Consider the following 57036-nt stretch of genomic DNA (forward strand, 5'->3'; position numbering starts at 1 on the left):
AAACGCAATGCTTGTAGAAGGCTATGGTATTACCGAATGTTCTCCTGTGGTGAGTATTAATCCCGATCCCAAAAGAAAATCAGGGAGTGTTGGTGTTCCCATTCAGGGTGTTTCACTGCAAATTACTGACCCCGAAAATTTTTCGACACTTCCAAACGGAACAGTCGGGATGATCCTTGTCTCGGGAGACAACGTTTTTTCTGGATACGAACCAAAGAGCGCTGTGCACCCTTTTATTGAAAAAGAGGGAATTCGTTGGTACAAAACAGGAGATTTAGGGTATTTGGATGCAGATGGCTTCCTCTTTCTCACGGGACGGCAAAGGCGATTTCTAAAAATTGGCGGAGAAATGGCGAGCCTTCCATTTTTAGAAAATATTCTTCAAAACGCTTTCGGAAATGAAGAAGAAACAACAATTGCCGTAGAAGGGCGAGATGATCTCCCATCCCCAAAAATAGTGCTCTTCGCCACCATCGACATCCCGCTCGATAAAGCAAACGAAGCCCTTAAAAAAGCAGGAGTTTCTCCTCTTCTCCGCTTTTCAGAAGTGAGGAATAGAGAAAAAATCCCACTTCTCGGGAGTGGAAAAACAGATTACAAAAGCCTTCGTGCCGAAATATCATGATATTTTTTGCGCAAGAACATATTGGCAACAAGCAAATGATAAAGAGAGCGCAGGCGCATTTTCCCGAATTGTACCAATCTCGTCTGAAAGCAAAGGCATCTCCAAAACATTCGCTCGTTGCTCGATTTCTCGTTTCCCAGCTTGCGAAACAACACTTTTCCCTTTCAGATTTTTTTCCAGAATCAGATAGTGAAAATCGCCCTCTTCCGAGGAAAAACGTACTCTTCTGGTCGGCTTCATATTCGGGAGATACTATTTTTGCTGCTATTTCTCAAAAACCGATTGGTATTGATGTGGAAAATATCCGTCCACGATCGGAAACACTACTCTCTTGGTTTTCTCCAGAAGAATACAAAGAAGCACCCAGTTGGAAAATATTTTACCAACTTTGGACGAAAAAAGAGGCAGTGCTCAAAAGGTTTGGAAGTGGTGTAGATGAGATGTCGCTTATTCAGAAAATCTCGGATAACCAGTATGGTTTTCAGGGAAAAATATGTACCACAAAATCAGTGTTCTTAGCAGAAAACCTTATTTTTTCTTTTGCCGTATGAATCAAGAAAAACCATTTCGAAGTTTCTTTCTTTTCCTTTTGCTCATCTTCTTTTGGTGCACATTTTTCGGGGGACTCAAGTTTTTGATGACAAAACTTGCAAGCGGAAATATTCAAAGTTCTCCAGAAGAACTTCTTGAACACATTGCCGCATGGATTAGTATGGGAACCATCGTGGCATATCTCATTGGGGGAAGTCTGGCAAATCACTTTACGAAACGCACACTTCTTTTTTTTGTGTCATTCGCAACCATTGGCATTCTTCTTGTGGAATTCTTTTTTGGATTCTCGCATCTCTCTGTGCTCTTATGGGGAATGGCAGGAATAGGGCTTCTCTACGGAATATTCGCCATTTTGCGCACCATTATTACCTATATCGAAATCGTCAAAACACAATTGCCCGATACCACTGTTAACGGCATTGCAACCATTACGTTTATTCTCTCTGCCATTATCGGATCATTTCTCGGGAACTATCTTCACGAACAGTTTGGCAGTATTGCGTTCTGGATTTTTCTCCTCTTTCTCGTGACGGCGCTTGGCGTTATTTTCTTTTTGCGGTACGAGTCCTTTGAACACCATCGCCCTTTTGGAAAATCATTTCCAGAGATGTTTCGAGATGTTTCGTGGATCGCTGAGCGAGCTTGGGTACTCCTTCTCGCTTCTTCGGCGCTCTGGGCAATTTCGACCGCCGTAAGTCTTAAGGCAATTCCCTATGCTTCTGAAAAATTTGACATACAAAATTCCACTGCAACACTTATCGTGCTCTGTTCGGCACTAGGGGCGGCTCTTGGAAACGCACTTACAGTACGAATACAACGCCGATGGCTTGCCTTCCGTATTTTTTCGTATACTTTTGCCGTCCTTGTTTTTCTCTTTCAAATTGTTACGAACAGCTTCTTTGAAACCCTTGGATATGCGTTTGTTATTGGTGTGTGCATGGGAGCGGCAACAAATATTGCAGATGCCACGTATCTCTCATTTATTGGAAAAAATCACAAAAAAGAAAACGGCGCCGCACTCCAAGGAGGTATTATTAATATTTTTCTTGTTGTTATTCTTCTCTTTCTTCCTAAAGAGCAGGCATTTTCTATTATGGGAATTGGAACAGCGGTGCTTATTCTTCTTGTTCGACTCAAACTTTCTTTGGTAATGTGCCTCGAAAAATAGAATTTTCAGTGGGTTTTTCCCCCAGAAATCATTTTGGGAACGTATTTCTCAATAAATCCTCCAGAGGCATCATCCATAATATTGGGATATCGCCGTACAATTTTTCGAACCACAAACGGAAAAGAAACAGTAGTCACCACGGTCATAAAGACAATGGCGGAATAAAGCTCTTCTGAAATGAGCCCGCCTTTAAGAGCAATGTGCGCAATAACAAGCTCTGTCACTCCTCTGGAATTCATTCCCCAGCCAACAAGATGAAGCTGATTCCATGTAAGAGAAACAAACGGCTTTGCAATAAGCACTCCGACAACTTTTCCGAAAAAGGCAATAAAAAGCACAGAAAGAGTCAAGATCGGGTTTTCAAACAGAACCTTGTACTCGAAATGAAGTCCGATAAAAATAAAAAAGAAGGGGATAATAAAGGAAAAGAGAAGAAGATGAAGAGAGTGTTCTTCTCGTTTTTTCCAAGTATCACTGTCAAACGATTTTTGGAGAATAATTCCCGCAAGAAATGCACCAATAATGGCTCCTACACCCATAAACTCCGCAAACATAGCAGAAAGAAGACCGATGACAAGCATGCCGTGAAATAGTGTCACTTCATTGTGTGATTTTTGAATGCGTTTCATAATCCACGGAAAGAAACGGAATGCCGCAATAGAGACCACAATAAAAAGGATGAGTTTTATCGGAAATACAAGGGGGGATACCATTTCCTCCGAACCTCCTGAATGAGTCATTCCTAAGATAAGCAGAAGAAAGAAAATCTCAAAAACATCATCCAAAATACCTGCACCAATAATCATACTCGCAAGGTATGTTTTTGTTTTTCGGAGTTCGCTGAGCACAATAAGCGTTGTTCCTTCTGCCGTAACTGATAAACAAGCACCGAGCACCATTCCTGTCGTCCAGCTCATAGCAAAAAATCGAGACAATAGGAGTCCGCAAAAAAACGGAAAAACAGCGGCAGTAAAAGCGATAGTGGCAGCATCTTTTTTTCCTTTTTTTAATTCTTCGGTATTCATCTCCAGTCCTGTAAGAAACATGAGAAAAACAATGCCAAGCGTAGAAAAAAGCTCAATAGTTCTTTGAAAGTCCTCTCCAAAGAGTGCCCCCTTAAAAAAGGGAAGTGCCAAAAGAAGACTGAAACAAAGCTGACCGATAACACGTGGGAACTTGAGTTTTTTTGCGATTTCACTCGCTATAAACGCAAAAAGAAGTGCAAAGGTAATGGCAAAGAGATCGGTCATATTTTTTTAATTTTTTTTGAGCTCCTCTTACTATACGCTTCTTTCCTTTATTCTTCAATGAAAACCTAGCTATAGGCTTTTAATTCTGGTAGTATTCTGATGATTTTTCAGGCACCATGCGCGCACTTACCGGAATTCAGCCAAGCGGAATAGCACACCTCGGAAATCTATTTGGAGCAATGTTTCCCATTATTGATCTTGCGAAAGAACATGAGGGGTCGATTATTATGCTCGCAGACCTCCACACACTTACGACGGTTCAAAACGCCACTCAGCTTCGGAAAAACACCTTTAATATGGCAGTTGATTTGCTGGCACTGGGACTTGATCCCGAAAAAACCATCTTTTTTCGGCAATCGGATGTCCCAGCTCATGCGGAACTCACTTGGATTTTGAGCACTATAACCCCTATGGGACTTCTGCAGAGAGCACACTCGTTTAAAGATAAAACTGCAAAAGGTATAGAGGCATCTACCGGACTTTTTACCTATCCTGTGCTCATGGCGGCAGATATTTTGCTCTACGATGCGGATATGGTTCCTGTTGGAAAAGATCAAAAACAGCACCTCGAAATCACGCGAGACATCGGACAAAAATTCAACCACCTCTTTGGAGAAACATTTCTGTTGCCAGAACCAATTATCTCAGAAGAAACCGCAGTTGTTCCGGGAATTGATGGAGAAAAAATGAGCAAAAGCTATGGAAACACTATTGAGATTTTTGCGGATGAAAAAACACTCAAAAAACAAATTATGAGCATTGTGACCGACTCCGCTCCAGTAGAAGCCCCAAAAGATCCAGAGAGAAACACTATCTTTCAGCTCTATTGCCTTTTGGCTTCCAAAGAAGAACAAGAAGTATTTGCGGAACAATTTCGCGCCGGAGGACTGGGATATGGAAAAGCGAAAAATATACTCTTCGAAAAGGCGAATGCTTTTCTTGCGCCACTTCGAGCAGCACGCCAAAAAATAGAAAATGACAAAGAAAAAGTAGAAAAGATTCTCGAAAAAGGAGCAGAAAAAGCTCGCTTTCTCGCAGAGAAAAAAATGCAAAAAGTGAAGAGAAGAGTAGGGCTTTTGTGATCTAAAAAATCTCCTTGTAAATTCCCAAGAAAATGCCCAGATTCTCTCCGCGCAAATGCGCGTTTTCTTTTTTTTCTTTCTATGTCCGCCATACGCTCCTTTGGAGTAAGACTTTTTGCCCTCACTTTTCTCTTCTCTGTTTGTGCTCCTTTCCCTGCTTCTTTCGCAGCCGAAAGTGCTTCTACTAAAACAGAAGTGCAGAAAACACTTTCTGTTGTTGGTCAAGCTCGCATAGAAATACCGAAAAAGAACAATAATCAGTTTACCTTTACCCTAAATGTTCAGGTATTTAATGCTCCCACGGTAAAATCGGGAATTACGAAAGACAAAGAAATGATCACCGAAGTGAAAAATCGCCTTGGAAAAAATATTATCTCCCTTGATACAAGTTGGTATGATATCTCCAAAAATCAAACATCGGAAGGCGTAGCACCTTTCTCCGATGGAGTTGCTATTGAAGAATCTCATGGGTCACAACAGACATTTACTATTAGCCACAACATGGTGGGAAGTATTCGTGCAGAAAATTCAGAAGAAGCCGCACAACTCACTTCTGATCTTATGGATATTGGGGATGAAAATTCTATTATAACGGTCAACAATATCTCCCCTTACTATTCCGATACATCTATGATGACAGCAGATGAAACGACACAAAACAAAGCACTTGAAGTTGCTTTTCAGAACGCACAAGCAAAAGGAGAAAAGATTGCTAAGATAGTGAAAATGAGATTAGGAAATGTAATTTCTCTATCGGAAAATGGATATATTACGAGCACCTACAGCGTAAATCCTAATGAAAACACTCTCTATTATGCTCTTGATCTCTCTGTCACTTTTGAATTTCTCAAGTAAGAAACCTTTGCGAACTTACACTTCAGAACAGAAAACAGGACAAATACTTTTCTTTGTCCTGTTTTTTATGTTTATCACCCTCTCACCTGTCCGTTTCCACGAATAACCCATTTTGTACTCGTAAGTGCCTCAAGTGCAAATGGACCGCGAGCGTGCAGTTTTTGCGTGGAGATACCAATTTCCGCTCCGAGTCCAAACTCCGCCCCATCAGAAAAGCAGGTGGACGCATTGTGATACACGCAAGCAGAATCTACTTCTCGTAAAAATCGTTCTGAGACCACTTGGTCTTCAGCACAGACAGATTCGGAGTGCCCCAATGAATACTCTCTGATATGTTCAAGTGCTTCATCAAGCCCCAAAACAAGGCGGATATTCATGACGTAATCAAGCCATTCAGTAGCGTATGTTTTGGGAGCAGCAAAAGAAAGATGAGAATAGCCTGTCGATTTCAAAATACGATGAGATGCCTCATCCACAAAGAGATGCACTAAAGGAATTCCTTTTTCTTTTGACAGTATTTGAAATTGCTCAGAAAGAAGTGGAAGAAAAAATTCTGCAATGCCCTCGTGAAGTAAAAGAGTATCAAGCGCATTGCACACTGAGACACGACGTATTTTTTCGTTCATAACAATATCGAGTGCCGATGGAATATTCGCAGAAACATCTACATAGGTATGCACCACACTCGCGCCAGTTTCAAGTACAGGAACTTTCGCATTTTCGAGAACAAACTCAATAAGTCCTTTTCCTCCTCGAGGAATAATAACATCCACAAGCCCTCGAGCAGAGAGAAGCTCTGCTGTTACACTTCGCGTTGGCGGATCGAGAAATTGCACTGCTTCGGGTGAACGTCCATGTGCCTTCAACGCTTTCCGTACAATGTTCGCCAATATACGACTTGAATGCACCGCCTCTTTACCTCCCTTGAGCACTACTGCATTTCCCGCCTTCAAACAGAGTACTGCCGCATCGAGAGTTACATTTGGACGAGATTCGTAGATCATTCCCACAACACCCAATGGAACACGAATTCGCTCAATTTCAAGATTATTTGGACGTGTTCGGGTATCCACCACTTCTCCAACCGGATCGGGAAGATCGGCAACAGAACGAACCTCTTGCGCCATATTTACAATGCGCTCGGGAGTAAGCAGGAGGCGATCGTTCATGGCACCTTCTTCTTGTGCCGCCATATCTTTTGCATTTTCCACCAAGATTTCTTCCACGCTTTCTTCAAGAAGATTGGCAACGGAAAGGAGAAGTGTATTTTTTTCTTCAGAAGAAAGCAGAGCAACACTTCGAGACGCTTTCTTCGCATTCTGCAGTTGCTGCTTGTGGGACATGGAAATTATAAAAACAATCGAAGAAATAGTAACAGAAAAACTAATCTGAATCTTGTGCATCTCTTTCTCGCAAGAAAAACATTTGGCATACTTAAAAGTACTTTCTCGGAAATATGCTCACGTTTGAAAACGTTATAAAGACCTTTACTGCAGGAGGAGAACAGTGGACGTTTGGTCCTGTTTCGCTTTCGTTTTTTGAACACGAATCCACCGCCCTTATTGGGCGATCTGGTTCGGGAAAATCAACACTCTTGTCGCTGGCGAGCGGTCTTTTGTCGGCAGATTCTGGAAATATTTTTTTTGAAGGAGAATCAATAAAAAAGATGTCAGAAAAAAATCGTGCCAAGCACTGGAACGAAAATGTTGGATTTATTTTTCAGGAATTTTTTCTCTTTCCCGATCTTACGGTTCTCGAAAACGTTATGATTCCGCTTCTCGTACGCAAAATTCCCCGAAAAAAAGCAAAAGAACAATCGGAAGAGATGCTCTCACAAGTAGGACTCTCTTCTCGAAAGCATCACCACCCTTCTGAAATTTCTGGTGGGCAACACCAACGCGTCGCTATTGCCCGAGCACTTGTCGGAAAACCGAAACTTATTTTGGCGGATGAGCCAACAGGAAATCTTGACCCAAAAACGGGAGACGAAATCATCGAACTTCTTCTTCATCTCCAAAAAGAAACTGAAGCACTCCTTTTGGTGGTAACACACGACCATTTTCTCGCTGATCAAATTCCAAGAAAAATAGAGATGGAAAATGGAAATATTCTTTCTGACTCCTCTTCTTCATAAAGGTAAAAATAGTCCCAAAAAATCCAAAAAGTGATTTTGGCGAGATTCAATGAGAGTGCTACACTTTTGGTAATGAATATACTTTCTTCTCAATTTTGCGGCGTTTCCTTTGAGAACCCATTTGTTCTCGCAAGTGGATATTTGGGAGTTACCGGAGCAGGAATGGCAGATGTTGTTTTTCGCGGAGCTGGAGGAGTAACGACAAAATCTTGGTGGGAAAAAGCCCACAAGGGACACGCAAATCCGGTGATTATCGCCAACGAGCACGCCATCTTGAACGCTGTTGGACTTCCTGATGCTGGGATTGAAAAGTCTCGCGAAGAAATAGCGGAATATCGAAAGAGAACAAAAGCGCCGATTATTGTCAGTATTGTCGCTCCCTCTCCAGAGGAATACGGAGAAATCACAAAACTTGCAGCAGAACTCTCTCCCGATATTTTAGAAGTGAATATTTCATGCCCCAATGTGAAAGAGGAATTTTGTGATCTGTTTTCTGGAAATACAAGACTGGCAGAAGTGATTACAAAATCTGTGAAAAAAGAATCAAAGAATATTCCTGTTTCAATAAAACTCTCTCCAAATGTGCCAAATATTGCAGAAGTTGCCCGTGCCTGTGAGGCAAACGGAGCAGATGCCATTACAGCCATTAATACCGTTGGACCAGGAATGCGCATTGACCCCGAACTTCGTACCCCTATTTTAAAAAACAAAACCGGAGGTGTTTCTGGTCCTGCTATTTTTCCCATTGCGCTTCGGTGCGTGTGGGATATTTTTCAGGCGGTTGATATTCCTATTGTTGGTACAGGAGGCATTTGCTCAGGACGAGATGTCGCAGAAATGATGCTCGCAGGAGCAACACTTTGTGGTATTGGAAGTGCTTTGCACTATCGTGGTACGGATGCATTTCGACTCCTTTCGGAAGAGTTAGAGGAATTTTGCCAAAAAGAAGGAGTGAAAAATGTGTCCGAACTTATTGGAGGCGCACACCGCCTATAAGACGTATTTCTTCTATTCATTCAGCATATCTCGCATCATGTGCGGAGGTGGTGGCATATTTTCTCGAAACTCCATGCCTGCTCCATGTTGCTCACGTCGCCAAGGAAGAAGCGATCGGGCATGAAAAGTATTTTCACCAGTCGGATTTCCCAATACCTTGATTTGTCTTCCAGTAATTTCGTTTTCCTCAATCAGCGCCATTACCAAAGGATGAACAAATTCCACATCATCAATACTCACTTCCCAATCCTGCGTGGAGAAATCGTTAACAATCAATATATGTTTCTCTGGAGAATGGCGAGTAACAACTCCTGCAAGAAAGCCTTCGCGTGGATGCGACCAAGCATCACGCCTTTGGTGTTCAATACGAGTATAAAACGGCATTGCCCTTGCAAGAGTAGCTTCAATGATCTCTGCGCCGATTAAGCGAAAAAATACAAATCCAAAAAGGATACTGAGTGTTATGTTTCCAAAAAGAAGCCATACAAGCGGAATACGATACCCTTTTTTCGTCTTACGAAAACCAAAGAGAGCAATAAGCAAAAAGAGTCCAAAAAAAAACATCCAGTAGAGAGGAAGCGTTGCCAAGAAAAAACCAACGGCAGAAGAAGAAGCATAACGAAGCACCTCAAAATCTGCTTCAATAAGAGCATAAAGAATCACTGAAAATGCGATTGCTCCCACAAGTACAGAAAGGGAAAAGAGGAGCCAAAAGGCAGTATTTTTGAGCACAAAATACAATCGTGGCCACTGCCGAATATGTCGTTTTTTAATTTGCGCAGTGATTTTCTGCGAGAGATTTGTCATGGTTCTGAAAAAAAATAATCAGTGGCGGAAACCTGCTCACCGTTTGGACGTAGTTGATTACGAAGCATTTTTTTCGCGCGATTAACAAGCGTTGCTACTGTGCCCATGGGCACTCGGAGAATATCGGCAATTTCGTCATAAGATTTTTCTTCGAGGTATCGAAGAATAATAGCATTTCGGTAGTTTTCGGGTAAATGCAAAATCGCCTGACGAATATTTTTTGCATCGATATGGCGATCGAGATCGCGTTGAACATTCATATTGTTTGGCAAGTTCGCAAAGAGCTCGTCATCCCATTCAACAGCACTGTAGCTACCGCGTGACTTTTTACGTCGATATTCTGCAATCGTTTCGTTATGCGTAATACGATAAATCCAACTACTAAATTTCTGACTGCTATCGAAATCGTTGAGATATTTCCATGCTTTTAAAAAAACTTCTTGCAACACCTCTTCCGCTTCTTCAGGAGGCATATCTGACAAGCGACGAATATATCGCAAGAGTGGTTTTTCATACCGATCAACAATTTTCCCAAAAGCATCTATATCTTGTTGTGCCACTATCGCCAACTGTTCATCGGTGAGAGAATCGGGGAATTTGGTCATCTTACTGAAGAATACGATTGAAACAGTACTTTTTTTCACAAAAACATACACGACGAATGGAGAAGACTACTCAAATCGTAGTGCTTCAATGGGATTGAGCTTTCCTGCTTTATATGCCGGATACGCACCAAAAAACATTCCTACCGATGCCGCAAAGAAAAATGCGAGGAGAATGGAATTTGTGGTAATACTCGCCTCTAATGTCGTTTTACTGGCAAGCACTGCCACCACTCCAAAACTTATCAAAATACCAAGAAAACCACCTGCAAGACTCAAAAGCGTAGACTCAGTGAGAAATTGTACAAGAATATCACGTTCTTTTGCACCAATCGCCTTGCGAATACCAATTTCATGCGTTCGCTCTGTAACGGAAACAAGCATAATATTCATTACCCCAATTCCGCCAACAAGAAGAGAAATACCAGCAATACCACCAAGAAGGAGTGTAAAAATCGCCGTAACCTGATTAAGAGTTTCAAGCGTATCAGCTTGATTTAACACCGTAAAATCGGCATGAGTAGGATCGCTTATCTGATGTTCGGTGAGCAAGGCAAGCTCCACTTTTTCCTTCATACTTTCCATTTCATTGGCATCTGCTACGGAGAGGAAAATATTATTCAAAGAAGCACTTCCAAATACGCGCATTTGCGCTGTAGAAATCGGAATAAAAATGAAATTTCCCGTATTACTTGACCCTTGAGATTCCTTTTTCTCCATAACACCAACAACAGTAAAAATATTATTTTCGATACGGATGTCTTTCCCGATGGGATTCGCTCCATCAAAAAGATCGGTTACAACCTGATTTCCAAGCACAGCAACACGAGAAAACTCTTTGTTGTGTTGCTCAGTAATGAATTGTCCGTATTCCACTTTAAAATTACGAACAAATTCATAGGAAGGATAAACACCCGTTATAGTGGTATTCACATTCTTATTTGTATAAATAACCTGTTTCCGACCAGATTTTTCTGGAGAAACAGCGACAATACCATCAAGAGAAAGAAGGGAAGAAATATCATCGTTTGTCAGGGAGTCGGTACTACTATTCCCCCCAGATCCGCCACGCACATTTGTTTGCGAACTACTTCCGGGGCTCACAATAAGAAGATTAGTGCCCATTTCCTCAATACGCGAGGTGACACCTTTTTGTGCTCCTTCACCAATGGCGATCATGACAATCACAGAAGAAACACCAATAATAATACCAAGCATAGTAAGCCCCGAACGCAACTTGTTACTCACAATTGTGACAATGGAATTGATGATGTTCTCGAAAAAATTCATAAAAAAGAGGTTAGTGTTCAGAAGAAATAATGTTCCCATCACTGAGATGGATGATACGCTGAGCATAATCGGCAATTTCTTTTTCGTGTGTAATAAGAATAACTGTCTTCCCCTCCTTATTCAATTTCGTGAAGATATCCATGATTTCTCTCCCGGTTTTACTGTCGAGTGCTCCGGTCGGTTCATCAGCAAGAATAATAGCAGGATTTGTCACCATTGCCCGAGCAATGGAAATTCGTTGTTGTTGTCCGCCAGAAAGTTCGTTTGGACGATTTTGCAATCTATCACCAAGACCCACTGCATGCAGAGCAGTAATTGATCGTTCATTGCGTTCAGATTTTCGAACCCCCTGATACATGAGCGGCACACCAACCTGTTTCACAGCAGACATGCGTGGAAGAAGATTGTACGACTGAAAGACAAAGCCAATCTTGTGACCCCGTATATCCGCTTGTTCATCGCTTTTAAGGTGCTCTACATTCTCCTGATCAAAAATATATTCACCACTCGTAGGAACATCGAGCAATCCAATAATATTCATAAGCGTTGATTTTCCCGAACCAGATTGCCCCATAATTGCGACAAACTCTCCCTCACGAATATTCAGTGAAATTCCCTTAAGTACCGTAAAATCTTGCGCGCCAAGCCGATAAGTTTTTGTAATCTTTTGAAGAGTAATCATATAAAACAAACTATCTCGGAAAACTAGTACCACCTCCACCACCGCCTGAAGCACGCATAAATTGACGCACTGTATCTTGCTGATTACCACCCTGTCTACCCACACTCCCTAATGCCGAAAAATTAGCCACAACAATCTCATCACCCTCTTCTATGCCGCTAAGAATTTCCGTATTTTTTCCATCACTCAAGCCAGTGATGACCTTAATGCTATGCGGAACACCGTTCTCCATTCTCTGTACAAAAGCAGATCCGCCACGACTCGTCACAGCAAGATTAGGAACGAGCAACACCCCTTTTTTTTCCTGAAGAATAATTTCTATGGAAGATGTCATGCCAGAAAAAATAGGCTCATTCTCTTTGTGCAAAGTAATACTCGCTTCATATGAAACCACTCCCGATTGCTGAACGGGTGTACTATTAATCTCCTCAATTTCACCCGAAAACTCTTGATCGGGAAGAGCATCAAAAATAATTTTTGCCGAGGCGCCTTCTTTAATTTTCACAATATCAATTTGATCAAGAAGAATGGTGATTTTAAAGAGATCAGGATTTTCGATATAGACGAATTTGTCTTCATCGGCGAGAATATTATCTCCAACCTGAAAATCAATTTTTCGGAGGACACCATCAAATGGCGCACTCAATTCGTACGTATCAAGCCCATCTTGTACGCGCTCCATAGCGAGCTCCTTTTGAGCTACGTCATTTTCTGCCATGGCAATGCGCTCCTTTGATTCGCCCTTTTCAAGATCGGCAAGCTCTTCTTTTTGCACCACAAGAGAGCTTTCGAGATTTTTTACATCGTTCTCTTTGCCCACCCGCTCAAGACGTTTGCTTCCTTTCTTTACGGCAATGGAATTTTTTAGATTTGTGAGTGAATCTTGTGCCTTAGTGAGTGTTGTTTCAGCACTCCGAACCGATTCTTCTTTGTTACTGATTGTGTCTCCACTTCGTCGCTCTGTAACATCAAGCTCTTCCAAATTCGCAAGAGCTGTAAGTTTATTATTAAAACTCGAGAGACTGCTTTGCGCGGAAGATCGTGCGCTCAGAGCAGATGATTTAAAAGAATCAAGCTCAGATTGAGTAAAATTCGTTCCCGTAATCGTATTTTGCAACATGGTATATGTGGTATCCGCCGCCTTCACAACAAACTCCAACAGAGCAATGCTCTGCCGAAGCAATGCTTCTGCATCACTTATTATTGCGGATTCCTGTTTTTCAAAAGTCATTACTGCCCCTTCCAGCTCTCGACGACTATTTCGTGCCGCCATGTATGCATCACGAGCGACTGTTTTTGTGTTCTGGTCGCGAAAGCCTAAATAGAGTTCATATTCGTCGTTGTTCTTTTTTGTATTTTCTTCAATGCCCAAAATTAAATCGAGCTTAGAAAGAGTACTATCGGTATCAACAATAGCGTCTTTTGCGGAAAGCAAGGCATCATCAAGAGAGGATTGATATGATACTCCACTTGATTCGATATTTTTATCTTCATAGATTTTGGCATTTTCAAGTTCTTTTTTGGTGTTATCGAGCGCAATCAGTTTGTCGGAAACATCTTTTTCTGCTTGGGAAAGCTCTATATCGAGCTCCGCATTGGTGTTTTGTTCATCTTGAACAGCAATTTTGAGATTCTGCTTCGCCAATTCAATTTGTTGATTTGTTTCCTCAATAGTATTTTTCGCTTTTAATACTTGAGATTCGTCGTTCCCTTTCAATATTTCCTGAAGAGAAAGTTTACTATTTTCCAAATTGATTTCTGCCTGTCGGATATCGTTGAGACCATCAGCTTTATCGAGTTCCGCAATAACCTCGTCTTGTTTTACCTGATCGCCATCCTGAAAATACACTGCCGCTACTTTCCCTCCTTTGTTAAAACGTAGTTTTTGCTCATCGACTAGATTTGCTTCGCCAAGCACCTTAATGGTTTGTCGAATATTACCACGAGCCACAAGAGTGGTTTGTTCATCTGTTGCTGTTTTTTGTGTTTGCTCAGCATTCTTCCCAAAACTGACATATATGCCAAAAGGGAGGAGAACGGTAAGCAATCCAATAAAAAAGCTTTTCTTATAAAATCGTTGTTTTTTTTCCATAAAAGAATTCATAAAATAAAATTATTGACCACTACTTGCGTCCGGTATTTCTGTAGAAGAAACAGGTATCTCTGCATTCTCTGCAGAAGGAATAGGTGGTGGAGCGCTTTCTCCGTTCATGTTCCCCTCAAGTTGTCCTCCTCCGCGCGGAAAGCTCTTCACCTCAACCCCTTTTTCTTTTGCTATATCACGGAAGGTTTTTCCTGCGTCTAATTCTTTCTGAAGCTCTTCTGTCGTCATTCCAAGCGTCTCTGCCTGGCGTTGCAACATGACTACGTTTCGAGATCGTGCTGTCTGTACTGATTCGGGTGCAGAATCCCCTTTTGTATTCGTAAAAATCACACCAGTTGACCAAGAAAAGATAAGAGCAATAGCTCCACCCGTAAGAACGCCAAGAGCATACGAAGAAAAGGAAAATGATGTTTTCATGTACTGAGAAAGAAAAGAACATTTTCTACTACGAATATGGTTGTATTTTTTTTCAGTTTTTTTCTTCAGAATTCCCCTTCATCTTATGAAAGAGTATTGAATTCTCTTTTTTCCCGATATACTTCAAAAGATTTTTGTGCTCCCCATGAAAACACTCTCCGTTGATGTCGCTGTTCTCGGCTTCGGTACTGCCGGAATGAATGCCTACCGCTCCGCCGCAAAACACACGAAAAACATTGTTGTTGTTCAGCACGGTTTGTATGGAACCACCTGCGCACGAGTCGGGTGTATGCCAAGCAAACTTCTGATTGCTTCTGCGGATTCTGCTTTTTCGCTAGAAGAAGCACCGAGCTTTGGCATATTCCCCGGAGGAGATACAAAAATTTACGGTCACCAAGTACTCGAACGAGTTCGCTCACTTCGAGATGCTTTTGTCGGACACGTTGTTTCGAACGTCGAAAAAATTCCACAAGAACAACGGATTTCTGGAAAAGCGCGATTCATTAATGACCATGAAATTCTTGTTGACGATCACACAAAAGTTCAGGCAAAAACGTTTGTCATTGCCACAGGATCTGATCCTCGTTTTTTGCCACAAGCGGAAATTTTGGGTGACCGACATGTTGTCAATGATGATATTTTTGAATGGGAACGTCTTCCAGAATCGGTGGCGGTATTCGGAACAGGAGTGATCGGAATGGAACTAGGGCAAGCACTCAAACGACTTGGCGTTCGGGTAAGCCTGTTTGGAAGAAGTGGAAATGTGGCGGCATTTACCGATCCTGAAATTCAGGAAAAAGCGAAAGACCTCTTTCATCGAGAACTTGATGTTTTTCCCGGAGCAACGATTCAAGAAATGAAACGTGAAGGAGACCGAGTACATATTACGTTTACCGATGTCAAAGGTGTGGAATATGAAAAACAATTTGAATATGTCCTTTCTGCCATTGGTCGTGTTCCAAATATTGCCGACTTAGAACTTCAAAACACCTCTCTTAAACTTTCAGAAAAAGGCATCCCCGTCTTCGATTCTGAAACAATGCAATGTGGAGAAAGCAATATTTTTATTGCCGGAGACGTCAATGGAAATCGTGCGCTTTTGCACGAAGCATCCGATGAAGGAGATATTGCTGGAGAAAATGCCGCACTTTTTCCGAATGTTTCCAAAGGAGATCGTCGTGTTCCGCTTTCGGTCGTCTTTACCGATCCTGAAATGGGGTCGTGTGGCACTCCATTCGGAGAACTCGAAAAGGGAATATTTGTCATTGGAAAAGTTGATTTTTCTGATCAAGGACGAAGTAAGGTGATCAACAAAAATAAAGGTATGCTTCATGTGTATGCAGAGAAAAAAACAGGAAGAATTTTAGGCGCAGAAATGATTGGTCCGCATGCAGAACATTTGCTTCACTTACTCGCATGGTCAATTGGTTTTTCCGCCACCGCAAGTGATCTTCTCAAAATGCCGTTTTACCATCCAACTGTTGAAGAAGGCGTACGAACAGCACTACGCGACATTGAAAAACAGAGAAAATAAGCATCACAGTTTCTCTATTCTAAAAAATTAGATTGTCGCACTTGATAAAAAGTCTCACCACTGAAGTAAAAATCCGTGCTCTTTGAGCCAATGTTTCGCCTCTCGAAAACAAGGAAAAAGATGCTCGACATGTTTCCAAAATCGGGAAGAGTGATTCATTTCCAAAAGATGCGCCGTTTCGTGCGCCACAACATAGTCAATAACCCACTCTGGCGCCATACAGAGTCGCCACGAAAAATTCAAATTTCCCGTAGAAGAACACGACCCCCATCTTTTTTCTGCTCCGGTTACCCGAAATGACGACGGAGATTTTCCGATTGCTTGTGCATATCCAGCTATTTTTTCTGGAAGCAAGATCTTCATCTGTTTTCGATACCAGTCTTCAATCAGCATTTTTGAGTCGCCAATTTCCCCAACAAAAAGCATTCCTTTTTCATGAAATGGTTTTTGCTTTCCCGCAATAAAAAACACCGAAATCCTCTCTCCCAAAAAGAAAATGGTATCTCCCGAAATGAGCGTTTTTTGAGGAGCATGTTGGAGATGAACACTCACTTTTTGAAGCCGACTCTGTATCCACGATTCCCTTTCTCGTAAGATATTTTCAATGGTGCTTGAAAGCGCCCATCTGGGAGCACGAACGAGAAGCTTTGCATCAGGTGTAATTTCGAGCGAAAAGGTGCGTCGAGAAGAGCGGATAATAGTGTGTTCAGGAAGACTCATGACAAAACGGAAAGGGAAAAATCAAGCGCATGCGCAGAATTTGTGAGCATCCCCGAAGAGATAGCATCTATGCCACATTTTGCAAATTCTTGAATATTATCGGGAGTAATACCGCCACTCGCTTCAAAAAAAATCCCCTCTGGTTTTTTTATATTCTTCAGAAGATTTTGAAGGGGTATTGGCGAAAAATTATCAAAGAGAATTCCTCCCGGACGACCCTCTGGAAGTACACGAAAAAGTTGGTGAAACTGCTCTTCGGTATCAACTTCTATTTCCCAAAAAGCAGAAGAAGGTGTGCTATAAACTGCTTTCGCCGCCGTTTCAATATTTCCCGAAAAAAGTGCGAGATGGTTATCTTTCACCATGACCGCGTCAAAAAGCCCGAGTCGATGCGTTCCACCGCCACCAACAAAAACAGCACGCTTATCGAGCGGTCCCCAAAGGGTTTTTCGAGTTGCACAGAGAAGTATGTCTTTTGGAATTTTATCTACCAACTTTTTCGTATTCGTAGCAACGCCCGAAAGGCGAGAGAGAAAGTTGAGAAGAATGCGCTCAACGCGGAGTATTACTTCGGCACTTCCCGAAAAACGGACAATTTCGTCTTCTAGCGAAACAGAATCGCCGTCTTTCTTCTTCCACTGAGATGAAAGCGATTCATGTTCGAGAAAAAATGTCGCTTCCGAAATGCCAGCAAGTGTTCCGCAAGATTTTGCGACAATCACTGCTTCGACATTTTGCTGACTCATGTTCGACAATACCTGCATTGTTATGTCGTTTCCATCCCACAAGAGTTGTTGTTGCCAAAATGATTGGCAAGCATGGCGATACCAAGGATTTTCAAGGGTGAGGAGGTATCCTCGCTGAAGCGGATGCAAAAACGACATTGGCGAAGAAAAGGGAAATGCGCCACAATACTACCGGTTTTTCCAAAAAATTTCGTGTCTTTTCGCTTTCATCTTCAATCAAAAACTCTCGTTCTCATCGATTGGGCAAATGTCTATAACTGGACAAAAAGACGACGGCGAGTGGTGGACCCCGAACGACTCTATCAATTTTTAAGAAGTCATAAAAATGTTGATCGAATTTGCCTTTTTGCTGGAGAAGATGATCATCCAAAATCCCGTGAATTTCTGGAACAGTGTCGAGAAATTGGTTTTGAAGTTTTTTTCAAGCCCGTCAAATACGTGCCACTGCGTGTTGAACAATCTCCACTTTGGGAAGAACTTCGGGAATTTATTCCAGAAAAAAAACTGAAAGAACTACAGTCAGAACCCATTCTCTATCGCAAATGCGATTTTGACGTGGAAATTTCAAAAGAAATTCTCCTCAACATTGATTCGTATCACGCCTTTATTCTTTTTTCTGGAGATGGTGATTATGCGCCAGTTATTGAAGAACTTTTAAAACGTGAACGACGAGTTTTTGTGGTGTCTAAAGCTGGTGCACTCGGACGAGAACTTCGAGAAATGCTCGACAAAAAAGTTCATCCGCTTCTCGTGGATGTGGAATCACTTCCACAGATATTTAACGTGCCACAGAGAAAATATCCTCCAAAAAAGAGTGGCTTCTTTGCAAAATTACAGGAGCTCTTATGGAGGGTGTTTCAGAAGAAATGAGAATACATATCAAAAAGGAAGTGATCGCTCTTCTTAGTTTTTACTCTCTCAGAGCATGTAACTCATTTTTCGCTTCTTGCATCTAGCACTTCGCATCGGTATTGTTCCGTTTGCTCTTTTTTTCCATGCAATTTCATCTCGCTGTCTTTGGGTGCCAAATGAACCAAAACGATGCCGATCGCATCCGAACCGTTCTGCAATCACTCAACATGCAAGAGGCAGAAAGCCACGAAACCGCAGATCTCGTTATTTTTATCACCTGCTCTATTCGTCAACAGGCAGAAGATCGAGTGTTTGGACTTGTTCGACGGTGTTCTAAAGAACAAAAGAAAAAACCGCTTATCGCTCTTACCGGATGCATGGTGCGAAAAACGAGCACACAACATTCCGAAAAACGAGATCGGCTCTTAGCGCGTTCCGCGCTTATTGATTTGGTGTTTCGTATTGAAGATACATCAACTCTTCCAAAACTTCTCTCGGAATTTGTGTCTCTTCCAGAAGAATTTTTCGGAGAATTCCCTGGTATTTTTGAAGTCCTTCCCACGCAAAAAAAGAAACACACCGCCTTTGTTCCCATTTCTACCGGATGCGATCATCACTGCACCTATTGTATTGTGCCACACACTCGGGGAAAAGAAGTCTGCCGACCACAAGAAGATATTCTTCAGGAATGTAAAAAGCTCGTTCAACAAGGTGCAAAAGAAATCACACTCCTCGGACAAAACGTAAATCGCTACTATTTTGGAGAACGTGGAAAAAATCCGTACAAAACCGATTTCGCTCATCTTTTAGAGCAAGTAGCAGATATTCCAGGAATAGAGTGGCTTCGATTTCTCTCGCCACACCCTCAACATTTGGGACAAGACGTTTTAGAGGTTATGGCGAGTCGCAAGAATATCTGCAAACATTTGCACCTTCCCGTGCAATCTGGCGATGATAAAATGCTACAACGTATGGCGCGTGGCTATACAACGGAAAAATTTTGCGAAACCGTTCAACTTGCGCGAGAGCTTATGCCAGAGATTTCCATAACAACAGATATTATTGTTGGATTTTGTGGAGAAACAGAAGATCAGTTTCAAAACTCAGCATCACTTTGTAAAGAGATGCTCTTTGACATGATCTATATTGCTAAGTTTTCTCCACGTCCCCATACACCAGCAAAAAAATGGGAAGATGATATTCCACTTGAAGAAAAAAAACACCGTTTCCATACACTCAACAATATTCTTCGAGAGACTTCTCTTGCAGGAAATCGGAAAGATGTTGGAAAAACATGTGATGTACTCATAGATGCTGTTGAAAAAAATGAAGAAGGAATCTGGATGGCGCACGGAAGAAATGAGCAGAACAAAGCTATTTTTCTTCCTGTTGGTTCTCGAGGAAAAATGTTTGAGGGACGATTTATTTCCGTAAAAATTACTGGAGCAGAGCCATTTTTTCTTACTGGGGAATTGGTGACCTTGGAAGAACTTCAAGAACAATCACCTCTTCGCAAAAAAAAAGTCTCCGCATGAAGAAAGGATTTCATCAAATAATGTGAATATTAAAATCATTCAAAAAACAAAATTTTGCAGAAACCCACTTCTTTCTGATAGTATTCTCCGAAATGAGCAAGAAGAATTTTGACAAAGAGACATTCTTTCTGAAACACTCCTCCTCGTTTTCCCAAAAAATATTTCTCCCACAACAATGACAAAAAATCTCGTTATTGTAGAATCTCCAACAAAGGCGAAGATGCTCTCGAAATTTCTCGGGAAAGAATATACTGTCGAAAGTTCATACGGACATATTCGAGATCTTCCGAGCAAAAAATCGGAACTCACTCCCGTTCAACAAAAGCTTCCGTATGCGAGTATGGCAATTGATACAGAAAATGGATTTCGTCCACTCTATGTCATTCCTCAAAAAGCAAAAAAATATGCCCAAAAACTCAAAGGACTTTTGGATGAAAATACCACCATCTGGCTCGCAAGCGATGAAGACCGCGAAGGAGAAGCCATCTCATGGCATCTTTTGGAAGTTTTAAAGCCAAAAAAAACAAATGCCATTAAACGAATTGTTTTTCACGAAATTACAAAGAGCGCTATTCTCGAAGCGGTAAAAACTCCGCGAAAAGTAGATATGGATCTTGTGCATGCCCAACAAGCACGACGGATTCTCGATCGCCTCGTGGGATATACTCTTTCTCCACTTCTTTGGAAAAAAATCCGCTACGGACTTTCTGCTGGACGTGTTCAATCGGTTGCCGTAAAACTTATTGTCGACCGAGAGCGCGAAATTCGGGCATTTACTCCCGAAGAATACTGGAGTATTACTGCGCCATTTGAAAAAGACAGCAAAACATTTGTGGCAGATTTTCAAAAACTTGACGGAAAGAAATTTGTTCCCAAGACAAAAGAAGAAGCAGAGGCCATCACAACCGCACTCCGCGGACAACCATTTTCCGTCTCCACTATTGATGAAAAAGAGGTAAAACGTCGCCCATCTCCTCCGTTTATTACTTCTACTTTGCAACAAGAAGCCGCGCGGAAACTTGGATTTTCAGTGAAGCGTACTATGGCGCTCGCACAAATCTTGTATGAAGGAATCGATATGGGAGGAGGAGAGGCTGGTGGACTTATTACCTATATGCGTACCGATTCTGTAAATCTTTCACAAAAAGCACTTTCCGAATCGAAAGAGGTTATTGAAAAACGATATGGAAAAGAATTTTCGGAAACACGTGTCTACAAAAGTAAGTCAAAAGGGGCGCAAGAGGCGCATGAGGCAATTCGTCCTACAGAGGTTTCTCGCACTCCAGAAGAAGTATATGCCTTTCCAAAAACGAAACTCGAAGAAGATGCTCGAAAGCTTTATGAACTCATTTGGAATCGAACCATTGCGAGTCAAATGGCAGACGCAAGATTACTCCAAACAGGGGCAGATCTTGAGGCACTTGGAAAATCTGGTGCAAAAAAATCGCATATTTTTCGCGCCACTGGTCAGCGCGTTCTCTTCCCTGGATTTCTCAAGCTCTACACAGAAGGACGCGATGACGAGAAGAATGAGAATGAAGAGAACATCTTGCCAGAACTTAAAACAGGAGAATCGCTCAAGCCAAAAAGTATCGATTCGAAACAGCACTTTACAAAGCCACCTGCTCGATATACAGAAGCGAGTCTTGTAAAAAAAATGGAATCAGAAGGCATTGGTCGCCCTTCAACGTATGCTCCTACTATTTCTACTATTATTACGCGAGGCTACATTCTGCGCGAAGCACGACAACTCGTTCCGACCGATATTGCCTTTGCCGTGACGGATCTTCTCGAAAACCACTTTCACAACGTAGTGGACTTAAAGTTCACCGCCCACATGGAAGATCAGCTCGATAGCATCGCAACAAGAGAGAAGAAATGGGATGAATTTTTGCGCGAGTTCTACACACCATTTCTTAAAACTGCACAAGAAGGAGAATCAATTAGTCGGGCGGAGGCGAAAAAAGAGCGTCAACTCGGGAAATGCCCCGAAACAGGACTTCCCATCTTTGCAAAAATAGGAAAATACGGTGCCATGCTTCAGCGTGGTGAAACAGAAAGCGAGAGAAAACCCGATTTTGCGCCCATTCTCAAATCACAATCAATGGAAACAATCACATTTGAGGAGGCACTTCTCAATTTTTCCCTCCCACGTCTTCTCGGAAAGGCAGAAGATGGAGAAGATGTCGCTGTAGGTGTTGGGAGATTTGGCCCGTATGTGCGACACGGCAAAACGTTTGTCTCTATCCGCGAGGATGAGCTCTTCACTTTAAAACTCGATGAAGCAATGGAGCGTATTCGGGAAAAAGCATCAGCAAAGCAAAATCGTATTCTCAAGGATTTTCCGAAAGAAGGAATTCAGGTGGTCAATGGAAGATTTGGTCCGTATGTGACTGATGGAAAAAAGAATGCAAAAATTTCCACAGAGACCGATCCAAAAAAACTTTCCCTTTCCGATTGTAAACTCATTCTCGAAAAGGCAATAATAAAGAAGTTTCAGAGAAAGTAATTTCCACCACAATATGGAGAAGGTGGAATACGAGATAAGGGGTTCTCAATATTATGTTCTCTCGCATACTGTCATTTTTGTGAAGAAGCAGAACTTTCTCCACAAAAACAAAAAGCTCCCCGTTTTTACGGGGAGTATATTTTTTAAACAAAGGATAAGGGAAGGGAATCACCCTAGAGAGTACACCCCGTCTTTTCTGCAAGAACTGAAAGTGGCTGTGCTCCCGTGAGCACAAAACCGTCTCGAAATTTCCACGTAGGGTATCCAGCAATTTCCTCTGCTTGGCAAGTATCCGAATGCTCATCACAATCAATATAGTTTACGTTTTCCATAGCACTTCCAAACAAAACCTTTTGATTGTTGCAGTGTGAACACCACTCTGTTCCATAAAATACCGCACCAGCATCAGTGAGGCAGGTGGCAAATTCCGAGACCTGTCCATCAGCATTTGCATCTGAAACATCTTCAAAAGAAGAATATTCTTCATCAGGAGGAAAGATTTCCAAAATTTTCAAAAGTTTTTCCAAACGAATTGCTCGAGAAAAATCGGGAAGAAGAACCTCTGGCGATGTTTGCTCAATTCGAGTATTTCCAGAAAGCGAAAGGGTAATATTGGGCTCTGAGCTTAAAGTATCAGGAGAAAAGGTAAAAAGCGTGTTGATAAAGCGAATTCCCTTCTCTCCGCGAATGAAATCAATCTGTAGTCGAGAAGAATCTGCAAGTAGAGAAATTGCCTCTCGATCTTCGTTCAGAAGCATTTCTATATTAGTCAAAATACTTTCGGAGTCATGTCCAAAAAAATGAATAATACCAATGAGGTCTTTTGTCGATACCTCACTCACATTTTCCGAAAGCGTCACCCGAAATCCATCACGCGTTTTTTCTGTAGAAAGAATTCCAGTAGAAAGAAGTGCCTCAAACATTCGTACTCCCTGAAGAGATGGATTCCGAATGGTATTTTCAAGAACACCCGATTGTGCTTCAAAATTCATCCCCATTTCATTCTCTCCCATTTTTGAAAAAAACGTATTGAGAAAACGATAATCATCTGGACGAATAGCAACAAAATCTCTTTCAAAAAAACGAGTATACTCTCCTATAGACTCAACAACAGAGGAAATCATGGGTGATGTATTTTCGTTGAGAACAACACCAATGTTTCGAATATCTCCCCAAAGAGTACTCGATTCGGGATTTCCGTATGCGTCTGTCCCGAATGAGAGAGTTCCCGAGGCAGAGAGAAAGGAATCGCTCAAGAACGGATCGAGGACAAAAGTAATAGCATTTTCAGAATGTTGCTCCCACGCATTCGGACGAAAAACGACATTTTTTTGAGTATCTACATCAAAAACCATTTTGCCATCCCAAGAGACAGACCATTTTGCAGAACTCTCTGTTGCATGATTTTCGGAAAAGGTTTTTACCAATTCAGCAACAAGTTCTTCTGATTGGGATGCGGCTTCGACTGGCTGTTCACATATCAAAATAGTCGCCAAAAAAAGAGGAATAAGGAGAAAACGCTTCATGAAGAAAAAAAAGAGGACTCCATTTTATCACATATCTCTCTTTTTGCAAATTCTTTTTCTAAAGGACTTGGCAAAACATGCCTTCCTTTTGCTACACTGCTAGGGTGTATTTCCCTGGGACATGGAATTAACGCTCACGTGGGACCTTTTTATTTTAGTATTCTTCCTCATCATTGTTTCTTATAGCGTGATGATTGGAAAAGATCAAACGCTCAAGGTTATTTTAAGTTCATACATAGCCATTTTGGCGAGTGATGCCATAAGTAATATTATTAGTCGAGTGATGTTCGGCGGAGCAGTGGCAGGCGTTCTCGTTATCCCGTCGGAACAGAAAGCACTTATTCTCATAAAAATTGCCCTCTTTGTATTTCTTACCGTAGCACTCACAACGCGTGGAGCATTTGAAATTCTTGTCGCGGAAGAACGGTCACCGTTTATGCGCATGATGATGACATTTTCATATGGTATTCTTTCTGCCGGACTCATTATTTCTACTATTCTCGTATACGTTTCGGGGGCATCACTTATTGGAACAGCAGTAGCTTCTGGAAATCCTATTGAAGAAATTGCGAGCACAAGTCGTCTTGTTCAGCTTATGATACACAATTATGCCGTATGGTTTTCGCTTCCGGCACTTGCGTTTGTGGTAGCGAGTCTCTTTGGGAATGAATCGTAAATTTTGGAAAACCCATTTTATTTGCTTTCCGATTCAGAAAAATATTGGTTCAGTTTAGGAGTGTTGAACATTCTTAAGAACTGCTTCCTTGGCTTCTTTTCCTGCCACTTTATGAATCTATAATTTGATGCGAGGATTCTTCTCTTCTATTTTTTCAATAATTTGTTTGAGCCTATTTTCTTCAATTTCCCCATAGATCAACAAAATTCCAAGCTTGTATCTTGCTTCTTCAATAAAAGTATTAAGAGTCTTTGATGTCTTTTTGAATTTCATTCATTTCCCCACTCGCTGATTTCACTTCCATAACAACCAAATTCTCATTCTCAGCTGGCACATGCAATAAAAAGTCTGGTTTTTTATTGAGGGTCTAGACTAGTTTAAACCCTATATATATTCATCAAATATAAATCTTAATCGCTCAACATTCTGAAGAAGAAAGTCCACTCTCCGGAGAGTTTGAACTCGATGAGAGTTATTGTGGAGTAAAAAGAGTCCGAGGAAAAAGAGGGAGAGGAGCAGTAGGAAAAACACCGATATTTAGAATACTGAAGCGAGAAGGAAAAATATCGGTGGCTATCGTAAAGAAATGTAACAAGGAAGAGCTGCTACCGATCATACAAGAGAAAATACTCGAAGGTTCTACGATCCCATACCGATGGATGGAGAGTATATGATGGACTCATTCCTCAATGGCTATAATCATTACCGTGTTTGTCATTCCATGATATGAGTTTTGTCGAAGCAAATCTCATGTAAGTGGAATAGAATCCTTCTGGTCGGAGACCATTTAAATTCAATGGTATTGCTTCTTATAAGTTCAACCTCCACCTAAAAGAATAGTAAATTCAGATGGAACCATAAAGACCAAGGCCTTTATGATAAAATGCCAAAGATGATTAAAAATCAGCCACTTAAGTTATCTTGACCCAAGAACTCTTTCTCTGTAGATCGGGTTTTCTTCTCCTGAGATAGAATTCGAGAAGATGCTTTTTTTAGAGCCTGAATAAAAAAATCCATATATGAAGAAAGAAAAAAATATCGATTCTTCTTAAAATTCTCTGTCTGTTCAAATATCTATTTCGGTTCAATTTCAAAAATTCAAAAAAGGCGCACCGGAGTGCGCCTTTACCATAACCCCCTCAGTCAACCCTTATCAAGGGGGAGCTATTACTTCCTCTCTTCATCATCCTTTTTCTCCTCTTTCTTTTCTTCAGTCTCCTCTTTTCCCTCTGTATCAATTGGCTCTTCCGAATCTCCTTCGGCTTTTTCTTCTTTCGCAGCGGCTTCGTACATAGCGGCACCAGCTTTTTGTAAGTGTTCCATAAGTGTTTTAGAAGCGACTTCAAATTCATCTTTTCCAGAGGATTCGTTTTCGAGCACCTTTTTTGCTTCTTCCCGAGCAGATTTTACTTCGTCAATAAGTGACTGTTCTATTTTTCCTTCGACATCTTTTTCGAGTTTTTCCGCTTGAAAAATTTCCGCATCAAGATGATTTCTTGCCTCTATCTTCTCCCGTTTTTTCTTGTCTTCTTCGGCATTGAGCTCTGCTTCTTTCCGCATCTTTTCAATTTCTTCATCCGAAAGCCCAGAGCTTCCTTGAATGGTAATGTGCTGAACCTTACTTGTTGCCTTATCTTTTGCAGAAACTTTAAGGATTCCGTTGGCATCAATATCAAACGTTACTTCTACCTGTGGAACGCCACGCATTGCTGGCGGAATGCCATCGAGAATAAATCGTCCAAGAGATTTATTATCTGCCGCCATCTCGCGCTCTCCTTGTACGACATGCACTTCTACTGATGGCTGATTGTCGGTTGCGGTAGAAAAAACCTGCGACTTACTCGTGGGAATAGTGGTATTGCGTTCAATAACTTTTGTTGCCACACCACCAAGTGTTTCAATACCAAGTGAAAGTGGTGTCACATCGAGAAGAACAACGTCTTTTACATCTCCGCGAAGGACTCCTCCTTGAATAGCCGCACCAATCGCAACGACTTCATCGGGGTTAATTCCCTTGTGTGGCTCTTTTTCAAAAAAATCCTTTACCTTATTTTGAACCGCTGGCATGCGTGTCATTCCTCCTACGAGAATGACTTCGTCAATGTCTTTTGGAGAAAGTTTGGCATCTTTGAGTGCTTTTTTGCAGGGTTCGATTGTTCTACTCACCAAATCGGAAACGAGCGATTCGAGTTTTGAACGCGAAAGCTTAAGCACCAAATGCTTTGGTCCAGCATCAGTTGCGGTAATAAAGGGAAGATTGATTTCTGTTTCAAGGGCGGAAGAGAGTTCAATTTTTGCCTTTTCTGCCGCTTCTTTAATGCGCTGAAGCGCCATTTGATCACTACTAATATCTACTCCTTCTTGCTTTTTAAATTCCTCCACAAGCCAATTGATAACTGCTTGGTCAAAATCATCTCCTCCGAGATGCGTGTCACCATTGGTAGAGATAACTTCAAACACACCATCACCAAGTTCGAGAATAGAAATATCAAATGTTCCTCCTCCAAGATCAAAAACAGCAATCTTCTCATTTTTCCCCTTTTTATCAATTCCATACGCAAGCGCTGCCGCAGTTGGTTCATTAATAATACGCTCTACATCAAGTCCAGCAATTTTTCCGGCATCTTTCGTTGCTTGGCGCTGAGCATCATTAAAATACGCAGGAACCGTAATAACCGCTTTGGTCACTGCTTCTCCAAGAAATGCTTCTGCGTCGGCTTTTAATTTCTGGAGGACGATAGCAGAAATTTCTTCTGGGCGAACTTCTTTTCCTTCAAACACGATATTCGCATCGCCGTTTTTTCCTCCTTTTATTTCAAAGGGAAAGTTTTTCGTCTCTTTTTGCACTTCGTCAAATTTGTGCCCAATAAATCGTTTCGCAGAAAAAATAGTGTTTTTTGGATTCGTAACGGCTTGTCGTTTTGCTGTAATTCCCACAAGACGCTCTTTGTCTTTTCCGGCAACAATAGATGGTGTTGTTCTATTCCCTTCGGCATTGGGAATAACGGTTGGCTCTCCTCCTTCCATGACCGCAACACAACTGTTGGTGGTCCCAAGGTCGATTCCGATTATTTTTGACATAATTGAAGAAAACAAAAAAAATTAGCACTCTCTATTTTAGAGTGCCAAAAAAGTTCTGTCAAATTTTCTTATCAATAAGCACAAAAAAAACGAGAGCGAGAGATCTCTATTTCCTATTTTTTCCAAAACTATGGCAACATTTCTCTGAATATTTTTTACAGATCAATGGACAAGGCATACCTTCCGAGTGAACACGAAGATTCTATTTCCGAAAAATGGAATGTCTCTGGGGCGTTTCAGCCATCTCAAACGGGAGATCCGTATGTTATTGCCATTCCACCGCCAAATGTCACAGGAACGCTCCACGCTGGGCACGCCATGTTTCTTGCACTCCAAGACATTCTCATCCGTTGGCGACGTATGCAAGGACGCGCGGCACTCTGGGTTCCGGGAACGGATCACGCGGCTATTGCCACTGAATCAGTTGTTCTCAAGAACTTAGGAATTCGAGATCGAAACAAAGAAATTTCCCGAGAAGATTTTTTGAAAGAATGCGAAAAGTGGACGGAACAAACACATGAGCGCATTACTAATCAAATTCAGAAGATGGGCGCCAGTTGCGACTGGTCTCGCGAAGCCTACACTTTTGATAAAACGAGAAATCGTGCGGTGAATGCCATTTTTACCATGTTCTACAACAAAGAGCTTATCTATCGCGGAGACCGAATGGTCAACTGGTCAGTAGGAGCGCAATCTGTTTTGGCGGATGACGAGGTTGAATGGGAAGATCGAGAAGGAGCATTCTACTCTATTCGTTGCGGAGAATTTATTATGGGAACCGTACGCTCAGAAACAAAATGTAGTCATTCTCCGCTTTTTGTAAACGGATCGGGGCAGTATGCTCGTGTTCGTTTCACACAATCTAATGGAACAAAGGAGTCATTTATTTTCTCCAAAAAACTTTTTGATGATGTTGATCGGCGCAAAAAAACTCTCAATCTTTTGGAAAAAGAAGGAACAAAAGTAGAACTGCTGGAGATTATGCTCGGGAAAGATCTTGTTGGCAGAGAATTTGAATACGAAACCTACGCCGGAGTTCGGAAATTTGTGGTAATGGCAGACGATGAGGTAATTGATATGGAAAAAGGAACCGGAGCCATGACCATTTCAGTATGCCACTCTCCAGACGATTATGAACTCGCCAAAAAACATGGTCTGGACGAATACCGATTTCAGAAAATTGATTTCGAGGGAAATATGACTGCAATTTCTGGTCCGTGTGAAGGACTTTCTGTGGAAGAAGCGCGAAAAAAATCCGCCGAAATTATGCGCGAAAAAGAACTTCTCGTTGGCGAAGATACGCATTACTCACATCGCGTTCCTCTCTGCTATCGTTCGGGAAGTGTGGTAGAGCCCATGGTGAGCAAACAATGGTTTGTTGCCGTAGAGAAAGAGTTTACAGATGATTTTTCTGGAGAAAAAACAACGCTCAAAAAGCAAATGCAAGAAGCGGTTCGAGGCGGACATGTGAAAATTGTTCCGCAACGATTTGAAAAAATCTATTTCCACTGGATTGATAACCTCCGCGATTGGTGTATTAGTCGGCAAATTTGGTGGGGACACCGCATTCCAGTATGGTATCACAAGTTATCCAATGAAACATACATTGGAACAGAACCGCCCCGAGGAGACGAATGGACGCAAGACGAAGACACACTTGATACTTGGTTTTCCTCCGCAACATGGCCATTTTCTGTTTTTGGCTGGCCAGAAAAAACAGCAGATCTTGAGCGATTTTATCCGACAGATGTACTCGAAACCGGACATGATATTCTCTTTTTCTGGGTGGCACGCATGATTATGTTTGGACGATTCGCTACCGGACAATATCCGTTCCACACGGTATATCTGCACGGACTTGTGTGTGATGCCAAAGGACAAAAAATGAGCAAATCAAAGGGAAATGGTATTGACCCGCTCGACATGATCAAAAAATTTGGGACCGATGCCTTGCGCCTTTCACTCATTATGGGAACAACGCCGGGGAACAACGCCAATTTAGGAGAAGAGAAAATTTCTGGTTGTCGCAATCTCTGTAATAAACTTTGGAATATCAGCCGATTTTTACTAGAACAAGAAAAAGGAGTGTTGCCAAAAACTCTCGAAACAGATTTACAGAAATGGATTGTCGCTAAAAGAAACACTCTTATTCAAAACGTCACGGATGATTTAGAAAATTTTCGATTTGGCGATGCGGCACAAAAACTCTGGGAATTTACTTGGGACGATTTGGCAGACTGGGCAATAGAAGCGGCAAAGGCAGAAAAAAACTCAGGAACACCAGCAGTGCTCTGCGAAACACTCGACATTCTCCTTCGCCTGTGGCACCCCATTCTCCCTTTTATTACAGAGAAAATTCGAGAAGAAATGGGAGGACAGCTCCTTATTTCCGATTCCTTTCCAAAGGCAGAAGAAACGCAAGATGCAGGGAATTTTGAGATAGTAAAAAATGCCGTATCGAAAATTCGATCCATGCGGAAAAATGCAGGAGTGGATCCCACACGAAAAATTACTGCCATGCTCTCGGGAGAGGAAGAAGACGTTGCAAAACGAAACGCAGATATTATTTCTTTCTTAGCACGACTCGACCAATTGAGACTTGGTGAAGAAACAGAAGAGCAAGGAGCAACGGATCAGGTTCCTGGTCTTCGTATTTTTCTTCCAAGCTCAGGAATGATTGATCCAAAGACAGAAGCACAGCGCGTGCAAAAAGAGCTAGAGAAGGCGAAAAAACTTCTTACAGGACTTGAAGCAAAACTCAAAAATCCGGGATACCTCAAAAAAGCGCCAAAAGTACTTGTGGAAGAAACGAAGAAAATGGTGGAAGAACTACGAGGAAAAATTGAGGTGCTCGAGAAAAATATGTAAGAGTTCATTGTTATTTCGTAATATTACAACACATGAGTGATATTTTTCGGGTTCGTGGCGGAAAACCACTTTCGGGAACCATTTCCGTTTCTGGTTCCAAAAATGCGGCACTTCCCATTTTAGCGGCAACCGTTGCTATTCCTCATGTTTCTGTGCTTCGGAATCTTCCGGATATTTCAGATGTTCACAAGTTTTGCGACATGATTTGTTTTTTGGGAGGAAAAGTAAAAAAGAGCGGAACAAAAACAATAGTTGATACCACAAACCTCATGCTCCCCTCTCCACCAAATTTTCAGCATCCCGGAATTGGAAAAATGCGAGCAAGCATTTTGTTGCTTTCTGCACTCTTAACTCGATTCGGAGAAATAAAAATGGCATTCCCTGGAGGATGTGTCCTTGGAAAACGATCAGCAGAAGCTCATCTTCGGGCATTTACCGCTCTTGGGGCAGAAATTATATCTTCTTCTGACTCGATTCACCTTCGGCTTCCGCAAAAAAAATATACTTCTGGAACCATTATTCTTCCCGAAATTTCGGTTACCGCCACAGAAAACGCGCTTATTGCGGCGGCGTTTACAAATGGCACAACACATATTCGACTTGCGGCGGCAGAACCTCATGTACAAAATTTATGTGAAGCGCTCATTTCTACTGGAACAGAAATTGATGGCGTAGGATCACACTTTCTGACAGTTCGCGGAAACACCTCTCCTCAGGGTATTTCTGCGGAAATTACGCCAGATTATTTGGAAGCAGGAACTTTTATTCTCGCTGGAATTTTAACCGATTCGGAAATCACGGTTCAAAATATTATTGCTTCAGATCTCGATATTTTTTGGGAAAAACTCAGAGAAGTAGGAGCAGAATTTGTGATTGATGAAAAAAAAAGGGAAGTTCATACAAAAAAACGAAAACGGGATTTTTCGCCAACAAAAATTCAAACCGGAGTTTTTCCTCAGTTTCCCACTGATCTTCATCCGCAATTTGGCGTGCTCATGACGCAATGCGCAGGAGCTTCTTCCATTTTTGAAACACTTTTTGAGCGAAAATTTGCCTATCTTTTAGAACTCGAAAAACTCGGCGCGGATATAACGATTTCCAATCCTCATCAATTTCTTATTATGGGACCAAAAAAACTTCATGGTGCACCCGTCGCCAGCCAAGATATTCGTGCTGGTGCGGCAGTGCTTCTCGCTACTCTTTGCGCCGAAGGAGAATCAGAAATTTCGAACATTCACTACCTCGACCGTGGATACGAAAAACTCGAAGAAAAAATGAGTGCCATAGGAGCTGACATCTCTCGAGAAGTTCGATAGAATAGGCAAAGCACTTCTCTTTTTTACAATAACGATGCAGGTGAGCAAAAAAGGCGCAGATATTCTTCTCTCAACAAAAGCTGGTAAGGCAAGTATATCATCAGGAAAAGCCCTTACGGTTGAAGGAGAAAAAACAGAGATCATTGATTGGCCAGGAGAATATGAGATCTCCGGTTTTTCTGTACGAACCATTTCTGCCCCAGATAAAAGTCTTGCTATTCGGGTGACACTTGAGGGAATTCGACTCTTCTTTCCCCCCACTTCCCCACTTGCTTCGGCGGAAGAAGAGCTTCCTGAAATTGGCGAAATTGATGTCCTCTTCGTCTGTGCCGAATCTTCTGAATGGACGAAGAAGGATTGGAAAAAGTTTATCGAAGAAGTGGATCCGCGCATGGTGGTCTTTGGAGAAACGGGAGAAAAAACAATCGCACTCCAAAAAGAAATTGGTAGTGAAGAAATAGAATCCGTGGAAAAAACGGATATTTCTCACAGCAAATTTTCGGGAGAAAAAACTGTTTTTCTTTCCCTTTCGTAAAGCACTTTGCCCTCGTAGTTCAACGGATAGAACGGGGTCCTCCTAAGACTCAGATTCAGGTTCGATTCCTGACGTGGGTACCAGAAAAACACAAACGTTCACCACTCGTTTTGCGTTCGCTAAAAGTGTCGCGTTTTCTCTTTTGAGCGTTGCATAAATTCCAAAAGAGGAGTTTGAACTGATTCTTTGAGAAGAAGTTTTTTAAAGTTTCTTTTTAATCCTCTCAAATTCTTCTTCGGTAATCCCTCCTTTTGCGAGTCGTTTTTTGAGAAGTTCCAGTGGAGTTTCCCCATCTTTCTTTTCCGTAAAATGCTTGAAAGCAATAAAAGCAAGATAAATAACAATTCCCCAAAAAATGAAAAAGAAGAGAAACCCAAATCCCATTCCTCCCCAATAGAATCCATTCATCATGCCGCCTCTGTATCCATCCATCATGAAATATCCCCTGTCATCTGCCAGAGCAAGAGGAGAGGATACCATCATCACGGTAAAAAACCCGATAATGCATTGAAGTACTTTTTTCATGAAAATTTGAAAAAGAAAACCGAGCATCAAATTGTGCTCCTTTGGATGGGAATAGCAATATTTTTTTGAATTGCTTTCGGTACGATTTTGGCCGAGACCAAGAAAGAAGGCTCCAAAAATCGGTTTCACTGAGGAGTGTTCACCATCAAATCTTGTTTTAGTTCTTCCTCGAAATCACTTTTATCAATTTTGTTCGGTCGGTTTCCCCAGAAACAATTTCTGCCACAATGCCAAACTGTTTTTTAAAAAATCGGAGAAGCTCCGCATTCGCTTTTCCCTTTTCTGGTGGCGCGGCAATACGAATTTTCCAGGTTTCTCCATCGCTCATTTGCTCCACTATTTCTGTTTTTTTTGCTCCGGGAAGCACACGAATACGGCAATACAATAGGATCGGTTCTCGCGAAAGAAAATCGGAAAAATCGCTCATGCCGATTTCCAAAAAAAGGAGATACATCGGCACATTTCTGCGCGCGTTACCGGTTTTTCTGGAAAAAATTTTCCGCCAGAAATGAGAAAGAGATTCCGTTTCCCTGCTTCGGCAACGAATGGCGCAAACCAAGCATTTTTTGGAACATCGGAAAAAGCAGAAGAAGAAATAGATGGCGGAGAAATATTTGCGGAAAGAAAGATCATCTTACACATTTCTGCACGATTCACCGAGCGATTTGGACAAAATATTCCATCAGGATTTCCTTGGATAATTCCACGTTTGTATGCAGTATTAACAATGGAAAAATGCCAATCTTGCGGAAAAACATCAGAGAATGGGGAACTTGAGAGCTCAGGAGAAATGGGAATGTCAAATGCAAGAAGGAGAATTTTGAGCGCTTCCGATCGCATTACTTCTTGATCGGGACGAAAAAGGTTTCCGGCATATCCATGAACGAGATCTTTTTTTCGGAGTTCCTCGATACATGACCAAAAAGGATGATCTTGTGGAACATCAATAAAAAATTGTGATTCCGTCTTTTGAGAATCGTTTTTTGAAAGTAATACTTTTCCATTCTTGTCAAATATCCGACGGGCTCCAGTATATTTTGGCTTCCAGTATGGTGCGAGGAACGATTCTTTTGTAACACCAGAAACACTGTTTGCATTGATCATCTCTGTAGGATTTATTGCTACTCCGCAATGATTTGGAACCCGATTTGTCCATCCTGTATCAAAAAAGAGGAGATCTCCCTGACGAATGTCTTCTTGTACAATAGGTGTTCCCAATGTGTATTGATCGGTAGAAAGACGAGGAATATCACTTACTCTCAAAACAGAAAGTCCTGCGAGTAATAGTCCCGAACAGTCAAATGCTTCCGGTCCTTCCGAAGAAAGTAAATATGGTTTTCCTATTTGCCGTCGGCAAAAATCGAGAAGCTGTTCGCAATCGGTCATGGTTTGAAGAAATCTTCTTTGAGTATCTCATAAATATAACCATCTTGGAGAAGAGTATTCTTCAAATATTTCTTGCGCACTTTCCCCACCTGTCGCATACCGCAATGCTCGTAACACGCAATGGCAGTTTTGTTTTCCGCAAAAACATCGAGATGAATTCTCTCGAGACCGAGTTCTGAAAACCCAATATAAAACATAACGGATATGGCTTCTCTTCCTATTCCTTTTCCTCGAAACGCAGATTCCCCTAAAACAATACCAATTGAGGCGGAAAGGTCGTTAAGAGGATCCAAATCGAGTCGCACAGAACCAATGGGTGTCTTTGTGGTTCGATTGCATATTGTAAGAGGAAGACAGCAAAGATTGCTTTGTGATGCATCATAATATTCCTCTTCGTCTTCCTGCGTCATGGGAGGAGAAACGGTGAGAAACTGTGTTGTTTCCTTATTATTCATCCACTGGAGCCAATAGTCGATATCGGAGTATTCGTGATTTCTAAAAAAAAGACGTTTAGTTTTATATGGAAGAAATTCGCGCCGAACCCGAAGAATGCGCTGCATAGCAGAGGAAAGACCCGGAATATGACTCATTTGCCAACGTTCAATTTCTGCATGATTCCCCGAGAGAAGCACATCTGGCACGGGAATATCTTCCCATACTTCTGGACGGGTAAATTGCGGAAATTCTGCTTGACGATAAAGATTTAACGAAAAACTTTCCGTAGCAATAGATTCGGTTTTTCCGAGCACACCCGGAACAAGCCGCGCCACAGTATCCACCACCACAGCAGCGGCGAGTTCTCCGCCAGAAAGAATATATTCTCCAATGGAAAGCTCTTCATCAACAAGCACATCACGCACGCGAAAATCTACCCCCTCATACCGACCAGCAATGAGAATAAGATCATTTTTCTCACGCACAAGTTGTTCTGCTTTTCGTTGGGTAAAAAGTTCTCCCCCCGGTGCAAGAAGAATTACCTTTGCATTGGGAAGCTTTTCTTTTGCAGAGCGGATAGCAGCAGAAATCGGCTCGGGTCTTAGGAGCATTCCGGCACCTCCTCCATACACTGCATCATCGACATGGCGGTGTTTATTGGTGGCGTAGCTACGAATATCTTCTGTTTCAATATGAATTGCGCCAGATTCCTGCCCACGACGAAGTACAGAATCGCTCAAAAATCCACGAAACATATCTGGAAAAAGACTTAAAATATGGAACTGCATATTTTACAATGGAAACATTGGAGAAAAGAGGAGCCCAACACGTACAATAAATAGGTCTGTCAAGAAAATTACAGGACCAGTAATAATGTGAATATCAAGAAAGAGATCGACAGCAAGAAGAGAAAAAAAGAGAACAACGCCATGTCGTCCCAGAAAATCACTCACAGTAGGAACAAGTGACTCGGGAAGAATGCCAAGGAGTACACTTCCTCCATCGAGTGGCGGAAGCGGAATAAGATTGAAAAACGCAAGAGAGGCATTAATAGTAATAAATACAAGAAGAAACTTGTGAAGTGCCCCGCCCGAAAGAACTGGAAGAAAAGTCTGCAAAGCACCAAAAAGAAATATCCCAATAGTACAAAGCACCAAATTTGTGCTTGGTCCAGCAAGGGCAACGAGGGCGTTATCTCTTCGGGGATTACTGAAGAAAGCGGGATTCACTGGAACAGGTTTTCCCCAACCAAAATTTACAATAAAAATGGCAAGTGCTCCAAAAATATCAATATGGGCAAAGGGATTAAGTGTTAATCGCCCTTCGATTTTCGCAGTAGGATCACCCAAGCGATATGCCACAAAAGCGTGTGCCGCCTCATGAAAACCAAGGGAAACAAGAAAAGCACCCGCGATAAGTGCTATGTTAAGAACATTAAACAGAAGAGACATTTGACAGGAGAAACATTTTTTGGGAAACTACCTCGGCGCAATAATAGCAATTTTTCTTTCCTGCGTCATGGCAAAAGTATGTGATATTACCGGAAAAAAACCGAGTACGGGAAATAACGTTTCTCACTCCGTTCGAAGAACAAAACGAAGATTTCTTCCAAACCTTCAGTGGAAGCGGATTTTTGATCCAACAGTACAGCGATGGATTCGAATTCGAGTGTGCACCTCTGCTCTTCGAACACTTGCTAAACCACTTACAAATCGAGAAAAAAAACGCATGGAGAAAAAATTATCCGTGGAACAAAAGTAGAAAAGTCATGAACAAAAAAATCTAGTGTTTTGAAGTATCTCCTTTCCGTCACAGTTTTCCAAAAGGGACTGTGGCGTTTTACTCCTTATTCCTAAAGAGAAAATAAGCCTATTACAATTACTAACTTCCGCCCCTCCTTATGAAGTTCAGCAACATAAAAAAACGGAGTGAGAAATGCCAAGGGCATCAACATACAACGTTTTTAAACTTTTACTTCGCTTAGTTTGGAGCTCCTTCGTGGAACTTGTTGGAGAATGATTTCTACGATAAGAAAAGATGAGTCAATTTGATTCGGAAAAAAAATGTATTGACCGACGGTCGGTCTACTAGTACAATGTCTTCAGATGTAATTTTCTTTCAAAAAAATATGATCAGGACAACAAAGAAGCCCAGTGAACGCAGATTGGAAATAATGCAAACAGCTCAAGAACTTTTCAGAATACAAGGCTACGAGGGAACATCTGTTAACACCATTATAGAAAAAATGGGTGTCGCGAAAGGTACATTTTATCACTATTTCAAATCAAAAAATGATCTCTTGTCCGCTATCGTGGACGATCTTTTGAATCGATTAGTCATATTTGCCGAAACTGTTTCAAAAGATACTTCGCTGAACTCATTGGAAAAAATAGAAAAAATTTTATCAAGTCAGAATAACAATAATACAAGGGCTGGTGAAATGAAGGAGAGTCTTCATATTCCTGAAAATAGAGAGTTGCATGAAAAGACCAACGTACAACTTGTTCTTCGATTTTCTCCAATTATTTCTGAGATTGTTGAACAGGGTATATATGAAGGAATATTCAAGGTTAAAAACACCTTGGAAACAATACAATTTTTACTCATTGCTTCGCAATTTCTCTTTGATGAGGGATTGTTTAAATGGAATACAGAAGAATGGAAAGTCCGAAGAAAAGTAATGCAGGAAGTGATTGAAAAATCACTAGGAGCAAAGAGGGGGGCGTTTAAGTTTTTGAACAATCGTTAGGAAATATCAAAAAATATACTCTTTAATGTATTAATCAAAAAATGATAAATAACTATGAATACCGACCATTTACATATTTTTCTATAGTACTGTTAATCACTTGGATAACGGGTTTTTTAGCAGCATATTTCAGTTATGACGAAGTATTAAGTAGCTATAAAATTCCACTTATATTAACCGGAATGTTAATACCTTTTATAACAGCGGTATCCATGATTTATGGTTCGAAAAACAAAGAATTAATACAGGATTTCAAAAATAGAATTTTTAATCTGAAGCTGATAAAAGCAAAATATTGGCTCGTTATTTTCTTAATAATGCCAATAACAGTACTGCTTGCAACATTGATTTCCATTCTGTTTCAACAGCCAATACAGCAATTTAATTTCGCACCAGAATTAATACAAGTGACTGGTGGAGAAATTATTATAATTTTAATAATTTTATTGTTAGCGCCAACATTTGAAGAATTGGGCTGGAGGGGGTATGGCGTTGATAGTCTAAAAAAAGGAAGGGTCATATTAAAAGCCACTATAATCTATGCAATACTATGGAATTTATGGCATTGGCCTCTGTTCGCAATTAGTGGATATTATCAAAATGAATTAATTCATATGAATTCAATTTATGCCATTAATTTTTTAGTCAGTATTTTTCCAGCAGCATTCTTAATGAATTGGATCTACTACAAAAATTCCAGAAGTATCTCAGCAATAATCATCTTTCACATGATGCTCAATTTGTTTTCTGTTTTGTTTCAAACGGAACAATTCACCAAATGCATTATCACCATTATTCTCTTGATAATCTCAGGAATAGTCATTTGGAAAGATAAGGACTTTTTTCTAAAAGAAAAGAATTAAAAAAACAATTTTTTATTTTATCCATACACAATGAAAAGAAAACCATTAGAAGGAATAGAATCACTATTATTTGTAGTCGGTTCTGTACCAGGATACTTCTTTGCAACTCAAAATTATGCCTGGTGGGTAGTTATATCAACCATTGTTGTGCTTGCTGTAATAATGCAGAAATTGGTTGATTTCCTTCGATTAATGAATAAGGGAAAAGTTTAGAAGGAAAAATGCGGACATGACCCGTTTTTTCAAATGGAGTAGGTAACCCTCACGAGGATTGCCGTCCAACCCACTCGAATATTCACTACGTTCATATTTCGTAGCTCAGAGCGGGTAACGGGAATCTGCACTCCATGCGCTAAGCTATCCGACTCACTAACTCTTTTCAATCGTCGTTCGTCGCATATCTATGCACACTTCGTCGTACCTGATTATCCGATTCGCTTCCACTTCTTCGAAGTGTCGCTTAACGCACTATCAAGCAAACCCTACGGCTTCGGTTTAGCCGTACCCCATCCTCATTTTTAAAAACCTCCAAATCCTTCGGACTGGGAGTTTTTTAAATGGAGCGGGTAACGAGACTCGAACTCGTGCAACCGGCTTGGAAGGCCGGGGCTCTAGCCAACTGAGCTATACCCGCTCGTAAAACACAGTGCCCAGTATTTCAGAAAAAGGTGGAGAATGCAAACAAAATTCCAATTCTCCCATTTTTTTCAGAGATCTTTTATTCCAAAATTCGCACTGCAAATTTTTTGGTGGGTGAGGTGGGGATTGAACCCACGGCCAATGGCTTAAAAGGCCACTGCTCTACCACTGAGCTACTCACCCTTGTGGAAAGGAATTAAAAATCGGAAAAAATACTACGACTTTCTTTATAAAATCGCAAATAATTTTTTTGACACAACTCTCTGGAAAGGGTTTTAGAACTGTTATTTTTCTGCCTTTTCTTCGGAAGCAATGAGCTGTTCTACCAAAAGGTAACACGATGATTTTGCCTCCTCTTGCGGAACGAGTTGGCACCACTTTGTATCCTTGTCTTTTTTTGCTAAATCGAAAAAATGCATATTTGTCGATTCTGTTGCCTCTTCAATGCAGGTGCTCTTGGTTTTTGCGTCCGCCACTTCTCGACAGAGTGTTGGTTTATATTCTTTTTTAGCAAGAACCGTAATAGCACGATCGCGACAAAGTTGTTGAATACTTTTGTCATCAATTTTTTCACAACTTCCATAATCACCTTCTTTAATGTGTTGTTCCGACTCATTGAGCCACATTGATTCTTTAAATCGATTGAGACAGTCTTTCTTTGAATCAACATCAGGAAGTCCTAAACACGATTCTGCACTTGAGCTTTCTTCTGCCTCACGAATGGCACGGAGAGTGCGACATTGCTTCTTGTCCGATTCTATTTGAAGTTTTTCACACGAATCTTCCGTGCTGTCTGTTTTTTGCGCAATGGCAATACGCGCCGCAAAAAAGTTCTGGCAGGCAAGTCGATCTCGCTCACTACGGATGTCGGTACAATCTGAACCGGAACGAGCGTGAAGAATTTTTTCTTTTGCTTCTGCTTCAAAACATTTTGTTTGAATTGTTTGGCTCTGAATATCATCACATTTCTGAAAATCTCGCTGCGTTGTTGCGAGATCGAGGAGCCCCTGATCTTCGCAATATGCTTTTCGCTCGGCATTGGATATTTTTTCACAGACATCATTTCGGTCTTCATGAACCGCAAGAGAAAGATAGACCGAATCTTCGCATTCTTCCTGAAGTGCTTCATCTTTTATATCGTTACAAATAGAAACCGTTCTCAGTCGAACAGCTTCTCGAAATGTATCATACTCATTCTCTTTTTTTGTTTCTTGCTCAGTAATAGTAAGCGGACGATTAGAAGACGTTACAGGAGAAGGAGGTACTAGTCCCACAAGAGGAGTTTTATCTTGTGGGGGGGATCCTGAGAGAAAATAAAGCACCCCTCCAACAATGATAGTGAAGCAGAGGAGAAGCCCTAAAATAGCGTATATTTTTTTGATACGACGAAAAAAAGTTTTTTTATTTCTTTTTATTGTACCAAAGAAACAGGGTGAGGGACAACTTTTTTCTTGACTTTCCGTCTCAAAATATCAGAAAATGGCTCCTGCTTTCTTTTTTCCTCCCCGTCCCTGAAGCGTTTTCGCAAGAACGAGGATATTCGTTTTCCTGAAATTTTTCTCGTAGATGAGAGAGGAGAAAAAATGGGTGTTCTTCCTACCGAGAAGGCTCTTTCCCTCGCAAGAGAAAGAGGATTTGATCTCGTAGAGGTTGCTCCAGATGCTCGTCCACCAGTGTGTCGACTTCTCGATTTTGGATCTTTTCTTTTTGAACAAAAGAAGAGAGAAAAAATGCAGAGAAAAGCAAGCAAAATGGCGGAGATGAAAGGAATTCGCTTTGGAATCCGCATTTCCCCACACGACTTCGGAGTAAAGGTAAGTGCGGCAAGAAGATTCCTCGAAAAGGGGCATGCTGTAAAAGCAACATTACAGTTCCGTGGTCGAGAAATTACACATGACGAACTTGGGGTGAAAAAGTTGGAAGAGTTTCGAGATACGCTTAGCGATATTGCTCGAGTTGACCAAGAACCAAAGCGGCAAGGAAAGCAAATTATTATGACACTCTTTCCCGAAAAAAATCCCCGAAAAAAATCTTCTTCCATGGAAGAAGATTCTGAATAGAAATTCCTTTCATTTTTCTTCACCACAGAATGGCAGCAAAACCAGGAAGAGTTGGCAAGATTCGAACAAAGAGTGCGGCAAAAAAACGTATTCGCCGAACTGGTGGCGGAAACCTTGCAATAAAGAAGGTGGGGCACAAGCATCTCTTGCTTCAAAAGAGTAAGCGTCAAAAGGCAAAGGCCTCCAAACCGCTCATGCTTGCAAAAGGAGATTCCAGTCGCATGGAAAAACTTATTTCTTTCTAAGCTTAAAAACACATGAGAGTCACCAATAGTGTTCCCCGAAAGCGTCGGCATAAAAAAATTCTTAAACTTGCCAAAGGATATTGCTGGGGACGAAAAAATCTTTATCGCTTGGCAAAAAACGCGGTTACCAAGGCAGGACAACATGCCTACAAACACCGCCGTCAAAAAAAGCGTGAGTTCCGACAACTCTGGATCTTGCGTATTAGCGCTGCGCTTCGTTTGCATAATGTTTCGTACTCACGATTTATGTTTGGCATGGCAGAGAAAAAAGTGGTCATTAACCGAAAAATGCTTGCTGATATCGCTGTTCGAAACCCCGAAGTGTTTGGAGAAATAGTACAAATAGCAACGGCGTAGGAATATCATTCTGGAGTTGATCTAGGATATCTTCTCAAAAAGAACCATAACCTCGTCAAAACTTTGGCGAGGTTTTTTGTTTCTGGCATACTCTTTTTGTCTTTTTCCCAATCTCACGTGGAACCCATTCTTGAAATCGATCAGAAAACCGATGCGGAAATTATCCGTCTCTTTTCCGAAAATTCTGTAGCACTCACACCTGATGAAGGACGACAAGTCGTGAGTATGCTTGGGAGAAATCCAACGCTTACCGAGGCAACACTGTGGGGAATTCAAGGGAGCGAGCACAGTTCGTATAAATCTTCTCGAAAGTATCTTAAACTCCTTCCTGTAGAAGGAAAGCATGTTCTTATGGGTCCGGGAGAAGATGCGGGGATTGTTCGGTTTCATACCTCACGAAATGGCGAAACCTACGGCATTGTGTTTGCGCATGAATCGCACAATCATCCGAGTCAAGTGGTTCCTTTTGAAGGAGCGGCAACGGGAGTGGGTGGTATTTGTCGAGACATCGCTTGTATGGGTGCACGAGTCGTTGGTGCGCTTGACAGTCTTCGGTTTGGAGATCTTGATCTTCCGCTCACAAAACGCCTTCTTGCTGGTGTAACAAATGGCATTGGTGGCTATGGAAATCCCTTGGGGGTTCCGAATTTGGGAGGAGATATACTTTTTGATGAATCGTTCAATGAGAACTGTCTTGTAAACGTAGTGGCGCTTGGCGTTCTGAAAGAGAGCGGGGTTCTCCATTCTTTTGTTCCAGAAAATGCGGCAGAAGACGGGTATGAGTTTATTCTTGTGGGAAAACCGACCGACCGAAGCGGATTTGGAGGAAGTTCATTCGCGAGTGCGTCACTCAATGAAGATGACCGTGAAAAAAACAAAGGTGCGGTGCAAGAACCCAACCCCTTTTTAGAACGACATTTATTTGCCGCTTTTGGTGATCTCTTTTCTCGATTGGAGCAAAGTGGCAATCTGTCGCGAATTGCCCTAAAAGATTTGGGAGCAGGAGGTATTCTTTGCGCCACAGTGGAACTGGTAGCAGAGCAAGGTTTTGGCGCAGAGATATCGGTTGATGCCATTCATGTGGCAGAAAACAATCTTCCTGCCGCTGTTATTTTGTGTGCGGAAACACAAGAACGATTTTGCTTTGCGGTTCCGCCAGATTTGACACCACTCTTTTTGGAACATTTTAATACACGCTGGGATTTTCCAAATGTCTCACAAGGCGCGCGCGCATCCGTTATTGGAAAGGTGATTTCTGGTGGCGTATACTGTGCTGTATTTCAGGAGGAAGAAGTATGTCATGCAAAAGCACTCGATATTACAAAGGGGATTTCTGTAAATCGTCCGGTTTCTCCTTCTCAAAAAAAATATGCTCCCATGTGCATGCCAGAAAAAATAGATTGGGAAGAAACACTTCAAAAGCTCTTGGGTTCAGAAAATGTTACGAGTACACGCCCTTTTACTGAAACGTATGATCAAACCGTTCAGGGAAATACTGTACTCACTCGTGATGAGGCAGAAGCAGTAACGTTTGCACCTCTTCGAGATTTCTCAGAATTATCCCCAAAAGAACAAGAGATTTTTGCGGCAGTTTCTGTTGCAAGTCCGGCACGAGTGGGAAAGATTTGTCCGCGGACACAAGGAAAAATGGCAGTAGCCCAAGCAGTTTTCAAAATTGCCGCCACCGGAGGCGAAACACTCGCACTTACCGATTGTTTAAACTATGGAAATCCAGAAATTCCAGAACAAATGTGGGAATTTGTAGAAGGTGCTGAAGGAATTGCGGAAATGGCAAAAGCACTCGACACTCCATTTGTATCGGGAAATGTATCGCTCTATAACGCTTCTGAATCAGGATCGGTAAGCCCATCTGCCAATATAGGAGCACTCGGAAAATTTTGCTGTGGAATCTCTCCTCGAAAAAATGCATTTCAAAAAGAGGGGAGTCAAATTTTTCTCTTAGGAAAACGAACAGAATCACTCGGTGGCTCGGAAATTGCCCGACTCCTCGGAAATCAAATGGGAAATACTCCTCCAACGTGTGATACTGAAGAGATTAAAAAAATTGCAGAATTCCTCATTCTTCCAGAGAAAGGCATTCTCTCTGCTGGAATTGTTGCGGAAGGTGGTACCATTGCCACTGTATTAAAAATGTCTGCCCGAAGCCTAAAAGGGGCATATCTTCCCAAGAATTTTTCGTTTGCAGAGTGGACAAATGAAAATCCGGGTGTAGTTATAGAGGTTGAAAGAGAATCTGTTTCTCTCTTTGTTGCTCAAGCAGAAGAAATTGGACTTGAACCGGAACACCTTGGAGAAGTTCAGGGCGATATCGTTACCGGAAAAGAATTCACGCTTTCGGTAATAGAACTTTCTGATATTTTTTGGAATTCACTTCGGAAAAAACGGTAAATTTCCTGAGATTGATTCCTTCTTTAAGCTACAAAATTACTCGAGTTCCTTGTTTCTGAATCCCCTCTTGCACCATTTTTATAAAGAACCCAATTTCATCACGCGTGTTGTACACACCATAACTCGCACGAATACTCGTAGAAATATTGAGATATTTGTGGAGCGGTTCAGCGCAATGATGCCCTACTCGAACACAAATTCCTCGATCACTTAAAAAATCTGCTAATTCGTAATTATTTCCCCCTTGAAATACAAAAGAAGTCAGTCCAATCGCATCTCTGTGAGAAATAATACGCACACCTTCTATCTTCTCCAAAAGTTCTCTCGCATACCCTGATAATTCTCGATCATGCTCTTTAATAGCGTCCATGCCAATTTCTTGCAAAAAATCGATGGCAATTCCGGTTCCAAATACTCCAACAATGGGTGGAGTTCCTGCTTCAAACTTATGCGGAGCTTCTGCCGGTAAAAACCCATCATAACGCACTTCTCGAATCATTTCCCCTCCTCCCAAAAAAGGAGGCATATCACGCAAAAGATCAAGCTTTCCATAGAGTATTCCTACACCACTCGGTCCGTACATTTTGTGCGCAGACAGTACAAGAAAATCGCAACCAATTTTTTGAACATCTACCGAAAAATGAGGAACAGATTGGCAAGCATCAATAAGCGTCAATACTCCTTTTTCGCGAGCGCAAGCGCAAAGCATTTCCACTGGAAAACGAGTTCCAATTACATTTGAAACATGCGTAACGCCCAACATCTTTGTGGGAGGAGCAAGGAGCTCATCAAGATTATCGAGAACAAGATTTTGCTCAGCATCAAGTTCGAAATACTCAATGCGTAATTTTTTTCGTTCTGCAAGCTGAAACCAAGGAACAAGATTCGCGTGGTGTTCCGCACGAGTGAGCACAATGCGATCACCTTCTGAGAAAAAATTTTCAGCGTCGCCGAAGCTTCTTGCCACAAGATTAACGGCTTCAGTAGCATTTTTTGTAAAGATAATTTCACGAGAAGAATCGGCACCTAAAAAATCTGCAACTTTCTTTCGCGATTGTTCATAGTGTTGGGTAGCACGCTCTCCTAAAAAATGTGCACCACGATGAACATTAGAGTAATCATTCCGCAAGAACCGTGGTATTCCAGAAATTACCTTTTCTGGCTTTTGGCTACTCGCCGCAGTGTCGAGATAGACAAGTCCTTTGATGGCAAGAATAGGAAATTCATTACGAATCGATGACGGAATAGGCATGGTGATGCAAAAAGTGATGGACATTTTCCCTCACACATTTTTGAATGCCAGCATCGGGAATATGGGAAAGTGGCATTTCTAAAAGACCATCAAGAAGAAGATATTCGGCATCTTTTTGAGAAATCCCTCGTGAAGCACAATAGAAAAGATCTTCTTCCGATAAACGAATAGTAGAACTTCTGTGGGCGGCGCGAACATGATTATTTTGGACGGAGAGCATAGGAACAGACTCACTTCGGGCATGTGCGGAGAGAAGAAGATTTTTCTGATCGAGAAGACACTCTCCCTGCTCAGCACCCTGCTCAACAATAGGAATGCCTTGTATGCGCGAAAAAGCAGATCCTGAGAGAACAGAGGTTGTGGCAATATTTCCTCGACACCTCTTCGCGCTTAAAACGCTTTGAAGAAAAACATCCGATTTTGCCTGTTGTGTACCAATCTCTGAATATGAGAGATACGATTCAGAATCACTCCCCTTATGGTGCACCGAAAAATCTCCAAAAAATTCACTTTGCGAGAGATGAAAAAAGAGGAGGGAAAAATGAGCATTTTCACCAAGAGAAGCAGAAAAACGGAGTCGCTGACGCGCGCTCGGTGCATCAAGAAAGGAAAACACGATAATGCTCTTTGTATTTTCCTGAAGATCAAAATGAAGTGAAATATCGGATGAAGCAAGAGATTCTGAACGAAAAAAAAGGAGTCTCTTGGCAGAGGGGGGGAGAGAAAACGAAAGCGTAGACGCAGCTGATTTCGGAAACTGAAAAAAAACAGAATGCGCCGCCGACTCTTCACCCGAAAGGAGAAAAGATGTTTCTTGTTTCTCTGAGAGGGGCTTCATTCCCTCGACACGAGGAAGAGAAACAGGAAAAGAATCTTCTTCCCATAAAGAAATCGGTGGGCGAAATAGAGAGGTGTTCATCGAAAATATTGTCCCACTATTTTTTTGAGAATCGCAAGCAAAAGCAAAGCCAAATAAACACCAAAAAGGTGTGAGAAATATAGGGGTACATCGATTCTCAACTCCTTGCAAAAATACTTGAGATGAAATTCAAATTTAAACCATGAGGAGACTACGAAACCCTCTGCCGGCGTAATAAGACTCTGCACCGCTATGATAGACAAAAACATTGCCATAGCGATAATCGGCAAAAATGGCGCCACTGAGTTTTCTTATTTCAGAAGGAGTTTTGAGCCAACTTGATGTTTTTGTATCGAAATTTCCAAGCTTTTGAAGCTCTCGATATCGCTCTTCCGTTAACAGCTCAACACCCATGGCAACTGCCATACCAACTGCACTATTTGCTGGCTTATGCTCTTTTCTCGATGCTAGCGCTTCATGGTCGTAACAAAAACTTCTTCGCTCTTTGGGGCTTTCCAATGAACAATCACAAAAAACATATTCGTCTGTCTTCTTCTGGTAATCAACAACATCTGGTTCGCCACCAGTTCTTTCCATTTCATGTAGTGACCACAGCTTTTCAGGGCAAGCCTTTAATTTCGTTTGCACATTTATCCATGCAAGATTCTTGTGACGATTCATGTTCTTATCAAAACGGTATTTTAACGTTTTAAAAAGTTCTTCACATTGTTCTGATGACATTTTCTTTGACATACGTTTCTTCAAAAAATAAATCACTCGCCCTTATTGTAGCATGTGGATAGTTTCGCCCTAAACTGATTTTCTGATTTTTTAATCAATTTTGAGAGTTGATGCGAGATGCACGAAAAGCGAAACTACTCTACAAAAATAATTGTGCAAAAGCGGGAGGGCAGACATACTACAAACCCAACTTGTAATATTCAATACATTCATCTTTACTATCCTCTAAATCTTTTCCTAATTTATCAGCTTTTTCTGTAGGAAGTTTGCAGTTTTCATCTATTTTCTGATATTCATATAAATTCGAATTATCGTGTGGTATGCCTGTTAACTCCTCAAATTGTTTGTTTTGTTTTTCCGTAATTTCATTCATTTTTTTATAGTATTCATTTTGAGCTTGGCATGCGCTAAGCCAATTTGCATTATAATTTTCATAAGCTCGACTTAGACAGTTGTCGAAGTCTTGTTGGCGTTTTACTTCGGCTAAATCTTCAGCTAATTCTTGCCTACGTTTTTCAGCCAATGCATCTTGTTCCTTCTTTGTCTTATTTCTCTTCTCCTCTTCCTCAAGAGCTTTTTGGTGCTCAAATTTTTCTTTTTGCAATTCCAAGCTCTCTTGCTGTTTTGCAGGCAAAAAGAAAATGTAATAATAAGAAACTGAGCTACTAACAAGAAGGATTGATATCATACCTACAATAAATAATGCGTTTTTCATGGTGAGCTTGAAAATTGAAAGATTCGTTTCTTGGAACAAAAACCTTTACTCTTTAGCAGAAAAAACAGACTCAGCGACAACATTGTCATTTTTATCTAATCCTCTTATTTGGATTGTGTAGATACTACCACTTTTTGGCTTAAAGAGAAGAAGTTTTTTCTTGTGTAGAATAATGGGCTGTTCTTCGCCGTCTTCGTCGAGGATATCGACTTCATATTCTTTTATCTGAGATGCAATATTGGTATTTGGCTTCCAAAGCATGAGTATTACTCCTTTTTTTGTTTTTTTAGCTAAGACTTTGAAATCTTCAATTTTTTTGAATCTAAGATTATCGAAGTCATAGAGTTCTAAATCTTGATTAATTAGAGTTTGCGTTGGATCTTCATTATTAACCTCTTCTTCGAGTTTTTCATCTATTTTTTCAATTTTTATACAGTCAGTATTTTTCGGATCATTGCTCTTCCACACATAGCCTTCATCACACCGGCAATTATTGTCATTAACGAGACTAGCATGTTCGCCACAGCTATTTTGGACTTCGATTAAAACACAATTTAAGACATTTGAATCGTTACTCTGCCAAACATATCCCTCCATACAGATGCATGAACCTGAATTATCAACAGTAGTGTTATTTCCACATTTCTGCCTACTGTAATTGGTCGTCTCTAATGCACTATTTTTCAGCATAATATCAATTGGCGAGTCATTTTCTGCTTTAAAAACAATTTTGTTGTCCTGCCACACATCAACAAGACCAACCATTGTATTATTCAACCGTAATTCGCTGATACCGTCATCTTGACCTAAATAAACCCCTGTTATTGTTACTGTTTGACCTTTCTTGATGTAATCAGTCACTTTCCCATCTATATAAACATCATCAATCATTGGTTGAACAGCAACATTTCCGACAATTGCCGTTTCATAACCATTTGAAATGGTCATTTGACCAGAATATGGCATTCCAATTGTTGTAAATCTAAATATGACACGGCTGTCAGACCAGATTTCTATGTTTTTATTAGAAATACAGACCCCTCCCCAACAAATTTGAGAATACTCATTGAGAGCACCAAAACCACTGCCATGTATTGCGAATGGTGCACCATAACTCACGCTTTCAGTTGATACACTGTCAACATTCATAGCCAAGGCAGTTTTATCACCAAAAAGTGCAAGCGATATTGCAAAAAGGACAAATGATATTTTTTTCATGAAAAAATAAAAATTAAAAAAGGGAGCAACCATACCGTGCGACCCAATCATTGACATCTTCTTACGAAAAAGCAACCTCCGTTCGTCCGAGTCTTTTGGACTCGGATACAAAAAGTCTACAATACAGTTATGATTTCTTATTCCACTCTCTTTGCCGACCCCTTTGCTCCTGCCATGGAATTATATAGAGGCATAGGATCTCAAGAGAGGTCAGATGCTACATCTTTTGATAATAGAAGTGATTGGTGGGATTTCTTTTTTGATTGAATGTATGTCTAAATTTATTGTTATTCTATCCTTTCCTCTACTATTTTTCTTGGGTAATTGTTCAATTAATACTTGTGGAAATTACATAATGTCAGAAAAAAAATATGAAAATTTGCAAAAAATTGCGACTGCTTATACTAGGGATTGTGGAGCTACTACCGCATTTTCCCCACAAATAAAAATTACTGATATAAATACAGGAAATGATAATATAATTTTTATATTGAAAAAGTCACCTTCTCAAGATTTTAATGTCATTTGGAAAGAAGATACTGTTGAAATATATTTTGATTTTTCTTTGTCGCAATCTGATATTCTTAAAAAAGATGAAAGTATTTTAAAAATAAAAATTTTTTCTGAAGGTAATGAGGTGTATTTCTCCAAACCGGACGGGGTGTGGTGAAATCCCCTCCGTTCGCAACGTTTCCACGTTTGTAAAAACCGATAACTCCTTCTTCTCTTTTCTCTGTTTCCCTCCCGCTGGAGTCTCTCCTTAGAGGACTCCGGCGTTAATCGTCATTCACATTAATCCTAACTTTCGCTATTATCTCGATAAACATTCATCCATCACTTGCTCACTAAATTCACACATCATCAAACCACAAAACAATCCAGAAAATCATATTCAGGAAAGTATTCCGCATACCAATCCAAAAGACGAACCTACACCTTCGACAAAACTGGCAACATCACCCAAGTAACAGATACCTCAGCAACCGATGCCGCCAAGACTGCAAATTACACGTATGATGATCTCGACCGTCTCACTTCTGCCACCATCACCAATACCGCTAATAATGATGATTACACTCGAACCTACGCCTACGATTCCATCGGAAATATCACCAATAAGTCTGATGTCGGTGCATATACCTATTTACAAAATAATTATGCCAGCCCTCATGCCGTAACCCAGGCGGGAACCCAAAACTTCACCTACGACAACAACGGAAACCTGCAAACAGACGGAAACTGGACCCACAGTTGGGACTACAAAGACAGACTTATCAGCTCCTCCACATCCGGCACAACCGTCAGCTATGAATACGATGAAGCCAAAACCCGAGTTACAAAGACCAACGAATCTACCGGAAAGATCACTACCTACATCAATGACCTCTTTGATATTGAAGACGGCGAAGATATGATGATGTCGATTACACGAGTAAAATAAACTACGCTCTGTATTTTATGGAACACTTTGGAGAACTTATTGATTTTGAGCGAAATTTTGAAGGATCACGAGCACTCTTTTCTCTCATTTTTGATAGCCCACCGACATTTGCAGAAATACAAAATGGAACACCAAAACTTTCCCTTGCTTTTGAGATTTGTAAGGAAAGCAAAGGAGACAAAAGACAGTTGGTAGCCCGTAGGAGAATCGAACTCCTGTTACCAGGATGAAAACCTGGCGTCCTAACCACTAGACGAACGGGCCACAGAATTAAGAGAGCGGAAAAAATTCTTCCACACTCCTCCCCATTTCGTCAAGAACTGTTCTTGAAAAATTTATTTAAAGAAGCCATGATGAGAATTGTGAAAGAATATTCTGCCCCTTCGGATACCCCAGAACAAAAACTCGAACGCATTGCGGAGCTCCTTGAGAGAATTGAAAAACATCTTGCGCCGCCTCCACTTTGGAAGCGCATTCTCTTTTTTGTTTTTCCTCATATTCTCACATTCATCATTCTTTTTCTTATTCTCTTGGTGACATGGAAAATGTGGAGTGCCCTTGAATTTGTCTCAGAAAATATCTCTGCAATACAAATTTTTTTGGGGAATATAAAAGAAGGTCTAGAAGGAAAAATAAATTCGCTTCAGTTTTGGAATTAGCGCCTAAAAATATAAATCTCGCTCTCCGTTATGAATGCGCTCCAAACGATCGATAGTCGCCTTTTTCCGCATAGGATTGTCGATTTTTTCAAGATATTTTTGAAGAATACCCACTCCTTTTTCTTTCACTTCTTCAGAGGCATAATCTTCTAAATATTCCTGAAAAGTGAGCAGAGCATTTGGACGGCAAAGATTGTGAATTTCGCCGGGTTTCGCAATGTGCATAAAATCTTCGCCTGTTCGTCCTTCTCGGTAACAAGCAGTGCAAAAACTCGGGAGGAGTCCTTGGTCGAGAATACTCATAACCACTTCATCGAGCGATCGATGATCGGCAGTTTGAAATTGGGAAGCGAACTTTTTTTCCAGCAATTTTTTTTGCCCCTTTCTGCGGTATCCTCCTGGATCGGTTTGAGAACCAGCACTTGTTTGCGAAATACCAAGCTGAAAAGCTCTTTCTCGAATTTCTGGACGTTCACGAGTGGAAATAATCATTCCTGTATAGGGCACGGCAATGCGAAGAATAGCAATAATCTTAAGAAGATCTTCTTCAGAAACCGCATATTCACTCGAAAAATCCACGCTTTCTGCCGGTTGAAACCGCGGTACAGAAAGTGTGTGTGGTCCCACACCATGAGTGCGTTCGAGATATTCTGCATGAGAAAGAAGCGCGAGTACCTCAAATTTATAGTCGTAAAGCCCGAATAAAACACCAAGTCCAATATCATCAAGTCCGCCCGCAAAAGCGCGATCGTGCGCAAAAAGCTGACGTTCGTAATCCGATTTTGGTCCTTTGTGAAGTGTTTCGTAGGTTTTTCGATGATAGGTTTCTTGAAAAAGCTGATAGGTTCCGATTCCTACCTCTTTTAATTTTGCATAATCTTCTGTACTCGTGGCGGCGATATTGACGTTTGCCCGACGAATTTCTCCATTTCCATGCGCAACACCATAAATAGTGCGAATAACATCACACACATAATCAATGGTATTAAGTGGATGCTCGCCAAATTCGAGCAAAAGCCGTTTGTGTCCCATCTCAATAAGAATGCGTGCTTGCTCTTCCACTTCTTTTAGAGCAAGTTTTTTTCGAGGCGCAAGATTGCGAGCGTGAAAACCACAATAATCACAATCGTTGATGCAGTAACTCGAAATATAGAGGGGGGCGAAAAACACAATGCGTTCTCCATAAATGCTTTCTTTTATTTTTCGTGCTAAATCGAAAATCTTTTTCCAAAGAGCTTCGTCCTGCACATGAAGAAGCAGAGCGGCGTCTTCTAACGAAATCCCTTTCATTTTTGCTCCTTTTTCGAGTATCGCCTCTATTTGTTCCGAAGAAGGATTATGAGAGGACTGCAAAAGGGATTCTAGGGTGCTTTCGTTAATGATATTGAGAACTGATGACATATTTTTGGAGAATAACTTTTTAATGGTAGCTTTCTTTTTGAAAAATTGTGAAGAGCAAGAACTATTTTTTGGATATCCCCCCTCAAATAAGCTTCATATTCTTAAAACTTGTCTTTTTCCGAAACAAGCATTTGCTCTGATCGCAATCGAGAAATATGAAACGACTGCCACGATGAGAATGATGATATATTTTTCTCTCGTAACTGTTGACGAAAAAATAAAGCGAGTTCATGTTTTTTATCTTCATCAAGCATGTCAAAAACACTTATCATCTCTGGGATAGCATCATTAGACAACGAAGTGAGATAAGAAATATCCAAATCTTGTGTCTTGAAAAATCGCTCAATATTTTTCTGTGCAATGAATGCATCAGGATTTCCCATATTCATAGCAACCAAAAAGAGAATGCTAGAAAGAAAAATCTGAAATACAAATACTTTTCCTTCAGCATCTCGATAGATTTTAAAGAGAAGCAGGCAAAAAATAACCGCCAACAAAATAATAAATGCATGACTATAGAGCCGAAGAGTGGTGAATCCGTACGCACTTTCATACAGCGAAAGTCGCAAAAATGCGGAAATCATAATGACGATTATTTGGAAAATGAGTACAGTACTCAGCACCTTAAAGTGAAGAACGTGACTCCTATTTTTTCGAAGAATATATCTTTCAGTGCTCAGCAAAAGAAGAAGTGAAAAAACGGCAACAGCAATAAGTTCAAAAAAACCACGGCGCGCATATTCCGCATAGGTAAATCCTTGAATGGAAATATTGTTTTCTCCACCAAAAAAATACGTACACTGGACAAGGAGAAAAAGAGAAAAGAGCGCATTTACCGAACCAAGTATAATGGCACTTTCAATGTGCCCCAAGTGATGTTTGCTCTGAGTGCCTTTCGAAACATGATCTTTTTGCTTCTGAAAAACATACGAATATGCGCCGATAAAAAAGCAACTCACAAACACAACAAGAAAAAGCTGTACAAAAAATTCCGGCGCAATATTGAAACGAAGAACCCCCGTAAGATACTGTTGAAATACGAGATCTGCCGAAGAAAAGAGCACAAGGAAGAGAAACAAAATCGGAGCCGCAATAGAGACTCCCTTTATAATTTGTATGCTCACTTCCCGACGATCGTCAAAATTTTTTCTTCCAAACGAGAGAAAAGAAAATAGTGTTTGTAAAAACGGACGAAGAAACTGGAATGGCACAAAAAGTGTTTTGAGGTAATCTCCAAAGAGAAAATGACGTGTTTTTTTGCCGACTATCTCTTCAGCAATAATAAGGAGAATAAGAACAGTAGCGACAATATTGAGAAATGTCAGGAGTTCGTTTGCACGTACAAACACCATTCCGCTCAGAAAAAAAAGTGGAAGAAAAAGCCAAAGCACCTGTTTTCGTATTCGTCTGCCAAGAAGCGCAAAAAGGGAGAATAATCCGGCAACAATAAGCATAATATAGAGCGGAAACGAGATACCGAGTATCTTTTCGTAGAAGAAGAAGCGAAAACAGATACCAAGAAAAAGTGAAATACTAAGAATAGCACTCGCTTTTTTAATAGAATTCTTTTCGTCATTCATCGTGTATCAAAAAAAACAGCTGTACAATAACGATTCTTTTAGGAAGCGTCGAATACACTCATTTCGGTTTGATGACTATTATTTCTTTGTTTTTTGCTCATTGCGTTGACTGGGGCGACTGGAACTCGCATCAGCGACCTCAGCGTCCCGAACGCCACGCTCTTGCCAACTGAGCTACATCCCAGAATTTCTCCTTATTTTTTGTAATCCGTTTTCTCTTTTTCTTCAAGCGAAAAGGCATGCTACAGTATCCTCCGTATGCACGCAGAAAAAACCGCTCTCTACATCGGCCGTTTTCAACCCTTTCACCTGGGACATCTTGATGCAGTTCGGCAAATTTTTGAAACCGATCCGCCAAAATGCCTTCTCATTGGCATTGGCTCTGCAGAAGAAAACTACCTTCCACAGAATCCGTTTACCGCTGGAGAGCGATTTCAGATGATTGCTGAAAGTCTCGCAGAAATTGGCATTCCCAGAGAATCTTTTTTTATTTGCCCAGTGCGAAATATCAATCATTACGCCTTATGGGCAGAACATGTTCGTCAGCTTCTTCCTCCGTTTTCTCGGGTCTTTTCGGGATCAAAACTCATTCGCCAACTCTTTTCTTCTTTGTCGGGCATTACTCCAATTGCACTCGAGAAACGCATCGAAATAAATGCCACAACAGTACGAAATGCTATGCTCCAAGGGGAAAATTGGAGAGTGATGGTGCCAGCAGGAACAGCGTGCATTCTTGAAGAGATTCGAGGAGAAGAGCGTTTGCAAAATATTGCCGAAACGGAATCACAAAAATGAAAAGTATTCCTTTTGAGCCGGCGTTTTTCCATGTGTTCGGAGGAGCGCTTCGTCATGGAGAAATACTTATTCTTCCTACCGATACTATTCCGGGATTTGCGACGGATGCCACCAACCAAAAAGGAATAGCGAATATTTTCCGATGCAAGAATCGTCCAGAGGCAAAAGCACTTCTTCTCCTTGTCCCCGATTTTCTTTCCGCAGAAAAAGTTGCCGTTTTTTCTCCTCTTGCCCGAAAGTTAGCGCGCACTTTTTGGCCAGGTCCGCTCACACTCCTTCTTCCTCGAAAAAAAGGAGTGCTTTCACACTTCTTTCCAGAATCTCTCGAACTTGCTATTCGTGTTCCAGGAGATGCCTTGGTGCGCTCTTTTCTTCACTTCTTTGGCAAGCCCATTGCTTCTACAAGTGTTAATATTTCGGGTTCTCTGCCACTCGTATCTTCGGAGGAAATTCTCTCTATTTTTGGAAAAGAAGAAGGGATACTTGCTTCTCACTCCAAAGATCCTCAAAAACATAGCATTTTTCCGAGCACCATTGTGCGAGTTGGGGCGGATGGTGTTACCTGTATTCGATCTGGAGTAATACCAGAACACGAAATACAAAAATCGCAACAAAAATAATGGAATTATGATATATGGCTTTTAAAAAGGAGAAGATTATATTTTTGAATACAAAAAATGAACGATAAAAAAAAGAGGGAATTAAACTTCTTGACGAAGAAATTCCTCTTCCCATAAACTAAAAGTTGATTTTTCTTTTGGTTTTTGATCACAAAATATATTCAAGAACCAATGAAAAATGAGTATTGCTCCTTAACACATTCGTTGCCCAGCTCTTTTGAACATCACCCTGTTCTTCTTCAAGAAGTTCTTCATCTCCTCAATATTCGTTCTAGCATTACTGTCGTTGATGCAACACTTGGTCTTGGCGGTCACTCAGAAGCATTTCTAAACGCCATTGGCGATACGGGAAAACTTATTGCCTTTGAGTGGGATGAGCGAAACCGATTACAAGCAGAGAAACGTCTTGAAAAATGGAAGAAGAAATATATTGTTCCGAAATCTTTTTCACACTTAGAATTTGGTTGTCGAGAACACGGTATTTCTGAGGCGGACGCCATCCTTTTTGACATCGGCATCTCCTCAGCTCATCTAGATGATGCGTCGCGCGGATTCTCATATCGAAATGATGGTCCGCTTGATATGCGTATGGATACAAAGCAATCTGTAACGGCAGAGCTTCTCCTTAAAGAATCTTCTGAAGAGGAACTCCGAATGCTCTTTCGAAATTTTGGAGAAGAACCACAAGCTCGCCGTATTGCATCTGCCATTGTTGAGGAACGCAAGAAATTCCCCCTTCAAACAACATCTGAACTTTTTGCACTTCTTAATAAGGTATGTCCGAGAAACTCAAAAAAAGTTTCTTCTCGTATATTTCAGGCACTTCGCATTGCCGTCAATGATGAACTCGGAGAACTCCGAAGAGCACTTCCTCAAGCCGCAGAGCTTCTTTCTCTTGGTGGACGGCTTGCAGTAATATCGTTCCACTCACTAGAAGACCGTATTGTAAAACAGTTTTTTAGAGGGTTGGAGAGATCGCAGAGTGAGGAAAAAAAATGGCGACGAGTGAACAAGAAGGTTATCATCCCCGATGATGAGGAGCAGAAACGTAATCCGCGCTCTCGAAGCGCAAAACTTCGTGTTCTGGAACGTATTCCTCTTTCATAATATAACGCCCGTGAGCTCCCTTATTCTCCCACAGGATTCTTCAAAACCTCGAAAGGCTGTCCAGCGTCGTTCTCTTTCGGAGCGAATGGAGCTTGGAGTAGGGATTTTTCTCTTTGTGAGCGTTTCTCTTATTTGCATTTTGGCACTCCTGTTTCTCTCACACAGCAATCGGGTGGCAACACGAGGATACGAACTCAAGGTATTACAACAAAAACAAGCAAATCTCGTGCAACAAAATGAAGTACTCTCCATGCAGGTTGCCGATATGCTCTCGCTAGATGCAATGGGGAAAGATGAGGTTATTGCAGCAATGATAAAAGTGGAACAGCCAAAGTATATTCGTGGAGATACAGCAGTGGCAAAAGGAAATACCGGAACAGGATTTTAATTCCTTTCTAAAAATCCTCTCTCTTGAAGGAAGGAGTCTTTTCGTGTTCCTTTTCTCATGATACGATTTTTGCATGCAAAAAACTGTTGTTGTTAAAATCGGCACCAATGCTCTTCTGGATGAACACGGC

General features: G+C 41.1%; 57 protein-coding genes and 5 tRNA genes (2 of these 62 only partly in view). 33 read left to right on the forward strand and 29 right to left on the reverse strand.

The window, feature by feature from the left end:
* The 3 genes in view from IPN35_04620 to IPN35_04630 are tightly spaced (each overlapping or abutting the next) and all read left to right on the forward strand, a layout consistent with a single transcriptional unit that may run on beyond the window.
* Positions 1-625, forward strand: the 3' portion of a protein-coding gene (locus IPN35_04620; protein QQS58854.1) for an AMP-binding protein. It extends 536 nt beyond the left edge of the window; 625 of the gene's 1161 nt are visible here — the last part of the coding sequence; its start codon lies off the left edge, out of view; it ends in the stop codon at positions 623-625.
* Positions 622-1176 carry a 4'-phosphopantetheinyl transferase superfamily protein gene (locus IPN35_04625; protein QQS58855.1) on the forward strand — a complete coding sequence of 185 codons (555 nt, stop codon included), beginning with the start codon at positions 622-624 and terminating at the stop codon, positions 1174-1176. Before IPN35_04620 ends, IPN35_04625 begins: the two co-directional genes overlap by 4 nt.
* A complete protein-coding gene (locus IPN35_04630; protein QQS58856.1) occupies positions 1173-2345 on the forward strand; it encodes an MFS transporter in 1173 nt (390 codons plus the stop codon). The genes IPN35_04625 and IPN35_04630 overlap by 4 nt, the downstream gene beginning before the upstream one ends.
* A 5-nt stretch (positions 2346-2350) precedes the next feature.
* Here IPN35_04630 and IPN35_04635 read toward each other — a convergent pair whose 3' ends face one another.
* Positions 2351-3595, reverse strand: a complete 1245-nt coding sequence (locus IPN35_04635) for a cation:proton antiporter (protein QQS58857.1) — start codon at positions 3593-3595, stop codon at positions 2351-2353.
* A gap of 116 nt (positions 3596-3711) precedes the next feature.
* Here IPN35_04635 and trpS point away from each other — a divergent pair, with 116 nt between their 5' ends.
* Positions 3712-4677, forward strand: coding sequence for a tryptophan--tRNA ligase (trpS, locus tag IPN35_04640; GenBank protein ID QQS58858.1), 966 nt, complete (start codon positions 3712-3714; stop codon positions 4675-4677).
* Between the two features lie 81 nt (positions 4678-4758).
* Positions 4759-5532, forward strand: a complete 774-nt coding sequence (locus IPN35_04645) for an SIMPL domain-containing protein (protein ID QQS58859.1) — start codon at positions 4759-4761, stop codon at positions 5530-5532.
* Positions 5533-5606: 74 nt separating this feature from the next.
* On the opposite strand, the gene IPN35_04650 is transcribed toward IPN35_04645, so the two are convergent.
* The gene (locus IPN35_04650) at positions 5607-6875 is read right to left on the reverse strand and encodes a glutamate-5-semialdehyde dehydrogenase (GenBank protein ID QQS58860.1); all 1269 of its coding nucleotides are present in this window, start codon (positions 6873-6875) and stop codon (positions 5607-5609) included.
* 113 nt (positions 6876-6988) lie between these two features.
* Between IPN35_04650 and IPN35_04655 the strand changes: the two genes are divergently transcribed.
* Together IPN35_04655 and IPN35_04660 are read left to right on the forward strand one after the other, a co-directional pair.
* Complete coding sequence (locus IPN35_04655) at positions 6989-7666, forward strand: ABC transporter ATP-binding protein (protein ID QQS58861.1); 678 nt, start codon at positions 6989-6991, stop codon at positions 7664-7666.
* A gap of 72 nt (positions 7667-7738) precedes the next feature.
* On the forward strand, positions 7739-8662 hold the full coding sequence (locus IPN35_04660) for a dihydroorotate dehydrogenase (protein ID QQS58862.1): 924 nt from the start codon (positions 7739-7741) through the stop codon (positions 8660-8662).
* Between the two features lie 12 nt (positions 8663-8674).
* On the opposite strand, the gene IPN35_04665 is transcribed toward IPN35_04660, so the two are convergent.
* From IPN35_04665 to IPN35_04690, 6 genes are all read right to left on the reverse strand, one after another.
* Positions 8675-9469, reverse strand: a complete 795-nt coding sequence (locus IPN35_04665; GenBank protein QQS58863.1) for a hypothetical protein — start codon at positions 9467-9469, stop codon at positions 8675-8677.
* On the reverse strand, positions 9466-10074 hold the full coding sequence (locus IPN35_04670) for a sigma-70 family RNA polymerase sigma factor (GenBank protein ID QQS58864.1): 609 nt from the start codon (positions 10072-10074) through the stop codon (positions 9466-9468). Before IPN35_04670 ends, IPN35_04665 begins: the two co-directional genes overlap by 4 nt.
* Before the next feature lie 66 nt (positions 10075-10140).
* Complete coding sequence (locus tag IPN35_04675) at positions 10141-11361, reverse strand: ABC transporter permease (protein ID QQS58865.1); 1221 nt, start codon at positions 11359-11361, stop codon at positions 10141-10143.
* A 10-nt stretch (positions 11362-11371) separates the two neighbouring features.
* Positions 11372-12043: an ABC transporter ATP-binding protein gene (locus IPN35_04680; protein ID QQS58866.1), complete on the reverse strand. Its 672-nt coding sequence runs from the start codon at positions 12041-12043 to the stop codon at positions 11372-11374.
* Between the two features lie 10 nt (positions 12044-12053).
* Positions 12054-14135, reverse strand: a complete 2082-nt coding sequence (locus tag IPN35_04685; protein QQS58867.1) for an efflux RND transporter periplasmic adaptor subunit — start codon at positions 14133-14135, stop codon at positions 12054-12056.
* Positions 14136-14156: 21 nt separating this feature from the next.
* The gene (locus tag IPN35_04690; GenBank protein QQS58868.1) at positions 14157-14564 is read right to left on the reverse strand and encodes a hypothetical protein; all 408 of its coding nucleotides are present in this window, start codon (positions 14562-14564) and stop codon (positions 14157-14159) included.
* Between the two features lie 145 nt (positions 14565-14709).
* On the opposite strand from IPN35_04690, the gene IPN35_04695 reads away from it, so the two are divergent.
* A complete protein-coding gene (locus tag IPN35_04695; protein QQS58869.1) occupies positions 14710-16098 on the forward strand; it encodes a dihydrolipoyl dehydrogenase in 1389 nt (462 codons plus the stop codon).
* Positions 16099-16152: 54 nt separating this feature from the next.
* Here the strand turns inward: IPN35_04695 and IPN35_04700 are convergent, their stop codons facing one another.
* Complete coding sequence (locus IPN35_04700; GenBank protein QQS58870.1) at positions 16153-16818, reverse strand: M48 family metallopeptidase; 666 nt, start codon at positions 16816-16818, stop codon at positions 16153-16155.
* On the reverse strand, positions 16815-17702 hold the full coding sequence (gene nadC / locus IPN35_04705; GenBank protein QQS58871.1) for a carboxylating nicotinate-nucleotide diphosphorylase: 888 nt from the start codon (positions 17700-17702) through the stop codon (positions 16815-16817). The genes IPN35_04700 and nadC overlap by 4 nt, the downstream gene beginning before the upstream one ends.
* A 54-nt stretch (positions 17703-17756) precedes the next feature.
* Here nadC and IPN35_04710 point away from each other — a divergent pair, with 54 nt between their 5' ends.
* From IPN35_04710 to topA, 3 genes are all read left to right on the forward strand, one after another.
* Positions 17757-18434: an NYN domain-containing protein gene (locus IPN35_04710; protein ID QQS58872.1), complete on the forward strand. Its 678-nt coding sequence runs from the start codon at positions 17757-17759 to the stop codon at positions 18432-18434.
* Between the two features lie 125 nt (positions 18435-18559).
* The gene (gene miaB, locus IPN35_04715; protein ID QQS58873.1) at positions 18560-19951 is read left to right on the forward strand and encodes a tRNA (N6-isopentenyl adenosine(37)-C2)-methylthiotransferase MiaB; all 1392 of its coding nucleotides are present in this window, start codon (positions 18560-18562) and stop codon (positions 19949-19951) included.
* 175 nt (positions 19952-20126) lie between these two features.
* Positions 20127-22460: a type I DNA topoisomerase gene (topA, locus tag IPN35_04720; protein QQS58874.1), complete on the forward strand. Its 2334-nt coding sequence runs from the start codon at positions 20127-20129 to the stop codon at positions 22458-22460.
* Positions 22461-22633: 173 nt separating this feature from the next.
* Here topA and IPN35_04725 read toward each other — a convergent pair whose 3' ends face one another.
* On the reverse strand, positions 22634-23986 hold the full coding sequence (locus IPN35_04725; GenBank protein QQS58875.1) for a hypothetical protein: 1353 nt from the start codon (positions 23984-23986) through the stop codon (positions 22634-22636).
* Positions 23987-24176: 190 nt separating this feature from the next.
* Here IPN35_04725 and IPN35_04730 point away from each other — a divergent pair, with 190 nt between their 5' ends.
* Together IPN35_04730 and IPN35_04735 are read left to right on the forward strand one after the other, a co-directional pair.
* On the forward strand, positions 24177-24662 hold the full coding sequence (locus IPN35_04730; GenBank protein ID QQS58876.1) for a hypothetical protein: 486 nt from the start codon (positions 24177-24179) through the stop codon (positions 24660-24662).
* 407 nt (positions 24663-25069) lie between these two features.
* Entirely contained in the window at positions 25070-25336 is a 267-nt protein-coding gene (locus IPN35_04735; GenBank protein ID QQS59939.1) for a transposase, read from the forward strand.
* 493 nt (positions 25337-25829) lie between these two features.
* Here IPN35_04735 and dnaK read toward each other — a convergent pair whose 3' ends face one another.
* Complete coding sequence (gene dnaK / locus IPN35_04740) at positions 25830-27743, reverse strand: molecular chaperone DnaK (GenBank protein ID QQS58877.1); 1914 nt, start codon at positions 27741-27743, stop codon at positions 25830-25832.
* A 165-nt stretch (positions 27744-27908) separates the two neighbouring features.
* On the opposite strand from dnaK, the gene IPN35_04745 reads away from it, so the two are divergent.
* From IPN35_04745 to IPN35_04760, 4 genes are all read left to right on the forward strand, one after another.
* Positions 27909-30611, forward strand: coding sequence for a class I tRNA ligase family protein (locus tag IPN35_04745; protein QQS58878.1), 2703 nt, complete (start codon positions 27909-27911; stop codon positions 30609-30611).
* A 32-nt stretch (positions 30612-30643) separates the two neighbouring features.
* On the forward strand, positions 30644-31927 hold the full coding sequence (gene murA / locus IPN35_04750) for a UDP-N-acetylglucosamine 1-carboxyvinyltransferase (protein QQS58879.1): 1284 nt from the start codon (positions 30644-30646) through the stop codon (positions 31925-31927).
* Between the two features lie 34 nt (positions 31928-31961).
* A complete protein-coding gene (locus IPN35_04755; protein QQS58880.1) occupies positions 31962-32462 on the forward strand; it encodes a hypothetical protein in 501 nt (166 codons plus the stop codon).
* Between the two features lie 8 nt (positions 32463-32470).
* Positions 32471-32545, forward strand: a tRNA-Arg gene (locus IPN35_04760).
* 118 nt (positions 32546-32663) lie between these two features.
* Here IPN35_04760 and IPN35_04765 read toward each other — a convergent pair.
* The 5 genes from IPN35_04765 to IPN35_04785 all read right to left on the reverse strand — a co-directional run bounded on the left by IPN35_04765 (position 32664) and on the right by IPN35_04785 (position 36259).
* Positions 32664-32846, reverse strand: a complete 183-nt coding sequence (locus IPN35_04765; protein ID QQS59940.1) for an SHOCT domain-containing protein — start codon at positions 32844-32846, stop codon at positions 32664-32666.
* Positions 32847-33144: 298 nt separating this feature from the next.
* The gene (locus tag IPN35_04770; GenBank protein QQS58881.1) at positions 33145-33414 is read right to left on the reverse strand and encodes a YggU family protein; all 270 of its coding nucleotides are present in this window, start codon (positions 33412-33414) and stop codon (positions 33145-33147) included.
* Positions 33411-34373, reverse strand: coding sequence for an S-layer homology domain-containing protein (locus IPN35_04775; protein QQS58882.1), 963 nt, complete (start codon positions 34371-34373; stop codon positions 33411-33413). Before IPN35_04775 ends, IPN35_04770 begins: the two co-directional genes overlap by 4 nt.
* Positions 34370-35596: a tRNA (guanosine(37)-N1)-methyltransferase TrmD gene (gene trmD, locus IPN35_04780; protein ID QQS58883.1), complete on the reverse strand. Its 1227-nt coding sequence runs from the start codon at positions 35594-35596 to the stop codon at positions 34370-34372. The genes IPN35_04775 and trmD overlap by 4 nt, the downstream gene beginning before the upstream one ends.
* 3 nt (positions 35597-35599) lie before the next feature.
* The gene (locus tag IPN35_04785; protein QQS58884.1) at positions 35600-36259 is read right to left on the reverse strand and encodes a site-2 protease family protein; all 660 of its coding nucleotides are present in this window, start codon (positions 36257-36259) and stop codon (positions 35600-35602) included.
* Positions 36260-36326: 67 nt separating this feature from the next.
* Here IPN35_04785 and rpmB point away from each other — a divergent pair, with 67 nt between their 5' ends.
* The 4 genes from rpmB (at position 36327) to IPN35_04805 (ending at position 38633) form a co-directional block, all read left to right on the forward strand.
* Positions 36327-36569, forward strand: coding sequence for a 50S ribosomal protein L28 (rpmB, locus tag IPN35_04790; GenBank protein QQS58885.1), 243 nt, complete (start codon positions 36327-36329; stop codon positions 36567-36569).
* Positions 36570-36936: 367 nt separating this feature from the next.
* Positions 36937-37557, forward strand: a complete 621-nt coding sequence (locus tag IPN35_04795; protein QQS58886.1) for a TetR/AcrR family transcriptional regulator — start codon at positions 36937-36939, stop codon at positions 37555-37557.
* Positions 37558-37598: 41 nt separating this feature from the next.
* On the forward strand, positions 37599-38420 hold the full coding sequence (locus IPN35_04800; GenBank protein QQS58887.1) for a CPBP family intramembrane metalloprotease: 822 nt from the start codon (positions 37599-37601) through the stop codon (positions 38418-38420).
* A gap of 30 nt (positions 38421-38450) precedes the next feature.
* The gene (locus IPN35_04805; GenBank protein ID QQS58888.1) at positions 38451-38633 is read left to right on the forward strand and encodes a hypothetical protein; all 183 of its coding nucleotides are present in this window, start codon (positions 38451-38453) and stop codon (positions 38631-38633) included.
* Positions 38634-38978: 345 nt separating this feature from the next.
* On the opposite strand, the gene IPN35_04810 is transcribed toward IPN35_04805, so the two are convergent.
* From IPN35_04810 to IPN35_04820, 3 genes are all read right to left on the reverse strand, one after another.
* Positions 38979-39054 (reverse strand) — tRNA-Gly (locus tag IPN35_04810).
* A 113-nt stretch (positions 39055-39167) separates the two neighbouring features.
* Positions 39168-39242: transfer RNA gene (locus IPN35_04815), tRNA-Lys, on the reverse strand.
* 101 nt (positions 39243-39343) lie between these two features.
* On the reverse strand, positions 39344-40381 hold the full coding sequence (locus IPN35_04820) for a hypothetical protein (GenBank protein QQS58889.1): 1038 nt from the start codon (positions 40379-40381) through the stop codon (positions 39344-39346).
* Between the two features lie 129 nt (positions 40382-40510).
* Between IPN35_04820 and IPN35_04825 the strand changes: the two genes are divergently transcribed.
* The 4 genes from IPN35_04825 to purL all read left to right on the forward strand — a co-directional run bounded on the left by IPN35_04825 (position 40511) and on the right by purL (position 44130).
* The gene (locus tag IPN35_04825; protein QQS58890.1) at positions 40511-41119 is read left to right on the forward strand and encodes a translation initiation factor IF-3; all 609 of its coding nucleotides are present in this window, start codon (positions 40511-40513) and stop codon (positions 41117-41119) included.
* 29 nt (positions 41120-41148) lie between these two features.
* Entirely contained in the window at positions 41149-41364 is a 216-nt protein-coding gene (locus IPN35_04830) for a 50S ribosomal protein L35 (protein ID QQS58891.1), read from the forward strand.
* A 12-nt stretch (positions 41365-41376) separates the two neighbouring features.
* Complete coding sequence (gene rplT, locus IPN35_04835) at positions 41377-41721, forward strand: 50S ribosomal protein L20 (protein ID QQS58892.1); 345 nt, start codon at positions 41377-41379, stop codon at positions 41719-41721.
* 117 nt (positions 41722-41838) lie between these two features.
* Positions 41839-44130 (forward strand): phosphoribosylformylglycinamidine synthase subunit PurL, encoded by a 2292-nt coding sequence (gene purL, locus IPN35_04840; protein ID QQS58893.1) that lies wholly within the window; start codon positions 41839-41841, stop codon positions 44128-44130.
* 28 nt (positions 44131-44158) lie between these two features.
* Here the strand turns inward: purL and IPN35_04845 are convergent, their stop codons facing one another.
* The 5 genes from IPN35_04845 to IPN35_04865 all read right to left on the reverse strand — a co-directional run bounded on the left by IPN35_04845 (position 44159) and on the right by IPN35_04865 (position 48972).
* Positions 44159-45382 carry a cysteine desulfurase gene (locus IPN35_04845; protein ID QQS58894.1) on the reverse strand — a complete coding sequence of 408 codons (1224 nt, stop codon included), beginning with the start codon at positions 45380-45382 and terminating at the stop codon, positions 44159-44161.
* A complete protein-coding gene (locus IPN35_04850) occupies positions 45357-46301 on the reverse strand; it encodes a SufD family Fe-S cluster assembly protein (GenBank protein ID QQS58895.1) in 945 nt (314 codons plus the stop codon). The genes IPN35_04845 and IPN35_04850 overlap by 26 nt, the downstream gene beginning before the upstream one ends.
* 135 nt (positions 46302-46436) lie before the next feature.
* Positions 46437-46982, reverse strand: a complete 546-nt coding sequence (locus IPN35_04855) for a DUF4256 domain-containing protein (protein QQS59941.1) — start codon at positions 46980-46982, stop codon at positions 46437-46439.
* A gap of 178 nt (positions 46983-47160) precedes the next feature.
* Entirely contained in the window at positions 47161-47697 is a 537-nt protein-coding gene (locus IPN35_04860; protein ID QQS58896.1) for a hypothetical protein, read from the reverse strand.
* Positions 47698-47742: 45 nt separating this feature from the next.
* Positions 47743-48972: a hypothetical protein gene (locus IPN35_04865; GenBank protein ID QQS58897.1), complete on the reverse strand. Its 1230-nt coding sequence runs from the start codon at positions 48970-48972 to the stop codon at positions 47743-47745.
* 214 nt (positions 48973-49186) lie between these two features.
* On the opposite strand from IPN35_04865, the gene IPN35_04870 reads away from it, so the two are divergent.
* Positions 49187-49585, forward strand: a complete 399-nt coding sequence (locus tag IPN35_04870) for a hypothetical protein (GenBank protein ID QQS58898.1) — start codon at positions 49187-49189, stop codon at positions 49583-49585.
* A 168-nt stretch (positions 49586-49753) separates the two neighbouring features.
* Positions 49754-50356 carry a hypothetical protein gene (locus IPN35_04875; GenBank protein QQS58899.1) on the forward strand — a complete coding sequence of 201 codons (603 nt, stop codon included), beginning with the start codon at positions 49754-49756 and terminating at the stop codon, positions 50354-50356.
* A 189-nt stretch (positions 50357-50545) separates the two neighbouring features.
* Here IPN35_04875 and IPN35_04880 read toward each other — a convergent pair.
* Positions 50546-50620 (reverse strand) — tRNA-Glu (locus IPN35_04880).
* 86 nt (positions 50621-50706) lie between these two features.
* Between IPN35_04880 and IPN35_04885 the strand changes: the two genes are divergently transcribed.
* Positions 50707-51015: a hypothetical protein gene (locus tag IPN35_04885; protein ID QQS58900.1), complete on the forward strand. Its 309-nt coding sequence runs from the start codon at positions 50707-50709 to the stop codon at positions 51013-51015.
* A gap of 3 nt (positions 51016-51018) precedes the next feature.
* Here the strand turns inward: IPN35_04885 and hydG are convergent, their stop codons facing one another.
* From hydG to IPN35_04900, 3 genes are all read right to left on the reverse strand, one after another.
* Entirely contained in the window at positions 51019-52416 is a 1398-nt protein-coding gene (gene hydG, locus IPN35_04890; protein ID QQS58901.1) for a [FeFe] hydrogenase H-cluster radical SAM maturase HydG, read from the reverse strand.
* A gap of 101 nt (positions 52417-52517) precedes the next feature.
* Positions 52518-53996 (reverse strand): DUF4173 domain-containing protein, encoded by a 1479-nt coding sequence (locus IPN35_04895; GenBank protein ID QQS58902.1) that lies wholly within the window; start codon positions 53994-53996, stop codon positions 52518-52520.
* Positions 53997-54105: 109 nt separating this feature from the next.
* Positions 54106-54180: transfer RNA gene (locus IPN35_04900), tRNA-Pro, on the reverse strand.
* Positions 54181-54254: 74 nt separating this feature from the next.
* Here IPN35_04900 and IPN35_04905 point away from each other — a divergent pair.
* The 5 genes from IPN35_04905 to proB all read left to right on the forward strand — a co-directional run.
* Positions 54255-54791 (forward strand): nicotinamide-nucleotide adenylyltransferase, encoded by a 537-nt coding sequence (locus IPN35_04905; protein QQS58903.1) that lies wholly within the window; start codon positions 54255-54257, stop codon positions 54789-54791.
* A complete protein-coding gene (locus IPN35_04910) occupies positions 54788-55411 on the forward strand; it encodes an L-threonylcarbamoyladenylate synthase (protein ID QQS58904.1) in 624 nt (207 codons plus the stop codon). The genes IPN35_04905 and IPN35_04910 overlap by 4 nt, the downstream gene beginning before the upstream one ends.
* Before the next feature lie 171 nt (positions 55412-55582).
* Positions 55583-56518 (forward strand): 16S rRNA (cytosine(1402)-N(4))-methyltransferase RsmH, encoded by a 936-nt coding sequence (gene rsmH, locus IPN35_04915; protein ID QQS59942.1) that lies wholly within the window; start codon positions 55583-55585, stop codon positions 56516-56518.
* A gap of 10 nt (positions 56519-56528) precedes the next feature.
* Positions 56529-56906 carry a hypothetical protein gene (locus IPN35_04920; protein ID QQS58905.1) on the forward strand — a complete coding sequence of 126 codons (378 nt, stop codon included), beginning with the start codon at positions 56529-56531 and terminating at the stop codon, positions 56904-56906.
* 73 nt (positions 56907-56979) lie between these two features.
* Positions 56980-57036 carry the beginning of a glutamate 5-kinase gene (proB, locus tag IPN35_04925; protein QQS58906.1) on the forward strand. The gene runs 1056 nt beyond the window's last position, so only the first 57 of its 1113 coding nucleotides appear in the window; it begins with the start codon at positions 56980-56982; its stop codon lies beyond the right edge, outside the window.

The sequence above is a fragment of the Candidatus Peregrinibacteria bacterium genome (assembly GCA_016699755.1).
GTDB lineage: Bacteria > Patescibacteriota > Gracilibacteria > CAIRYL01.

Excerpts from the sequence above, each read along its gene's own strand:
- IPN35_04695 (QQS58869.1), top strand. The coding sequence starts at position 14,710 with ATGAAAACACTCTCCGTTGATGTCGCTGTTCTCGGCTTCGGTACTGCC.
- rpmB (QQS58885.1), top strand. The coding sequence starts at position 36,327 with ATGGCAAAAGTATGTGATATTACCGGAAAAAAACCGAGTACGGGAAAT.
- rplT (QQS58892.1), top strand. The coding sequence starts at position 41,377 with ATGAGAGTCACCAATAGTGTTCCCCGAAAGCGTCGGCATAAAAAAATT.
- nadC (QQS58871.1), bottom strand. The coding sequence starts at position 17,702 with ATGTCGTTTTTGCATCCGCTTCAGCGAGGATACCTCCTCACCCTTGAA.
- trmD (QQS58883.1), bottom strand. The coding sequence starts at position 35,596 with ATGCAGTTCCATATTTTAAGTCTTTTTCCAGATATGTTTCGTGGATTT.
- IPN35_04860 (QQS58896.1), bottom strand. The coding sequence starts at position 47,697 with ATGAAAAACGCATTATTTATTGTAGGTATGATATCAATCCTTCTTGTT.
- IPN35_04730 (QQS58876.1), top strand. The coding sequence starts at position 24,177 with ATGATTGGAAAAGATCAAACGCTCAAGGTTATTTTAAGTTCATACATA.
- IPN35_04650 (QQS58860.1), bottom strand. The coding sequence starts at position 6,875 with ATGTCCCACAAGCAGCAACTGCAGAATGCGAAGAAAGCGTCTCGAAGT.
- IPN35_04795 (QQS58886.1), top strand. The coding sequence starts at position 36,937 with ATGATCAGGACAACAAAGAAGCCCAGTGAACGCAGATTGGAAATAATG.
- IPN35_04755 (QQS58880.1), top strand. The coding sequence starts at position 31,962 with ATGCAGGTGAGCAAAAAAGGCGCAGATATTCTTCTCTCAACAAAAGCT.
- IPN35_04770 (QQS58881.1), bottom strand. The coding sequence starts at position 33,414 with ATGAGCGATTTTTCCGATTTTCTTTCGCGAGAACCGATCCTATTGTAT.
- IPN35_04885 (QQS58900.1), top strand. The coding sequence starts at position 50,707 with ATGATGAGAATTGTGAAAGAATATTCTGCCCCTTCGGATACCCCAGAA.
- hydG (QQS58901.1), bottom strand. The coding sequence starts at position 52,416 with ATGTCATCAGTTCTCAATATCATTAACGAAAGCACCCTAGAATCCCTT.
- IPN35_04910 (QQS58904.1), top strand. The coding sequence starts at position 54,788 with ATGAAAAGTATTCCTTTTGAGCCGGCGTTTTTCCATGTGTTCGGAGGA.
- IPN35_04855 (QQS59941.1), bottom strand. The coding sequence starts at position 46,982 with ATGTCATCAGAACAATGTGAAGAACTTTTTAAAACGTTAAAATACCGT.
- IPN35_04630 (QQS58856.1), top strand. The coding sequence starts at position 1,173 with ATGAATCAAGAAAAACCATTTCGAAGTTTCTTTCTTTTCCTTTTGCTC.
- IPN35_04625 (QQS58855.1), top strand. The coding sequence starts at position 622 with ATGATATTTTTTGCGCAAGAACATATTGGCAACAAGCAAATGATAAAG.
- IPN35_04645 (QQS58859.1), top strand. The coding sequence starts at position 4,759 with ATGTCCGCCATACGCTCCTTTGGAGTAAGACTTTTTGCCCTCACTTTT.
- IPN35_04870 (QQS58898.1), top strand. The coding sequence starts at position 49,187 with ATGTCTAAATTTATTGTTATTCTATCCTTTCCTCTACTATTTTTCTTG.
- IPN35_04670 (QQS58864.1), bottom strand. The coding sequence starts at position 10,074 with ATGACCAAATTCCCCGATTCTCTCACCGATGAACAGTTGGCGATAGTG.
- IPN35_04765 (QQS59940.1), bottom strand. The coding sequence starts at position 32,846 with ATGGGATTTGGGTTTCTCTTCTTTTTCATTTTTTGGGGAATTGTTATT.
- topA (QQS58874.1), top strand. The coding sequence starts at position 20,127 with ATGACAAAAAATCTCGTTATTGTAGAATCTCCAACAAAGGCGAAGATG.
- dnaK (QQS58877.1), bottom strand. The coding sequence starts at position 27,743 with ATGTCAAAAATAATCGGAATCGACCTTGGGACCACCAACAGTTGTGTT.
- IPN35_04660 (QQS58862.1), top strand. The coding sequence starts at position 7,739 with ATGAATATACTTTCTTCTCAATTTTGCGGCGTTTCCTTTGAGAACCCA.
- IPN35_04865 (QQS58897.1), bottom strand. The coding sequence starts at position 48,972 with ATGTCAATGATTGGGTCGCACGGTATGGTTGCTCCCTTTTTTAATTTT.
- murA (QQS58879.1), top strand. The coding sequence starts at position 30,644 with ATGAGTGATATTTTTCGGGTTCGTGGCGGAAAACCACTTTCGGGAACC.
- IPN35_04690 (QQS58868.1), bottom strand. The coding sequence starts at position 14,564 with ATGAAAACATCATTTTCCTTTTCTTCGTATGCTCTTGGCGTTCTTACG.
- IPN35_04805 (QQS58888.1), top strand. The coding sequence starts at position 38,451 with ATGAAAAGAAAACCATTAGAAGGAATAGAATCACTATTATTTGTAGTC.
- IPN35_04845 (QQS58894.1), bottom strand. The coding sequence starts at position 45,382 with ATGCCTATTCCGTCATCGATTCGTAATGAATTTCCTATTCTTGCCATC.
- IPN35_04895 (QQS58902.1), bottom strand. The coding sequence starts at position 53,996 with ATGAATGACGAAAAGAATTCTATTAAAAAAGCGAGTGCTATTCTTAGT.
- IPN35_04685 (QQS58867.1), bottom strand. The coding sequence starts at position 14,135 with ATGGAAAAAAAACAACGATTTTATAAGAAAAGCTTTTTTATTGGATTG.
- rsmH (QQS59942.1), top strand. The coding sequence starts at position 55,583 with ATGAAAAATGAGTATTGCTCCTTAACACATTCGTTGCCCAGCTCTTTT.
- IPN35_04830 (QQS58891.1), top strand. The coding sequence starts at position 41,149 with ATGGCAGCAAAACCAGGAAGAGTTGGCAAGATTCGAACAAAGAGTGCG.
- IPN35_04665 (QQS58863.1), bottom strand. The coding sequence starts at position 9,469 with ATGACAAATCTCTCGCAGAAAATCACTGCGCAAATTAAAAAACGACAT.
- IPN35_04680 (QQS58866.1), bottom strand. The coding sequence starts at position 12,043 with ATGATTACTCTTCAAAAGATTACAAAAACTTATCGGCTTGGCGCGCAA.
- miaB (QQS58873.1), top strand. The coding sequence starts at position 18,560 with ATGCAATTTCATCTCGCTGTCTTTGGGTGCCAAATGAACCAAAACGAT.
- trpS (QQS58858.1), top strand. The coding sequence starts at position 3,712 with ATGCGCGCACTTACCGGAATTCAGCCAAGCGGAATAGCACACCTCGGA.
- IPN35_04655 (QQS58861.1), top strand. The coding sequence starts at position 6,989 with ATGCTCACGTTTGAAAACGTTATAAAGACCTTTACTGCAGGAGGAGAA.
- IPN35_04700 (QQS58870.1), bottom strand. The coding sequence starts at position 16,818 with ATGAGTCTTCCTGAACACACTATTATCCGCTCTTCTCGACGCACCTTT.
- IPN35_04785 (QQS58884.1), bottom strand. The coding sequence starts at position 36,259 with ATGTCTCTTCTGTTTAATGTTCTTAACATAGCACTTATCGCGGGTGCT.
- IPN35_04775 (QQS58882.1), bottom strand. The coding sequence starts at position 34,373 with ATGACCGATTGCGAACAGCTTCTCGATTTTTGCCGACGGCAAATAGGA.
- IPN35_04850 (QQS58895.1), bottom strand. The coding sequence starts at position 46,301 with ATGAACACCTCTCTATTTCGCCCACCGATTTCTTTATGGGAAGAAGAT.
- IPN35_04745 (QQS58878.1), top strand. The coding sequence starts at position 27,909 with ATGGACAAGGCATACCTTCCGAGTGAACACGAAGATTCTATTTCCGAA.
- IPN35_04635 (QQS58857.1), bottom strand. The coding sequence starts at position 3,595 with ATGACCGATCTCTTTGCCATTACCTTTGCACTTCTTTTTGCGTTTATA.
- IPN35_04800 (QQS58887.1), top strand. The coding sequence starts at position 37,599 with ATGATAAATAACTATGAATACCGACCATTTACATATTTTTCTATAGTA.
- IPN35_04725 (QQS58875.1), bottom strand. The coding sequence starts at position 23,986 with ATGAAGCGTTTTCTCCTTATTCCTCTTTTTTTGGCGACTATTTTGATA.
- IPN35_04905 (QQS58903.1), top strand. The coding sequence starts at position 54,255 with ATGCACGCAGAAAAAACCGCTCTCTACATCGGCCGTTTTCAACCCTTT.
- IPN35_04675 (QQS58865.1), bottom strand. The coding sequence starts at position 11,361 with ATGAATTTTTTCGAGAACATCATCAATTCCATTGTCACAATTGTGAGT.